This is a genomic window from Mycobacterium sp. (genome assembly GCF_049647605.1).
Classification (GTDB): Bacteria; Actinomycetota; Actinomycetes; order Mycobacteriales; family Mycobacteriaceae; genus Mycobacterium.
This window is the reverse complement of record NZ_JBARXZ010000001.1, coordinates 1-57,671: the sequence shown is the minus strand read 5'-3', so window position 1 is coordinate 57,671 and position 57,671 is coordinate 1. Positions and strand designations below refer to the sequence as shown.

The window sequence follows — 57,671 nt, the reverse complement described above, 5'->3', positions numbered from 1 at the left end:
GTCCGGGCCGGCGACGTGGTGGCCCGCACCGGGGGAGACGAGTTCGTGGTGGTCGCCGCACTGGGTTCTCCGTCGGCAGTTGACGGATTCATCTCCAGACTGCGCTCCGCGCTGTACTCGGCCGCCGATACCGTGACCGCAAGCGTGGGGATCGCGTGGTGCTACAGCCATGATGGCTGTGACAACCCCACGCTCGACGAGGTCCTGCGGTTGGCCGACACGGCGATGTATGAATCTAAACGCACTGGGGGCAACCGCATCTCGTTCTCGGAGCGGGTCCCCGGCTAGCGTTCCCGCAAGGTGCTTGCCACCTGGACTGCAAGCGGGCGGCCGGGTGAGCCCGGCGTTCCGATAATCGCAGACCGGCGTCGTCTCGTCCGGCCAGCAGTTACCGTGACCGGATGAACTCGGCCGGTCGGGTGCGGTGGTGGGTGGCCACAGGTGTTGTCGGTGTCGGCATCGGGGCCGCGCTGTTCACCGGAGTGGGTATCGCCGGCGCCGACACCGGTGGCTCGGACTCCGGGGCCACAAAATCGTCATCGTCCACGGAACGTCCGTCGCAACGCGCGTCGCAACGCTCCACGGAACGCTCGTCGCAACGCTCAACGGAACGTTCCACGGAACGCTCGTCGCAACGCTCAACGGAACGTTCCTCGCACCGTTTGTCGGCAACCGACACCAAAATCCGGCGCGCCTCGAAGAGCGTGAGGCCCGAGGTCGAGAACGAGTCGCCTGCCAGGCCGCAGCGGCCGGTGAAGTCGCGGGAGTCGGTCTCCCAGGCCAACTCCGTCGCCGCCGCGGCGTACAAAACCGCTGCGGCCGCAGCGAAGGAGCAGCGGAGTTTCGACGGGCTGACTCTGGCCGCGACGGAGCGAGCAGCCACGGATCCGGTCGCAGCGGCACCGAAGATCACGGACCTCAGACCGGAGCAGGTGGTCATCCGGTTCCTGCGTGATCTGAACCTGTGGCGCAACACCGCGCCGCAGGTCACCGTCATCGCGGGAACCGATCCCACCGAACAGACTGCGCAGGGCACCGTCCGGGGCGCCGACCTCGAAGGGGACCCGCTGTCGTACAGCGTCGTCCGGGGTCCGCGCACCGGTACGGTCGCCGTGGACTCGATCACCGGCGCTTTCACCTACACCCCCGGAGTTGTGGCGGCGCAAGCAGATTCGTTTGCGGTGGCCGTCGACGACGGAATGGCCGGCGGCGTCCGGGTGGTGGTGGTCAGCGTGAACCTGGTCGGTGTGCCGACACCGCGCCAGGTTGGGGTGACGGTGGGCCACTCCGGGCTGCAGATCCCGCGACCCGGTGGTGGTTTCGACGTGCCCGCGGACTGGTATTTCCCCACCGGAGACGAGCCGCCCCGAGGCATCATCTGGTTGCAGCACGGATTCCTCGCCGACAAGGCGTTCTACCCGGCATTGGCGACCACCCTGGCTGAACAGACCAACAGCATCGTCATCGCGCCCAGCATCACCTCGGATTTCCTCACCTCGGGTGGCTACTGGCTCAACGGCCGCCCCATGCAGCGTGCCGTCGCCGACCTGTTTGTCGGGGACCGTGCCCAGCTGCAGTCCAGCGCGGCCGCCGCCGGATACACCGGCGTGCTGCCGCAGGAATTTGTCCTCGCCGGCCACTCCGCCGGCGGCGGCTTCGCCGCGACCGTCGCCGGTTACACCGTCGACAACGGTGCCGTCGAGCACCTGGCCGGCGTGGTGATGTTCGACGGAGTGGCGATGAACGAAGCGCTGCCCGACGCGCTGGCCAAACTCGGCACCGTGCCCGTCTACCAGATCGCAGCGCCGTCCCAGCAGTGGAACGCCTTCGATCGCGGTACCGATCAGCTGCTGGCGGCACGTCCGGACCGGTTCACCGGGGTGGTGCTCAACGGCGGTTCGCACGTCGATGCGCTCCTCGGGGGCAATCCGTTGATCGACATCGCCGCTCAACTGGTCACCCAGATCTCACCGCCCGGCAATCACCAGGCCGCCGGGAGCGTGGCCGTCGGGTGGATCAACGACTTCTACGACGGCACCGAACTCGGCGTCTACGGCCTGCCGGGGCAGCAGCTGGTGATCGACCATGTGGGCGTGACAGTTCTGTCGGCTCGCACCCAGCTCGGCCAGTTCGAGCTGCTGGTGAAGGCGGTCACCTCGACGATGATGCGGTTGCTGTTCGACGGCGGCGGCGAAGCCCCGGCCGGGGTTCGTGTCGGGCACTCCGGATTGGAACTGGCCGACGGTGTCAGCGTCGATGCCGCCTGGTACTTCCCGGACGGGGAACCCACCGGCGTGATCTACCTGCAGCACGGCTTCTTCCGCAGCAATGCCAACGTCAGCGCCTTGGCTGTCGACTTGGCCCGGCAGACCAACAGCATCGTCGTCGCCCCCACCCTGTCGTCGAACTTTCTTGGTACCGACCCCTATTGGATCAACGGAACCAAAGCTCAGGTGGCGGTGGCCGGGCTGTTCGCCGGGGACCGTGACGGCGACATGGCTCGGGGACTGAGCGAGCTTGTGGGTGTACCGGTGTACCAGATCTCCGCGGAACCCTGTGTGTGCAATGCTTTCGGCTCCGGTCCCGCGGTGTTGGAGCAGCGGCGCCCGGGGCAGTTCACCGGCGTACGGTTGGCCGGCGGGAGCCATGTCGACGCCGAGGGCGCGAGTACCGATCTGTTGGGTGCACTGGCTTGCGGATTCTCTCGACCGGGCAATCCCGCTGCCCTGCAGAGCATTGCCGCCGGCTGGATAACCGACATGTTCGAGGGGACCTCCAACGGTGTGTACGTCGGTGCCGGCGAGCAGGTTCGGGTGGGGCAGGCGGTGGTGGTCGGACTGGGATCGGTGGCCACCGGCGTGTCCACACTTGTTGCGTAACCGGCGAAACGCCACCACACCTGACACATTCGGCTAACGGGCCACCAACCGTTGGCGACGCCCGGATGAACAAACCTGGGAATCAATGTTCATCTGGCGCAGGTCGAATGTGGGGCTGGCCCTGCCGAAAGGTCGGGGGAAACCGGTCGAGGGGATAAGCGGTGGTGTCAACAAATGCGGGCCTGAAGCCGTCCGCGAGCCTGAAAGACGCAGTGGCGTCAGGGCAGTCGGACGTGATCACGAGTTGGATGCGCGCGGTCACGGATCCAACTGAGCGTGCGCGTCAGGTGGCCGCGTTGGCGCCGGCAGAGATGCGCAGCCTCGGCAACCTCCTCGATGCGAAGGCCGGAATCCAGCTCTACGTCAGCGTCGATGACCAACTTGCCGCAACGGTGTTGCGCACGCTACCCGCACAACGAGTCGCCCAGTTCCTCGACCTGCTCGACTCCGACCATGCCGGCAACGTGTTGCGCGAGGTGGACGGCAACCAGCGCGAGGAATGGCTGACGGCGCTGCCCCTGGAACGGGCCAACGTGCTTCGTGGGCTGCTGTCGTGGCCGGAAGACAGCGCCGCGGCACACATGGTGCCCGAGACGTTGACGGTACGTTCGACGATGACTGCTGCGGAAGCGGTCGACGCCGTCCGGGCGCACTCCTCCCATGTGCGCCACGATTCCCGTACCGGCGCCTACATCTACGTCACCGACGAGGACAATCGTCTTCTCGGTGTGGTGCCGTTCCGGGCGCTGGTGCTGGCCGGGGCCACCCGCACCGTCACCGACCTGATGGACGAAGACGTCATCGCGGTCTCGCCGCTGACCGACAAAGAGGATGCCGCGCAAGTCCTCATGGACTACCGGTTGGTCGCACTGCCGGTCATCGATGCGGACCGCCGCCTGCTCGGCGTGCTCACCGAGGACGACGCGGGCGACATCGCTGAGGAAGAGGCCACCGAGGACGCCGAAAAGCAGGGTGGTTCGGCACCATTGGAGGTGCCTTATCTCCGTGCCTCGCCGTGGCGGCTGTGGAAGAAGCGCATCGTGTGGTTGCTGGTGCTGTTCGCCGCCGAGGCCTACACCGGAACCGTGCTGCGGGCGTTCGAGGATGAGCTGGAGGCGGTGGTTGCCCTGGCCTTCTTCATCCCGTTGTTGATCGGCACCGGCGGTAACACCGGCACCCAGATCACCACCACGCTGGTGCGGGCCATGGCGACCGGTCAGGTCCGCTTCCGGGATCTGCCGCAGGTGCTTGCCAAAGAAATGTCGACCGGTGTGCTCATCGCCTTGGCGATGGCCGGCGCGGCGCTGATTCGTGCCTGGACGCTGGGGGTTGGCCCCGAGGTGACGTTGACCGTCACGATGGCGGTCGCCGCAATCGTGATGTGGTCCTCGCTCATCGCTTCGGTCCTTCCCCTGGTGCTCAAGAAGGTCGGTGTGGACCCGGCCGTGGTGTCGGCACCGATGATCGCCACCGTCGTCGACGGCACCGGCCTGCTCATCTACTTCTGGATCGCCTCGGTGACGCTCTCGGAACTCGCCGGGCTCTGACCGATCACCGAACCGGTGTGGAGACGCCGAGCTCCTGAAGTCGGCTGCGGTAGCGCTCGATACTGCGGAGCTTGACGTCCTCATACCCTCGGATAAGGTCGGCGGCTTCGGCGATCGAGGTGGCGGTGTCATAGTCGGCGGTACTCAGCCGTGCCGTCACGTCGTCGATCATCGACTGGTACTGCGCCAGCAGCTCCCGTTCGAGGCGTCGCATGCGGGTGTGGCCAAACGGGTCGAAAGGTGTGCCGCGCAGTCGTTTCCCGTGCTTGAGGACTCGCAGCGCGGCGTGGGTCTTGGGGCCGAAGCCGATCTTCCGGTTACGTCCCAGCGACTTGAGTGTGGGTGGGTGCAGCCGGTAGGTGAGGTTCTGCGCTCCCGGTAGCTCGGCTTTCACCGAGTCGAGGAAGCCCGGATCGGTGAGCAACCGGGCGACCTCGTACTCGTCTTTGTAGGCGGTGAGCTTGAACAGCCCGCGCGCCACTGCCTCGCTGAAAGCGGTGGCCGACCCGAGGGACCGTTCCTTGCGCCAGACACTCTCGACTCGACGAACGTAACCGGCGGCCACCCCGTGGCCCTGATAGGCGATCAGCTCGGCGGCGCGGCGCGCGACCAGCCCCAAGGTCACACCCGCCAAGGGTGAGGTGCGCAGCAATGGATGTTCCGGTGCCAGCGTCGGTGGTGACACCGGGGTGGGACCGCCGACGGCGACCGTGAACGCCGCCGGGTCGGCAACCGCCACTCGGCCCCACTGGAATGCTGCTCGGTTGGTGGCAACGGCAACACCGTTGATCTCGATGGCTTCCATGAGGAACTGTTCCGGGATCGGCAGCGCGCCGGCCTGATACGCCGCACCGACCAGAAGGAAATTGGCCACCATGGTGGAGCCGAACAGGGTCTCCGACGCTGCCAGCGCATCCATGGTGACAAGGTTGTGCGATGCGGCGTCGAGCCGGTCCAGCAAACCGGCGGTGGCGGGGTAGGCCACTCCGGCGTCGTACACCATGTCGCCGGTCGCTGTCTGGCTGGTCGATGCGACGGAGGTGGTGCGTTCCGGGGATGCCAGCGCGACGTTCTTGTTGTCGGTGGCGGTCAGCAGATCGAACGCCAGCACGCAGTCGGCAGATCCGGGTCCGACACGATTGGACGTAGGTGTCGATTCCATACTGACCCGCAGATGTGAAGTGACGGGTCCGGCTTTTTGGCTCAAGCCGGTCTGGTCGAGACCCTGGACGTACAGTCCGGCACGCAGGGCGGCCGTGCCCAGCACCTGGTTGACGGTCACGATGCCGGTGCCGCCGATGCCGGCCAAGAAAATGTTGAAAGGCGTTTCCGCCGAGGCAATCTCGGGATCAGGCACCGATGGTGGAGTCGGTGTGGACCGTTTCACCGCCACCGGGTTGTCGGGTAGTTCGACGGTGATGAACGACGGACACTCACCGTCGAGGCAGCTGTAGTCGGTGTTACAGCTGGTTTGGTCGATCCGAGTTTTTCGGCCCATCTCCGTCTCCACCGGTTGTACGGAAAGGCAGTTGCTCTTCACCCCGCAGTCGCCGCAGCCTTCGCAGACCGCTTCGTTGATGACCACCCGGGTGCGCCGGACCGGGAGCTGGCCGCGCTTGCGTTTCCGCCGGGCCTCCGCGGCGCACTGCTGATCGAAGATCAGCACCGTCACACCGGGGATCTCCCGCAGCACCCGCTGTGCCTCGTCGAACCGGTCGCGGTGCCACACCCGGGTCCCGGCGGCGAACCGGGCGGCGGCATGGCGCTCTGGTTCGTCGGCACACACGATGATGGTCGCGACACCTTCGGCGGCCAGTTTGTGGGTCAGCTCCGGGACACTCAGGCCCCCTTCGGCGTCTTGGGCCCCCGTCATCGCAACCGCATTGTTGTACAGGATCTTGTAGGTGATGTTCACCCCTGCGGCGATGCATGCCTGCACCGCCAACTGCCCCGAGTGGAAATACGTTCCGTCGCCGACATTCTGGAAGATGTGATCGATGTCGGTGAAGGGTGCCTGGCCGATCCACTGCGCCCCTTCACCGCCCATCTGGGTCAGGCCGGTCACCTGCGAGTCGGTCCGACCGGACATCGTGACCAGGGTGTGGCAGCCGATTCCGCCACCGGCCAACGACCCCGCCGGCACTGCCGTCGACCGATTGTGCGGACAGCCGGAGCAGAAGTACGGGGTGCGTTTGGTGGTCAGGAGCGTCAACTGCACCGGACCTCGGGCGGGGGAGGGGAGCTCGGTTCTGCCCTGCAAGATGCGCCGCAGCGGGGACATCAGCCGGGCCGCCGTCAGTTCACCGTCGGCCGGGACGAGAGGGCGGCCGTCCCGGTCGCGCTTGCCCAGCACATGCGGGGCCGCTGCTGATCCGTACAGGGCTTCCAAGACTTGGGTTTCGACGAACCCGAGCTTGTCTTCGACCACCAGAACGGTCTCGACTCCCCGGGCGAGTTGTCGGACCTTCTTGCGGCCCAACGGGTATGGCATACCAACACGCATTATCCGGATGCCGGCTCGAGTCAGGGCGTCGTCGTCGAGCCCAAGATCGGCCAGGGCCCCGCGTACCGCGTCATGCGCCGAACCGACGGCCACGATGCCCAGCCAGGCCTGCGGCGGGTCGATCTCGATCCGGTCCAGATCGTTGGCGTCGGTGAACGCCCGGACCATCTCCCATCGCGGGCCGTACAGGTCGGCTTCGGCCAGCACACTGTCCGGCGGCGAGGCCATGACCCGCTGCCGGTAGGCCCACGGGGCGCCCTCCCATTCGATGCGCGGCACGGTGATCGGCTGCGTGCTGACATCGGTGTCGAATGTCCACAGCCCGTCGGCGACATCGGCGACGAGTTTCATCGCGACCGAACAGCCCGAGGCCCGCGACAGGGCGATGGCGTGCAGGCCGAAGGTGACGATCTCTTCGGCATTGCGCGGAAACACGATCGGCATGTTGAGGGCGGCCAGCGAGCGTTCGCTGGCCGCGGGCACGGTCGAGGACTTGGCGGCAGGATCGTCGCCGACGAGGGCCAGCACCCCGCCCTTGGGGTGGGCGCCATAGGTGCTCAGATGGCGGATCGCGTCACTGGCCCGATCCAGACCCGGCCCCTTGCCGTACCAGACGCCCACCACCCCGTCGTGGGTGCGGGTTCCGGACGGCAGCTCGACCTGGCTGCCCCAAACCGATGTTGCGGCCAGCTCCTCGTTGAGGCCGGGCACCAGTCGGATGTCGTGGTCAGGACCCAACCACGGGATGCCGGCGAGCAGGGTGTCGAGACCGGCCAGGGGGCTGCCCTGATAGCCGGAGACAAACGTCGCGCTGCGATGGCCCTGTCTGCGGTCACGTTTGTGCTGTTCGACCAGCAGCCGCGCGATGGCCTGGACTCCGGTCAGCAGAACGGGCCCGGAGTCGGTGCGGTATCGATCGGTCGGACCGGCGGCCCTGGCCGGTACCGGTGTCACGTCGTCGATGGTGCTCACGTGTATTCAACCTCGCGTTCCGCGCAATCGAGCTGCCGATTCAGAGGCTTTAACTCTTGTTCTGCGGATAGATTGGTTCAACTATTTCGCCCACAACTGAGCGAAATGGTCAGGCAGTGATGTCCATCACGTTACGAGGTGACCGCTTTGCTCAACATCGACCGACTCGACGCCCGGTTGCTGACCGCGCTGTCTCGCGACGCCAGGGTGGGGGTCGGTGAGCTGGCCTCGACGCTGGGGGTCGCACGCAACACGGTGCAGGCCCGGCTGCGGAGGCTGACCGAGGCCAAAGTGCTCCGCGGATACCGACCCGAGATCGACCTCGCGGAGGTGGGTATTTCGGTGCAGGCATTTGTGGCACTCGAGATCCGTCAGAGCGAACTGCAGGCCATCGTCGCTTCCATGGCCGATATCCCGGAGGTGCTCGAAGTCCACGCCACCACGGGGCGCGAGGACCTGCTGGCGCGGGTCGCCACCGGGACACAGGCGGAGCTGCAGCGGCTGGTCGAGCAGATCGTCTCGCTGCCCGGCGTCCGGCATTCGAGCACCACGCTGGCGTTGACGACACCGCTGCCGTATCGGATCAATCCGCTGCTGGAGGCGCTGACCCGGCGTTCCGGCTGGGGGCGGGCCACCCCGGCGCCGGAGGCGTGACCCCGGCTCGGCGATGGCGTGCGCGCCGGAGTCTGGTGCTGTCATAGCTGTTGCGGCGCAATCGAACTGTGGCCCCGGGTGCGCGATCGCTCCGGGCCACTGCCCATCACTGCTGGTCGTCTGCGGCTGTCCCGATGGTCCTGGTGAACCAGGTGCGCACGGTGGTCAGGTCGACGAGCTCGACAAATCTGTCCATCACGGGACGAAAGGCCGGGTCGTGGTCGCGGACCTGCTCCCAGGCCGCCCAGTCGCTGACGTGCATGATCTCGATGATGTCGGCCGGTGCTCCGTCGGGGGCCACCTCGACCCGGCGGACATCGAACGACTTGACGAGATCGCCGATCGCCCGGCAGGCCGGCTGGTCGATGTCGGTGGAGAAGCGCTCGAAGTCGGCCGGGTCGACTCCGGGCAGTAGCGAGAACATGTTGACGGCAAACACGTCGCCCTCGAAGGCAGGTGTGCTCATGTGGGTCGGCTCCAGGGCTGGGGAGGTGTGGTCGGGCGGACCTTCCCGATCGCCGGCTCGAGGGTGGTGAGCGCAGTGTCGAGAGGCTACCCGGGCCTGCTCGCGGTGGAATTCGCTGACACGCGCGTCACCTCTTGACGGAATTGCGCGAAGGGGTCAATCTATTTCGCAGCATGTTTGCAACGGGACCCAGAGACGCCAGCCAGCGCCTGATCCGCCTTGCGGCGGGCTAGTTGAGGAATGCGCCGACTTGCGCTATTGTTGGACGTTGCGCTGGCTGCCTCCTGCCCACTCACCGCCTCCGACCGCAGAACTAGCCTGAGCTCTGCTCAGAAATCTAGTTGCGTGCCGTGCGTCTGTGATCCGGACAGGCTGCCTCCAGCCAAACCGAAGCAGATAGCGCGGCGAGAAGGTCCGGTCAGAACCGGCACCTGATCGTCGCCTGAGGTGCTGGAAGGACGCATCTTGGCAGTCTCCCGCCAGAACATTAGCTCTAATTCCTCCGTACCCGGTGCTCCAAACCGCGTTTCTTTCGCCAAGCTCCGCGAGCCTCTCGAGGTTCCGGGGCTACTCGACGTGCAGACCGCATCGTTCGAGTGGCTGATCGGCTCCGATCAGTGGCGTGAGAAGGCGTTGGAGCGCGGTGACACCGTCGACCCCGTTGGCGGTCTCGAGGAAGTTCTCACTGAGCTATCGCCGATCGAGGACTTCTCCGGCTCCATGTCGCTGAGCTTCTCCGACCCTCGCTTCGACGAAGTCAAGGCGCCGGTCGACGAGTGCAAAGACAAGGACATGACGTACGCGGCCCCGCTGTTCGTCACGGCCGAGTTCATCAACAACAACACCGGTGAGATCAAGAGCCAGACGGTCTTCATGGGTGACTTCCCGATGATGACCGAAAAGGGCACCTTCATCATCAACGGCACCGAGCGTGTTGTTGTCAGCCAGCTGGTGCGGTCCCCGGGTGTGTACTTCGACCACAGCGTCGACAAGGGCACCGAGAAGGACCTGCACTCGGTCAAGGTGATCCCGGGCCGCGGCGCCTGGCTGGAGTTCGACGTCGACAAGCGCGACACCGTTGGCGTCCGGATCGACCGCAAGCGTCGTCAGCCCGTCACGGTGCTGCTGAAGGCGCTCGGGTGGAGCAACGAGCAGATCACGGAGCGCTTCAGCTTCTCCGAGATCATGATGTCGACGCTGGAGAAGGACAACACCGCCGGCTCCGACGAAGCTCTCCTGGACATCTACCGCAAGCTGCGACCGGGCGAACCCCCCACCAAGGAATCGGCGCAGACCCTGCTGGAGAACCTGTTCTTCAAGGAGAAGCGTTACGACCTGGCCCGGGTGGGTCGCTACAAGGTGAACAAGAAGCTGGGCCTCAACGCCGGCAAGCCGATCACCAGTTCGACGCTGACCGAAGAGGACATCGTCGCGACCATCGAGTACCTGGTGCGCCTGCACGAGGGACAGACCACGATGACCGCCCCCGAGGGCGTCGAGGTCCCCGTCGAGGTCGACGACATCGACCACTTCGGCAACCGTCGTCTGCGCACCGTGGGCGAGCTGATCCAGAACCAGATCCGGGTCGGCCTCTCCCGTATGGAGCGTGTCGTCCGCGAGCGGATGACCACCCAGGACGTCGAGGCGATCACGCCGCAGACCCTGATCAACATCCGTCCCGTCGTGGCGGCGATCAAGGAGTTCTTCGGAACGTCGCAGCTGTCGCAGTTCATGGACCAGAACAACCCGCTGTCGGGTCTGACCCACAAGCGCCGTCTGTCGGCGCTGGGCCCCGGCGGTCTGTCCCGTGAGCGTGCCGGCCTCGAGGTCCGCGACGTGCACTCCAGCCACTACGGCCGCATGTGCCCGATCGAGACCCCTGAGGGTCCCAACATCGGTCTGATCGGCTCGCTGTCGGTGTACGCCCGGGTCAACCCGTTCGGCTTCATCGAGACGCCGTACCGCAAGGTCAACGACGGCAAGGTGACCGACCAGATCGATTACCTCACCGCCGACGAGGAGGACCGCCACGTCGTGGCGCAGGCCAACTCGCCGACCGATGACGAGGGTCGCTTCACCGAAACCCGCATCCTGGTCCGCAGGAAGGGTGGCGAGGTCGAATTCGTCACCCCCGCCGACGTGGACTACATGGACGTCTCGCCGCGCCAGATGGTGTCGGTCGCGACGGCGATGATCCCGTTCCTCGAGCACGACGACGCCAACCGCGCCCTGATGGGTGCCAACATGCAGCGCCAGGCGGTTCCGCTGGTCCGCAGCGAGGCGCCGCTGGTCGGTACCGGCATGGAATTGCGTGCCGCGATCGATGCCGGTGACGTCGCTGTGGCCGACAAGGCCGGCCTCATCGAAGAGGTCTCGGCCGACTACATCACCGTGATGGCCGACGACGGCAGCCGGCAGACCTACCGGATGCGCAAGTTCGCCCGGTCCAACCACGGCACCTGCGCCAACCAGCGTCCCATCGTGGACGCCGGCCAGCGTGTCGAGGTCGGTCAGGTCATCGCCGACGGTCCGTGCACCGAAGACGGTGAGATGGCCCTGGGCAAGAACCTGCTCGTGGCGATCATGCCGTGGGAAGGGCACAACTACGAGGACGCCATCATCCTCTCGCAGCGCCTGGTGGAGGAGGACGTCCTGACGTCCATCCACATCGAGGAGCACGAGATCGACGCCCGCGACACCAAGCTGGGCGCCGAGGAGATCACCCGGGACATCCCGAACGTCTCCGATGAGGTGCTCGCCGATCTCGACGAGCGCGGCATCATCCGCATCGGTGCCGAGGTCCGCGACGGCGACATCCTCGTCGGCAAGGTCACGCCCAAGGGCGAGACCGAGCTGACGCCGGAGGAGCGCCTGCTGCGTGCCATCTTCGGTGAGAAGGCCCGCGAGGTCCGCGACACGTCGCTGAAGGTGCCCCACGGTGAGTCCGGCAAGGTCATCGGCATCCGCGTGTTCTCGCGCGAGGATGACGACGAGCTGCCCGCCGGTGTCAACGAACTGGTCCGCGTCTACGTGGCCCAGAAGCGCAAGATCTCCGACGGCGACAAGCTCGCCGGACGCCACGGCAACAAGGGCGTCATCGGCAAGATCCTGCCGATCGAGGACATGCCGTTCCTTCCGGACGGCACCCCGGTGGACATCATCCTGAACACCCACGGTGTGCCGCGTCGTATGAACATCGGCCAGGTCCTGGAAACCCACCTCGGGTGGGTGGCCAAGACCGGCTGGAACATCGACGTTGCTGCCGGTGTGCCGGAGTGGGCGAGCAACCTGCCCGAACAGCTCTACAGCGCACCTGCCGACACCAAGACGGCCACACCGGTGTTCGACGGAACCCGCGAGAACGAGCTGACGGGTCTGCTGGGCTCGACGCTGCCGAACCGCGACGGCGAAGTGATGGTCGACGGCGACGGCAAGGCGACGTTGTTCGACGGCCGCAGTGGTGAACCGTTCCCGTACCCGGTGACGGTCGGCTACATGTACATCCTGAAGCTGCACCACTTGGTGGACGACAAGATCCACGCTCGCTCCACCGGCCCGTACTCGATGATCACCCAGCAGCCGCTCGGTGGTAAGGCGCAGTTCGGTGGGCAGCGGTTCGGCGAGATGGAGTGCTGGGCCATGCAGGCCTACGGCGCGGCGTACACGCTGCAGGAGCTGCTCACCATCAAGTCCGACGACACGGTGGGTCGCGTCAAGGTGTACGAGGCGATCGTCAAGGGCGAGAACATCCCTGAACCCGGTATCCCCGAGTCGTTCAAGGTGCTTCTCAAGGAGCTGCAGTCGCTGTGTCTCAACGTCGAGGTGTTGTCTTCGGACGGTGCTGCGATCGAGATGCGTGACGGAGACGACGAGGACCTGGAGCGTGCTGCTGCCAACCTCGGGATCAACCTGTCGCGTAACGAATCTGCGTCTGTCGAAGACTTGGCCTGATCGCGGCGTAGCCGCGGCGCTGAATATTTATCTAGTCCCGCAAGGGGAAAGGGAGTTACGTGCTAGACGTCAACTTCTTCGATGAACTCCGCATCGGTCTCGCGACCGCGGACGACATCCGTAACTGGTCCTTCGGCGAGGTCAAGAAGCCGGAGACCATCAACTACCGCACGCTCAAGCCCGAGAAGGACGGCCTGTTCTGCGAGAAGATCTTCGGACCGACTCGCGACTGGGAGTGCTATTGCGGCAAGTACAAGCGCGTGCGCTTCAAGGGCATCATCTGTGAGCGCTGTGGTGTCGAGGTAACTCGTGCCAAGGTGCGCCGTGAGCGGATGGGCCATATCGAACTGGCCGCGCCGGTCACCCACATCTGGTACTTCAAGGGCGTGCCGTCGCGTCTCGGCTACCTGCTGGACCTGGCGCCGAAGGATCTCGAGAAGATCATCTACTTCGCCGCCTACGTCATCACCAGCGTCGACACCGAGATGCGTCACAACGAGCTCTCCACCCTCGAAGCCGAGATGGTCGTCGAGAAGAAGTCGGTCGCCGATCAGCGTGACGCCGACCTGGAGGCCCGGGCCCAGAAGCTCGAAGCCGACATGAAGGAACTCGAGGACGAGGGCGCCAAGTCCGATGTCAAGCGCAAGGTGCGTGACGGCGGCGAGCGTGAGATGCGTCAGCTCCGTGACCGGGCCCAGCGTGAGCTGGACCGGCTCGACGAGATCTGGACCACCTTCACCAAGCTGGCTCCCAAGCAGCTGATCGTCGACGAGAACCTCTACCGCGAGATCGTCGACCGCTACGGCGAGTACTTCACCGGTGCCATGGGTGCGGAGTCGATCCAGAAGCTCATCGAGACCTTCGACATCGACGCCGAGGCGGAGTCGCTGCGCGACACCATCAAGAACGGCAAGGGCCAGAAGAAGCTGCGTGCGCTCAAGCGACTCAAGGTCGTCGCGGCGTTCCAGATGAACCGGAACTCGCCGATGGGCATGGTGCTCAACGCCGTCCCGGTGATCCCGCCGGAGCTCCGTCCGATGGTGCAGCTCGACGGTGGCCGCTTCGCGACCTCCGATCTCAACGATCTGTACCGCCGCGTCATCAACCGCAACAACCGCCTCAAGCGACTGATCGACCTCGGTGCCCCCGAGATCATCGTCAACAACGAGAAGCGGATGCTGCAGGAGTCCGTCGACGCACTGTTCGACAACGGCCGCCGTGGCCGCCCTGTCACCGGGCCGGGCAACCGTCCGCTGAAGTCGCTGAGCGATCTGCTCAAGGGCAAGCAGGGTCGATTCCGTCAGAACCTGCTCGGTAAGCGTGTCGACTACTCCGGCCGTTCGGTCATCGTGGTCGGTCCGCAGCTCAAGCTGCACCAGTGCGGTCTGCCCAAGCTGATGGCACTCGAGCTGTTCAAGCCGTTCGTGATGAAGCGTCTCGTCGACCTGAACCACGCGCAGAACATCAAGAGCGCCAAGCGCATGGTGGAACGTCAGCGTCCGCAGGTGTGGGATGTCCTTGAAGAGGTCATCGGTGAGCACCCGGTGCTGCTGAACCGGGCACCTACGCTGCACCGTCTCGGTATCCAGGCCTTCGAGCCGCAGCTGGTCGAAGGCAAGGCCATCCAGCTGCACCCGCTGGTCTGTGAGGCGTTCAACGCCGACTTCGACGGTGACCAGATGGCCGTGCACCTTCCGCTGTCCGCGGAGGCGCAGGCCGAGGCCCGCATCCTGATGCTGTCGTCGAACAACATCCTGTCCCCGGCGTCGGGCCGGCCGCTGGCCATGCCCCGTCTGGACATGGTGACCGGTCTGTACTTCCTGACCACCGAGATCGAAGGCGACAAGGGCGAGTTTGCTCCTGCCACCAACGATTCCCCGGAGACCGGTACGTACAGCAGCCCGGCCGAGGCCATCATGGCCCTGGACCGCGGTGCACTGAGCGTCCGCTCCAAGATCAAGGTCCGGATGACGCAGCTGCGTCCGCCGGCCGAGGTCGAGGCCGAGCTGTTCCCCAACGGCTGGAAGCCGGGCGATGGCTGGAACGCCCACACCACCTTGGGTCGGGTGATGTTCAACGAGCTGCTGCCGGTGAGCTACCCGTTCGTGGACAAGCAGATGCACAAGAAGGTGCAGGCCGCGATCATCAACGATCTGGCCGAGCGCTACCCGATGATCGTGGTCGCGCAGACCGTCGACAAGCTCAAGGACGCCGGTTTCCACTGGGCGACCCGTTCGGGTGTCACGGTCTCGATGGCCGACGTGCTGGTGCCGCCGCAGAAGGCGGCGATCCTCGATCGTTACGAGGGCGAAGCCGACGGGATCGAGAAGAAGTACCAGCGTGGTGCGCTGACTGCAGACGAGCGGCGCGAAGCGCTGGTCAAGATCTGGCAGGAAGCCACCGACGAGGTGGGTAAGGCTCTCGAGGAGTACTACCCGGCGGACAACCCGATCACCTTGCTGCCCAAGTCGGGTGCGACCGGCAACATGACGCAGGTCCGCAACCTGGCCGGCATGAAGGGTCTGGTGACCAACCCGAAGGGTGAGTACATCCCGCGGCCCATCAAGTCCTCGTTCCGCGAGGGCCTGACGGTGCTGGAGTACTTCATCAACACCCACGGTGCCCGTAAGGGTCTGGCCGACACCGCGCTGCGTACCGCCGACTCGGGTTACCTGACCCGCCGTCTGGTGGACGTGTCACAGGACGTCATCGTTCGCGAGACCGACTGTGGTACCGAGCGCGGCATCATCGTCACCATCGCCGAGAAGACCGATGACGGAGCCCTGCTCCGCGATGCGCACGTCGAGACCTCGGCGTTCGCTCGAACACTGGCCTCGGATGCGGTGGACGCCAGCGGCAACGTCATCATCGAGCGGGGTCACGACCTGGGCGACCCGGCGATCGACGCGCTGTTGGCTGCCGGCATCACCGAGGTCAAGGTCCGTTCGGTGCTGACCTGCACCACCGGCACCGGCGTGTGCGCCACCTGCTACGGCCGCTCCATGGCCACCGGCAAGCTGGTCGACATCGGTGAGGCCGTCGGTATCGTCGCCGCGCAGTCCATCGGTGAGCCCGGTACGCAGCTGACCATGCGTACCTTCCACCAGGGTGGTGTCGGTGGCGACATCACCGGCGGTCTGCCCCGCGTGCAGGAGCTGTTCGAGGCCCGCATTCCGCGGAACCGGGCCCCGATCGCCGATGCCACCGGGCGGGTGCGTCTGGAGGAGACCGACAAGTTCTACAAGATCACCCTCATCCCCGATGACGGTGGCGAAGAAGTTGTCTACGACAAGCTGCCGCGTCGTCAGCGGCTGCGGGTGTTCAAGCACGAGGACGGCTCCGAGCGTCCGTTGGCTGAGGGTGACCACATCGAGGTCGGCCAGCAGTTGATGGAAGGCTCGGCAGACCCGCACGAGGTGCTGCGCGTCCAGGGTCCGCGTCAGGTCCAGGTGCACCTCGTCAACGAGGTGCAAGAGGTCTACCGCGCCCAGGGTGTGTCGATCCACGACAAGCACATCGAGGTGATCGTCCGGCAGATGCTGCGCCGCGTCACCATCATCGATTCCGGGGCAACGGAGTTCCTGCCCGGCTCGCTCACCGAGCGCGCCGAGTTCGAATCCGCCAACCGGCGGGTGGTCGCTGAGGGCAACGAGCCCGCAGCCGGCCGTCCGGTGCTGATGGGTATCACCAAGGCATCGCTGGCCACCGATTCGTGGCTGTCGGCGGCGTCGTTCCAGGAGACCACTCGTGTGCTCACCGATGCGGCGATCAACTGCCGCAGCGACAAGCTGCAGGGTCTGAAGGAAAACGTGATCATCGGCAAGCTGATCCCGGCCGGTACCGGTATCAACCGCTACCGCAACATCCAGGTGCAGCCGACCGAAGAAGCCCGCGCTGCGGCGTACACGATCCCGTCCTACGAGGATCAGTACTACAGCCCGGACTTCGGCCAGGCGACCGGTGCTGCGGTGCCGCTGGACGATTACGGCTACAGCGACTACCGGTAGTTCGACAACCGGCAGTAGTTCTCACGAAGAGGCCCCTCGGGATTCGTCCCGGGGGGCCTCTTTGTTGTCGGTGTCCCTCCTCATCCTTGGTGCCCGTTGCGTAGGGCCCGCAGGATCAGGCAGTGATGCCGTAGATCTTGAGCTTGCGGTACAGGCTGGAGCGGGCCATGCCGAGATGAGACGCGGCTGCCACCCGGTTGCCGCCGGCCTCGTGCAGCGCCGCGACGATGGCGTCGCGCTCAGCGGTCTCCAGTGGCGTCAACGCGTGCCGTGCCACCGTCTGGCAGTACCCGGGTAGGTCGGTGTCCTGGATCTCGCCCACCGGCCGGCGACGCAGCGCGTGCACCAGGGCCTCGCGGAGCTGGAAGATGTTGCGCGGCCAGGTGTATCGCGCGATGAGGCGCTGGGCGTCCGGGCTCAGGCGAACTTTGCGGTCGGGTGCCGCACCGCGCAGCAGCGCTGAGGTGATGGTCGGCAGATCATCGGTACGGCACCGCAGCGGGGGCACCGTGATCGACTCCTCGAAATGATGCAGCAGCTCGCGGAACGGCAGGTCTGCCGTCGACGACGAGTCCAGCCCGGTGGCCACCACCCAGGCCTGCCCGTCGAGGGCCTCCACAGCGGAGAAGTAGGCCTCCAAGCGTTCGACACCGTCGGTGCTGGCTTGGTCGATATCGCGGATGATGTGCAGGGTGGGCTCGCCTGGGCTGGCCAGCAGGGTACTCAAATCCGAAGGCGGATCATCGATTCCGAGCTGGGAGGCGTCCACCGAGATGCTGCGGCCACCGGGGTAGACGGAATGGAACAGCTCGGCGACCAAGGTGAACTTCCCGACTCCGGTCTCACCGACCACCAACGTGGCCTTGCCCTGTTGCAGGGCCGCGCGCAGCTCCGCGCAGGCCCGTACCCACGCCGGTGAGCTACCGCCGGCCAGGGAGTCACGCGAGCGGGACAAGCCACCGACGATCTGGGAGGTCTCGGGCGCGGCCATCGCGATCTGGGGGAGTTGCTGCTCGCTGAAATCGCCGGGCGACCCGTTCTTGCGGGTGGTCACCAGATCGGCGATCACCACCATCCCGGCCACCTCCGCACCGGCGAGGATCCGGGTGCCGCGGATGTGGACGAGTCGGTCCCCGCCCGGCATCGTCAAGGTGTCGCTGGCCCGGTCCTTCCTGGTCATCAGGAACGTTGCGTGCTCCCGAAGCAGCCGCTGTTCGGCGGCATCGAACAGCTGTTGGGCGGCGGTGTTGGCGATGAACACCGAGTCGCCGAAGGCGAACACCGCCTGGCGGTCCGACCGCGACGTCACCTTCAGATAGGTGTCGAACACCGCCCGCTGCGACTGGCTGCGATCCAGCAGGAGGTTGTGTCCGATGTCCTTGGCCGCGCTCTTGACCAGCGTGTGCATCAACGGGCTCCACGCCTGCGACAGCGTCGAAATGTCGAGCACACCTTCCACGCGCCCGGTGATCGGATCGATCACCGGAGCCCCGGTACAGGCAAACATGTGCAGGTTCTCGCAGAAATGCTCGGGCCCGACCACGCTGATCGGTTTGCCGGCCTCGAAGACGGTCCCGATGCCATTGGTGCCCATGGCGGACTCCGAGTAGTCGAACCCCGGCGCCAGGTGCACCCGGTCGAGCAGCCGGGCCACCGCCGGAGAGCTGTCGATGCGCTGCACCACCCGGGCCTTGCTGTCGGTCAGCGCGATCACCATCGGCAGATCGGCAGTGTCGACCTCCAACTGTTGGAGCACCGGCCGCGCGCAGCGGACCAGCAGCGAACCGGTGTTGATCTGATCGGTGAACGTGCCCTGCGGGTGGGATACGTCGACACCCGCGGCCTGACTGCGCCCCCACGACGCGGCGACGACATCGGACACCCCGGCTGCACCGGATTCACCGTATTCGAGAAAGTCCGCACGGGCAGCGGCCACTCGCAGTAGGCGGGCCGGACTGTTCGGCATGGGCGGCTCCTGGCTAGGTCACATCGGCATATCGCGATGTCTGATCCCAGTTTGAGGGAGAGCTGCGTCACAGCCAAGTCCCTGGTGTGTCCGAACTTGGGACGCCGGGCCGCCCTGAGACATCGGCAAGGTTATCGCCCAGCGGTGTGGTGCAGAGCACACGCACTCGGCAGGAGACGCACTTTCCATGAATGGAGCGGTATGGACACTCTGATCAACATCGACAACGGCGGGACGCTGACCGACATCTGCGTCTGGGACGGCAACGCCTTCACCTTCACCAAGACGTTGACCACCCCACACGATTTGTCGGAATGCCTGTTCACCGGCATCGAGAAGGCCTCGGCAGCGCTCTACGGTGACGCCGACATCACGCGGCTGCTGCATGCGACCGCGCATATCCGGTACTCCACGACGCAGGGCACCAATGCCCTGGTGGAACGTCGCGGGCCCATGATCGGCATCCTGACCACGATTGCCGGGCTGGCGGATGAGCTACAGCAGAGCGCCGCCGAGCGGAAGCTGTTCGACGGGCTGGTGGCCGAGCGCATCATGACCATCGACCCCGATTCCGATGAGGAGACCTTCGAGTTCGACGCGGTGCAACGGATCAACCGGCTCACCACACTCGGCGCCGCCCGGGTGGTGATCGCCGGTTCCAGCCCGGACGAGGAACGCCGGCTGCGGCACGTGTTGCTGCGCAAGTTCCCCCGGCAGCTCCTGGGATCGGTACCCCTGATCTACAGCTGGGAACTGGCCGGCGACCGCAACGACTCCCGCCGGGTGTGGTCGTGTGTGGTCAACGCGTTCCTGCATCCGACCATGGAACGGTTCCTCTACGGCGCCGAGCGGCGGCTACAGGCCTACAAGGTGATCAACCCGCTGCTGGTGTACCGCAACGACGGCGCTTCCTCTCGGGTGGCGAAATCGATCGCACTCAAGACATATTCGTCAGGTCCCCGGGGCGGGCTGGAAGGCACCGCGGCATTGGCCAAGGTCTACGGCCTCGGGCACGCCCTGATGATGGACATCGGGGGCACCACCACCGACATCGGTGTCGTCGAGAACGGTGCCGTGGCCGTCGCCGACCGCGGTGGCATCGAGGGAGTGCACATCTCCTACCCGATGAGCGATGTCTCCTCCGCGGGTGTGGGCGGCTCATCGGTGATCCAGGTCGTCGACGGAGCCATCACCGTCGGACCGAAGTCGGTGGGCGCGGCACCGGGACCCGCGTGCTTCGGGTTCGGTGGCAAGCAGGCCACCATCACCGACGTCAACCTGCTGCTGGGTGTCCTGGATCCGGACACCTATCTCGACGGCACGTTCACCCTCGATCCCAGCAGATCGCGTGCGGTGATCACCGAGACCGTCGCCGAGCCGCTCGGGATCTCGCTGGAAGAAGCGCTGATCCGCATGGAGCACGCCTACTTCCAGGCGTTGTCGGCAGCATTCGCGCCGCTGGTCCGCGAGGACACCACCCTGCTGGCGTTCGGCGGTGCCGGTCCGATGAGCGCCACCGGAGCGGCCCGCCTCGCCGGGGTGAAGCGGGTGCTGATCCCGCGCACCGCCGCAGTGTTCTCCGCCTTCGGGATCTCCTTCTCCGACATCGGCAAGACCTATGAGGTGATCGTCGCCGAACCCACCGCCGAGTCGGCACGCGAAACCTACGAGGCACTGCAGGCCCGCGCCGAGCGAGACATGTTCCAGGAAGGCTATGCCCTGGCCGACTGCCAGACCTCCTGGCAGCTGCTGGTGGAGGATGCCGAAGCCGGCGACGCCGGCGTCACCCGGCTCCCGTACACACCCGGTGACAGCGTCGACTACCCCAACAGTGTGGTGGCCCTGCAACTGACGGCGGCCGCTCCGCTGCCGCACCCGGAACTGACCTCCGACACCGCGACCGAAGAAACCGCCGCCGCGGCGATCGGCACGCGTGCGGTGCGCTCGGGCGCCGAACAGGTCGACGAAGTTCCGGTGCACGTCCTCGATCAGCTTCGCCCCGGTGACACCGGGGCGGGCCCGGCGATCGTCGAGGGTCCGTTCTTCACCACCCGGGTACTGCCGGGCTGGTCGTTCCACGTCACCCGCGCCGGCGATCTGCTGCTGGTCGACAACGGCTGAACATCCACCACATCTTCTTGAGAGAAAGGACACTCCGATGAGAGTCCCCATGACCGAATACCTCGTCATCGACCTGGACACCGAACGCTGGGTCTGCCGGGTGTGCGCCCACGACATGGGTTCCGCCCACGGGAACTACAAGCCGGGCACCCTGGTCTACGACCGGGATCCCCGCGAGATCCACCAGCCGATCATCGATCCGGACCGCTACGAGTACACCTTCAGTCCGGACCCGACCTACTGCCGCATCCTGGAGTACTACTGCCCGGGCTGCGCCACCCAGATCGAGTGCGAGTACCTGCCTCCGGGCCATCCGCCGAGCGTCGACATCATCATCGACGTCGCTGCGCTGCGCGCCCAATGGGAAGAGCGGGGTCAAGACGCCGAGAAGGTTCACAACTACGGCCCCGGCGAGGACGCGGCAAAGCACACCGCCGCGCTCAAGGCCATCGGCCACATCCACTGACATCCGACACACTCCTGGAGATCTGAAGACATGAAACGCATTTCAGTCGACATCGGTGGCACGTTCACCGACTGCTTCTTCGTCTGGGACGACATCTACGTCGATGCCAAGGCACTGACCACCCATCACAACCTCGCCATCGGTTTCAACGAGGCGCTCGACTTGGCCTGTAAGCGAGCCGATCTGGACCGCTCGACAGTGCTCTCCGAGGTGGACTCGGTGCGGTACGCCACCACGCTGGGCACCAACGCCCTCATCGAACGCAACGGGCCCAGGGTCGCGGCCATCGTGACCCACGGCTTCGAGGACACCATCCCGCTGTCTCGCGGACGTGGTTACGGCGAAGGCCTGGACTACGCGATGCAGCAGAACCTGCCCGCCGCCGAACGTCCGGAACCGCTGGTGCCCCGGGCGATGATCCGTTCGGTCAAGGAGCGGATCAACTCGGCCGGCAAGGTCGTCGCCAGACTGGATCCCGACGATGTGCGGGCCGTGGTGCGTGAACTCGTCGACGCCGGTGCCGAAGCGATCGTGGTGTCGCTGGTCAACGCCACCGAGAACCCGGACCACGAGCTGGCGATCCAGGAGATCATCCTCGACGAGTTCCCGCCGCATGAACTCGGCGCCATCCCGGTACTGCTCGGCCACCAGGTGTCCGGCCGCAAGGGCGAATACGTGCGCGCCACATCGACGATCATCGACGGCTACCTGCACGAGATCATGTTCCACGCCCTGGCACAGTTGTCGAGCAACCTGCGGGACTTCGGCTATGACCGGCCGATGCTGGTCATCCACAACTCCGGTGGCATGGCGCAGATGAACTCCACCGACGCACTCCAGACCATCCATTCCGGTCCGATTGCCGGTGTCGGTGCGGCCGAGCACCTTTCGAACGAAACCGGAATCGGGCACGTGATCGCGACCGATATGGGCGGCACCTCGTTCGATATCGGTCTGGTGCCCGAGGGCGGGGTCAAGCACTACGACTTCCTGCCGACGATCGACCGGTGGCTGGTCTCGGTGCCGATGGTGCACCTGGACACCCTCGGGGCCGGCGGCGGATCGATCGCCAGCTACGACCGCATCCACAACTCGGTGAAGATCGGCCCGAAGTCGGCCGGCTCCAACCCCGGCCCGGCCTGCTACGACCGTGGTGGCTTGCGCCCCACCGTCACCGACGCCGACCTGGTGCTGGGCTACCTCGATCCGGACAACTACGCCAACGGGTACATCAAGCTCAACCCGAAGCGATCGCTGTTTGCCATCGAAGAAGACCTGTGCGACCCCCTGGACATGGATCCGATCACCGTGGCGAAGGTGATCAAAGACGGGGTCGACGAGCAGATGGCGATCGGGATCGGCAAGGAGCTGCGGGTGCGCGGCTACCTGCCCGAGGACTTCACCATGCTGGCCTACGGCGGCAACGGCCCGCTGCACGCCTGTGGCGTCGCCCGGCACGCGGGAATCAAACGAGTTCTGGCACCGCCGTTTTCGTCGGTGTTCTCGGCCTGTGGGGCCGGCAACATGAAGCAGCTGCACTTCCACGAGCGTGGTGTGCACGTGACGATGTACAACTCGACCACCCGGGCCCTCTATGACGACTACGCGGAGTTCAACGCTGTGGTCGAGGAGCTGGAGGCACGCGGCCGCGAAGACCTCATCCGGCAGGGCTTTTCGGGTGAGGACGTCCGCTACCGTCTGGAACTCGACATGCGCTACGGCAACCAGTTGCTCACCCAGGCGGTCGCCCTCTCCGACATCCACCGGATCAACGGTGTCGGGGACGTCCTGGAGATCATCAAGACCTTCGGCGATGTCTACAGCCACCGGTTCGGGGCGGCCTCGGCTGCTCCCGAAGCGGGAATCCGCTGCAGCACCGTGCGGGTCGCCTCCTATGTCGACGGTGACGTGGTCAACTTCCAGTCTCTCGAGCACGGCGGCACCCGCACCGCTCCCGAGGCGGTGGGCAGTCGTAAAGCGCACTTCATCGGCATCGACGGTGCGCTCGATACCCCGGTGTTCGACCAGAACGCTCTCACCGATGACCGGGTGATCGCCGGACCGGCGATCGTCACCACCGAGAACACCACCTTCCTGGTCGAGCCGGGTTGGCGTCTGGAGCCGACGGCGCAGGGCGCCGTGTGGTTCCTGCAGGACTGACCGCAGCCGAAATCTACTGAAAGACAAAGACAATGACAGCAGTCAACGAACGTCCGGCCGCCGACCTCACCTCCGAGGAGCAGCAGTGGGTGGACAAGTTCATGGACGAGACCACCCTGTTCCTCGGACCGGATCCCGAGATCATGCGCAGCCACAGCATCTCGGAGCGGTCGCTGCACGAGGATGTTGCCATCGCCGCCGGGGTGGATCGGCTACAGGTGGAACGGATCCGCAAGCGGATCGCCGGCGCCCTCGACGAGGGCTACGAGATGTGCGAGGCACAGGGAGCGGCGCCCGGCGCCAAATGGGGTGACCTGACCACGGCGATCTACACCGCCAGCGGTGACGTGTCCTACCTGTCGTGCCACGGCGTCATCGCCTTCAGCGCGATTCTGCATCACCCGATCCGGTACATCATGAAGTACTGGAAGGATGAGCCCACCGTCGGCGTCAACGAGGGCGACGGGTTCATCCACAACGACGCGCGGTACGGCAACGTCCACAACACCGATCAGTCGATGATCATGCCGATCATGCGCGACGGCCAGATCATCGCCTGGGTGGCGGCCACCATTCACGAGGGCGAGAACGGTGCGTGTGAGCCGGGCGGGATGCCGTCGGGCTCGGAGACCCCCTTCGACGACGGACTGCGGATGAGCCCGTTCAAGATCGTCGAGCGGGGCGAGCTGCGCCGGGACCTCTTGACCTTCCTGCAGCATTCGGTGCGCGACCCCAAGCTGCAACTGGCCGACCTGAAGGTCAAGATCACCGCGGTGCGCAAGATCATGGAGCGCATCGACAAGGTGATCGACGAGGTGGGTGTCGACACCTTTGTTGCGGCGCTGCGCACCACCGTCGAGGACGTCGACGTCGAGGTGCGTCGCCGTATCGCCGAACTGCCGGACGGCACTTATCGTTTCGACCAGTTCATGGACAGTACTCTCAAAGAGAACATCCTGATCAAGCTCGCGTGCACCATCACCGTCAAGGGTGACAAGATGACCGTCGATCTTCGGGGGACCGGGCCGGAGATCCTGAACCGTGCCATCAATTCACCGCTGTGTTCGGTCAAATCGATGATGATGCAAGCCATCTTGGCGTTCTGGTGGCCTGACCTGCCGCGCTGCACGGCGGCGATGAGCTGCATCGAGATCATCTCCGACGAAGGCACTTGGGCGGATGCCTCCTACGATGCCCCGATGGGTCAGTCCCTGCAGGCGTCGTTCCGGGGATTCTCGGCCATGCAGGCCCTCTACAGCCGGATGTCGTTCTCCACGCCCAACAAGTACAGCAACGTGGTCGCCAACTGGTTCAACCAGATCAACACGTTCCTCTGGGGTGGGGTGACCCAGCACGGCGACATGGTGGGCAATCTCTGCGCGGACCTCAACGGAATGCCCGGTGGTGCCAAGCCGTTCCGTGACGGAGAGGATGCGATCTCCCCACTGTTCTGCGCGATGGCAGACACCGCCGAGCAGGAGGTGATGGAGGAGGAGGTGCCGTTCATGCAGCTCGTCGCCAAGCGCCTGGTTCGCGACAACATGGGATTCGGCAAGTTCACCGGCGGCATGGGCTACGAGATGATCGTGGCCGCGGAGGGAACCCCGCAGTGGGGATTCATGACCGTCACCTCGGGAGCCAAGTTCTCCTCGGTCTACGGCATGTACGGCGGCTACGGATGCGGGACGTACCCGCTGTCGATGGTCAAGGGCACCAACGTCTACGAGCATTTCCGGGCCGACAACAAGAAGTTCGACCTGTCCATCGAGAAGGTCATGAACGAGCGGCCGTTCCCGGACGGCCGGTACTCCACTTATCACATGGGGTTGCAGTTCGACATCGCCAAGGACGGCGAGCTCTACATGATCAGCCAGGGCGCCGGCGGCGGCTACGGCGATCCGTTGGAGCGGCTGCCGGAATCGGTGATCCGCGATGCCGAACTCGGCCGAATCAGCCAGAAGGTGGCCGAGGACGTCTTCGGGGTGCGTTACGACGCGGCCACCCTGCGGCTGGATGTGGCCGGCACCGAGGCGGCACGTGCGGCGGCGCGGCAGGATCGCCTCAAGCGCGGCAAGCCGTTTGACGAATTCTGCGCAGAGTTCGTCACGCCGGAACCGCCGCAGGACCTGGCCTACTACGGTTCGTGGGGCGCCTGGGCGCCGGGGGCCGAGGACATCACCGCAACCGTCTACACCATCGATGGCCCACAGCGAGTGAGCGCGCCGTTGGCCGAGTTGCCGATCGTGATGGTGCCGGATCGCCGCGAGGTCAAGATCGCCAAACTGGAGGCCCGGATCGCCGAACTCGAGCAGCGGCACGGCGAAACGGTTGCGCGCCTGACCTGACAGAGGTGGCGGTCTGTCCTCCTGGGGGTGGGGACAGACCGCCACCACATCTCTCGATCTCAAAGGAACTCTCATGAGTGTGAAATCGCTTGTCGCTGCAGCACCGAGCGGGCGCAGCAGGCCACTGTTGATCGACGACGCCGAGTACTCCACGACGGTGATCCGCCAGGGCGCACCGATCCCGTGGGCCGACACCACCTCGGTGGTCGGGCATTTCGGGCAGGTTCGCGGCTTGCTGGACCCGGACGCCCTGTGGGTGGATGCTCGCCGGTTGCACGCGGCCCACCACAGCCTGCGACCCGATCTGGTCACCGCGATGGGCGCCCGGACCCGAACGGGGTATCCGCTGCGGACGCTGTTGGGCGATGACGACCTGCTGGGCGCCACGGTGGAGACGCTGACGACATTGGCCACCACCTCGCGGCGAGAACTGGTGCTGGCCGTGCCGTCACCGGCGCAGTGGCTGGCCTGGGCCCACGATGTTGCGGGCAACCCCCTCGACGGCGTGGATGCCGATCGTGCCGACAGTGCCTCGATGTACATCGCCGAGTGGCTGGGCCGGTTGGGAGCGGTGCCGGTTGCGCTGGTGCTGATGGACGCGCGGGGGCAGGCCGCCGAGACGGCCGAGCTGCTGGAGTCCTACACCGCGATCGCCAATGTGGCCTCGCATTTCGGCTGGTCCCTGGCATTGCGGAACAACACCGGGATCGAGACGGCGCCCGGGGATCCGCAGATCGGTGTCATCGGCGACGACTATTGGACCGGCGAGGCCGATGTTCCCGCCGCTGACGTGCTGGTGACGACGATTCCGGGGACGGCAGCACCGGAGCAGGTGCTCGACCGGCTGGCGGCGCTGCGCTGAGCAGCGCCGGTTCGGCGGTCAGGCCACGTAGACCTTGCGCAGCGTCTCGGTGACGGTCCAGGTGGTCTGGGCGCCGGCGGCCAGACGGGCCATATCGCCGGGGCCGAGCACCAGGGTGGGGCTGCCGTCGGCGAATTCGACTGTGGCCGAACCGGACAGCACGATGAAGAGCTCTTCGACCTCGACATCGGTCATCACTCCGGGAGTCATCTCCCAGATGCCGAGTTCCAGGCCGTCGAAGTCGACAAGGGCCCGGGTGCCGGTGCTGGGGGCGCCGCTGACGGTCTGGTCGGCGGGCACGGGCTGGTGGGCCAGCTCGGTGGTGGCGGCATGGATGAGGGTGTTGGGCTGCACGCTCGAAACCTTGCCACGCCTGCGCGAGCGCACCCGTTTGTACACAAACTGCCGCGTGTCGGCGTACAGACGCGCGCGCTCGGCCGGGAGACATTACGGGTCTTGTGCGGCTGTTGAGAATTTGTAACAGTGGTGGGTATGACCGACACCCATGTCGTCACCAACCAGGTGCCGCCGCTGGAAAACCACAACCCCGCGACCTCCCCGGTGCTGACCGAAGCCGTCATCCGCGAAGGTGGGGGATGGGGGCTCGACGAGATCCACGAATTGGGGGCGCTCTCGGGCACTCGGCAGGCGCAACGCTGGGGTGAGCTCGCCGACCGCAACGTCCCGATCCTCCACACCCACGACCGCTACGGGCATCGCGTCGACGAGGTCGAATACGACCCGGCGTATCACGAGCTGATGACCGTCGCCGTCGGCCACGGCCTGCATGCCGCACCGTGGGCAGACGACCGCCGCGGATCCCACGTGGTCCGGGCCGCCAAGAACTCGGTGTGGACACCTGAGCCCGGGCACATCTGCCCGATCTCCATGACCTACGCGGTGGTCCCCGCGCTGCGGGCCAACCCCGAGCTGGCCGCGATCTACGAGCCGCTGCTGAGCAGCCGGGTCTACGACCCCGAACTGACGGTGCCGGCGGCCAAAGCCGGTATCACCGCGGGCATGTCGATGACCGAGAAGCAGGGCGGCTCGGATGTGCGTGCGGGCACCACGCAGGCGATTCGCAACGGTGACGGTACCTATTCGCTGACCGGGCACAAGTGGTTCACCTCGGCGCCGATGAGCGACGTCTTCTTGGTGCTGGCGCAGGCCCCCGATGGGCTGTCGTGCTTCTTCCTGCCCAGGGTGCTGCCCGACGGCACCCGCAACCGGATGGTCCTGCAGCGGCTCAAGGACAAGCTCGGCAACCACGCCAACGCCTCCAGCGAGGTCGAATACGACGGTGCCACCGCGTGGCTGGTGGGGGAGGAAGGGCGCGGGGTGGCGACCATCATCGAGATGGTCAACCTCACCCGGCTGGACTGCACGCTGGGCAGTGCCACCAGCATGCGCACCGGGCTCACCCGGGCGGTCCACCACGCACAGCACCGCAAGGCTTTTGGTGCGTACCTGATCGATCAGCCGTTGATGCGCAATGTCCTGGCAGACCTGGCAGTGGAAGCCGAGGCGGCGACCATCGTGGCGATGCGGATGGCGGGGGCCACCGACAACGCGGTCCGCGGCGACCATCGCGAAACCATGCTGCGGCGGATCGGGCTGGCGGCCAGCAAGTACTGGGTGTGCAAGCGGGCCACCGCCCACGCGGCCGAGTCCATGGAATGCCTGGGCGGTAACGGCTATGCCGAGGAGTCGGGAATGCCTCGGCTGTACCGGGAGGCGCCGCTGATGGGCATCTGGGAGGGTTCGGGCAATGTGAGTGCCCTCGACACGTTGCGGGCGATGGCAACTCGTCCCGAATGTGTGGAGGTCCTCTTCGACGAGCTGGACCTCTCCGCCGGCCAGGATCCCCGGCTCGACGCCCATGTCGGCGCGCTGCGACTGGTGCTCGGGGCCCAGGCGGACCTGGCCACCATCGAGTACCGGGCCCGCCGGATCGCCGAGGACATTTGTTTGGCGCTGCAGGGGTCGCTGCTGGTCCGGCACGGACACCCCGCCGTCGCCGAGGCGTTCCTGGCCACCCGGATGGACCGGCAGTGGGGCGGGGCTTACGGCACCCTGCCGACGGGCCTGGACCTGGCGCCCATCATCGAACGCGCGTTGGTCAAGGGATGACGCTGCCGCCCGCGGCCCGGCCAGTTCTCCCGCCGAGCAGACGCAAACTCGCGCCGAATCCGCCTCGAGAGCCCGGGTTTGCGTCTGCTCGCCGGAAAAGGGCGACCCACCGCGGCCAGGTGCGCGATGGCCATGGCCGCCGGGTGTCGGGCGAATGAGCCGGCAACCGGTCCGGATGACGGCCAGGTCGGTGGTGCTGTCGGTGTTGCTGGGTGCACATCCGGCGTGGGCGACGGCCGCCGAACTGATCCGGCTCACCGAGGATTTTGGTATCAACGAGAACGCGTTGCGAGTGGCGTTGACGCGAATGGTGGGCACCGGAGACCTGGTCCGTTCGGCCGACGGCTACCGGCTTTCGGATCGACTCCTGCTGCGGCAGCGCCGTCAGGACGAGGCTCTGAGCCCGAAGCTGCGGACCTGGGACGGCACCTGGACGACGCTGGTGATCACCAGCGTCGGTATCGACGCGCGGGCCCGGGCTTCTCTGCGGAAGGCGTTGCAGCAAGCCAGATTCGGTGAACTCCGTGAGGGTGTGTGGCTACGCCCGGACAATCTGGCGTTCGAGCTGCCCGACGAGATCGTCGCGCGGGTGCGGGTGCTCACCAGTGTTGATGCCGCTCCGGCGGACCTGGTTGCGGCACTGTGGGATCTGCCGGCCTGGAATGCCGCCGGCCGCCGGCTGCTCGACGAGATGGCCGCTGCCGACGGGGTTCCGGGCCGATTCGTCGCGGCGGCCGCCGCGGTGCGGCTCCTGTCGACCGACCCGCTGTTGCCGGAAGAGCTTCTGCCACCCGGCTGGCCGGGCGGGGAACTGCGCGCCGGATACCAAGAATTTGCGGCCGAGCTGACCGGTCGTCGGGATCACGCCGAAGTGGAGGCCTCATGAGCGGTGGTGTGCGCGTCGAGCGCAGCGGACCGGTGACCACGGTGATCATGAACCGGCCCTCGGCCCGCAACGCCGTCAACGGCCCCGCGGCCGCCGAACTGCACGCTGCGTTCGACGATTTCGACAACGACAGCTCCGCGTCGGTGGCGGTGCTCTGGGGTGACAATGGCACATTCTGCGCCGGCGCCGACCTCAAGGCATTCGGCACCCCGGAGGCCAACCAGGTGCATCGCAGCGGCCCCGGCCCGATGGGGCCGACGCGCCTGGTCTTGTCCAAACCGGTGATTGCCGCTGTCAGTGGATATGCCGTCGCCGGCGGGCTGGAGCTGGCGCTCTGGTGCGATATGCGGGTGGTCGAAGAGGACGCGGTGTTCGGGGTGTTCTGCCGGCGCTGGGGGGTACCGCTGATCGACGGGGGCACGGTCCGGCTGCCACGGTTGATCGGGCACAGCCGGGCCATGGATCTGATCCTGACCGGTCGGCCCGTCGATGCGCCGGAGGCGTTGCGGATCGGATTGGCCAATCGGGTGGTGGGCAAGGGTCAGGCCCGCGACGAGGCCGAGCGGCTGGCCGCCGACCTCGCTGCGCTTCCCCAACAGTGTCTGCGCGCCGACCGGCTCTCGGCGGTGCAGCAGTGGGGGATGCCCGAAAAAGAAGCCATGGAGCTCGAATTCGGCAGCATCGCCCGAGTCAAGGACGAGTCATTCTCCGGAGCCAGACGGTTCGCCGATGGGGCGGGACGCCACGGCGCGACGGCCCAGTGAGCGGAGCAGGAGAATCAGCCTTTTTCGATCTTGTTACCTGAACCGAGATTGTCCACCTTCGGATCGCCGTCGGCGTAGGTCACGGAGTTGTTGATCCCGACCACCGACAGGCTGTTGTCGACGGTGTCGAAGGCGATTCGGTTGTCGGCGCCGCCGATGTTGACCGACGCGCAGGTCCCGGTCACGGTCAAGGTGTTGTTGGAGCCGCCGACGTTGAGCGATTTACCGTCGGCGCAGTCGATTTCGGCAGTGGTGCCGAAGGAACCGTAGTTGATGGTGTTACCGACCTCGACTTGTGCGCCCGAGGTTCCGGCTGTCGCGGTGGGGCTGGCGGTGTCCGAGCTTTCCGACCCGCAACCGGCCAGCGCCGTTACGCCGATCGCTGCGGCGAGCAGGACTGTGGCATGTCGCCGGAACATGATTCCTCGATTCCTGGAGGTGCGGTGCCCGTCAGGCGGGGACGCGGGCGATGCGATTGGTCATCCCCAGTTCCCGTCCTCGATCGATGAGCGCCGGTGCACCGGTTTTGAAAAATGCGGTCTGTTCGAACCCGTAAACGGTGATGTCATTGACCACGTTATCCGCGACGACGGTGTTGTACGACCCCTGCATCGTCACCGCCCAGCAGTTGCCCAGTGCCGTGATCGTGTTGTTGAAGCCGTTGACGAACAGCACCGAGTCGTTGCAGTCCACTGTCGTGGTGACGCCGACGCCGGTGACGTGGGTGTCGCCGTTCTTGGCGCTCGCCGTCGGCGCGCCCACGACGCAGGCGGCAGCGAGCAACGTGGACCCGGTCAGCGCACCCCACTTCGACATCGTCTTCATCGACAGTCCTTTCGCCGGCATCCCGTATGTGCGGTTGAGACTACGTCTACCGCAACTGTCACTGAGGCAGTTCGAATCACCGTGTTCGGTGGGCTCGCCCGAATCAGCGTCGATCAGTACGGTGATGGGCGGTGAACAGGTGCGTGGTGGTGCTGGCAGTTGCCGCAGGTATTGCGGTGACTGGGTGCTCGCATACCGTCGACGGGTCTGCCGAGCGGGCGCAGCCGCAGGCCGACGATGCCGGCCGCAATTTCGGTTACATCGACGACAGCTGCGGCCGACTGACCGACTCGACCGTCCGGGACACCATCGAGGCCGATGAAGTGGTTCGTCCGTACAGCGGCGCCGTCTGTCAGTACGTGCTGTCCCGGGGGGACTCCACCATCGACGCCACCTTCTCCTGGTTCGACACCGGCACCGTCGACCGCGAACGTGAGGTGGCGCAGGCGCGCGGGGCCGAGATCACCGACACCGTGATCCAGCGATATCCGACCTTCTTGGCCCGCACCTCGATCACCGGGGCGGGGTGCTCGGCGACGGCTTCGGCCAACCCGGGTGTGCTCAGTTGGTGGGTTCAGTATCGCGCTGAGCAGGTCGGCGACCCGTGTGCGGACGCCGAGAAACTGCTGGCCGCCACCCTGTCGTCGGAGATGTGATGGCCTTCGGGCGGAATGCGGCGGCCGGGCTGGCCGTCCTGGTGTTGACGCTCACCGGCTGCGGGTCGCCGACGGAACCGGCGCCGTCGGGGGAGTCCACCGCGCCGGTGGACGGGTTCCACAGCGGGCCGTGCAACCTGGTCACCGACGACGAGGTGGAGGAAGCGGCGGGGACCGCCATCTTCCGAAAGGTGCTCAGCTCCGACACCGGGTGTTTCTGGCAGGAGGACACCATGCTGGGCTCGGTCGGCGCAGGTATGGGCATCTCCACCTGGTGGTACCGCGGCAGTGATCTGGACCTCGAACGACAGCTCGAGCGCGATGCCGGCCGGACCATCACCGAACTGGAGATGAGCGGAAACCAGGGGTTCCAGGCAGAGGACGTCAACGCGTGCAGCATCTACGTCGACAAGGGCAATGACGTCATCGCGTGGTCCATCCAGACACTGAACCCGGCCAGCCTGGCTGACCTGTGCGGTATCACCGCAGAGCTGGCGCAACTGTCGCAGGACCGTGTCAACTAGAGTCCTTCGCTGACCGAACTATTCGGTCCGGACACACTGGGGGCAATCGGATGGCATCACGGCCCGACCCGTCTCAGACGGGAACTCGGGCGCGCACCGGTGCTCGGCCCACCAAGCTCAGCCGCGACATCATCGTCAACGCCGCGCTGAGCTTCCTGGACCGCGAGGGTTGGGACGCGCTGACGATCAATGCGCTGGCCAATCACCTCGGCACCAAGGGGCCGTCGCTGTACAACCATGTCCACAGCCTCGAAGATCTGCGCCGTACGGTGCGGATGCGGGTGATCGGCGACATCATCGGGATGCTCAACAATGTGGGCGAAGGCCGGGTGCGCGAGGATGCGGTACTGGCGATGGCCGGGGCCTACCGCAGTTACGCCCACCACCATCCGGGCCGGTATTCCGCCTTCACCCGGATGCCGTTCGGTGACGACGACCCCGAGTACTCGGCGGCCACCAAGGACGCCGCGGCTCCGGTGATCAACGTCCTGATCTCCTATGGTCTCCGGGGGGAGGACGCCTACTACGCGGCGCTGGAGTTCTGGTCGGCGCTGCACGGGTTTGTGCTGTTGGAGATGACGGGCGTGATGGATGACATCGACACCGACGCGGTGTTCTCCGACATGGTCCTGCGCCTGACAACCGGGCTGGAGCGCCGTACGTGAGTGCCTTAGTTGGCTGGTAAAACCGCCGGTCGGTTGACCTGCGGGAAGAGTCGCGCCGATGGGTTCCATCGCGGTTTTGTCACCATGGCCGCCCCTGGTATCGTGGGAGCTCGTGCCTGGCCCGGTTGGGCGCATGCCGCCTTTTTCGACGGTCGGTGTGCGCGCACGCCAGGCCAATTCGCATGTCTTCAGGCATCGAGGTGTCGCCGACGAGAATCGGCCGTCTACTCGAGCCGACCATGTGCGACACGCCCGATCGCGGGGTGCGTAGAACGGGCAAAACTGCAGTACAGAGACTTAAAGAGCGCGCAAGCGCGACAACTGAAACACACCAAGTAAGACAGCACTACATAGGAAGCCGGTACATGCCAACCATTCAGCAGCTGGTCCGCAAGGGTCGCACCGATAAGGTCGCGAAGGTGAAGACCGCGGCCCTCAAGGGCAGCCCGCAGCGCCGCGGCGTGTGCACCCGCGTGTACACGACCACCCCGAAGAAGCCGAACTCGGCGCTTCGTAAGGTTGCGCGCGTGAAGCTGACCACCGGCGTCGAGGTCACCGCTTACATCCCCGGCGAAGGCCACAACCTGCAGGAGCACTCGATGGTGCTGGTGCGCGGCGGTCGTGTGAAGGACTTGCCGGGTGTGCGTTACAAGATCATTCGCGGCTCGCTGGATACCCAGGGCGTCAAGAACCGCAAGCAGGCCCGCAGCCGTTACGGCGCGAAGAAGGAGAAGAGCTAATGCCGCGCAAAGGTCCGGCGCCTAAGCGCCCGTTGGTCAACGATCCGGTCTACGGTTCGCAGCTGGTGACCCAGCTGGTCAACAAAGTCCTGCTGGACGGGAAGAAATCGCTGGCTGAGCGCATTGTTTATGGTGCGCTCGAGCAGGCTCGCGAAAAGACCGGTACCGATCCGGTCGTGACGCTGAAGCGCGCGATGGACAACGTCAAGCCGGCTCTCGAGGTCCGCAGCCGTCGTGTCGGTGGCGCCACCTACCAGGTGCCCGTCGAGGTGCGCCCCGAGCGTTCCACCACCCTGGCACTGCGGTGGCTGGTCAGCTTCTCCAAGCAGCGTCGTGAAAAGACCATGGTGGAGCGCTTGGCCAACGAGCTCCTCGACGCCAGCAATGGGTTGGGTGCGGCTGTCAAGCGCCGCGAGGACGTCCACAAGATGGCCGAAGCGAACCGGGCCTTCGCGCACTATCGCTGGTGATTGCGGTCCGCGGTGGCTTCCCGTGGATTCGGGAAGCCGCTTACCGGCGATGCGCAGCGACGCGGGTCGCCGAGCGTGAGAACACACTTCATCTAGCAAGCGAAAGAGTGGGAATTTAGCCGTGGCACAGGACGTGCTGACTGACCTGAGCAAGGTCCGCAACATTGGCATCATGGCGCACATCGACGCCGGTAAGACGACGACGACTGAGCGGATCCTCTACTACACCGGGGTCAACTACAAGATCGGCGAGACTCACGACGGCGCCTCCACCACCGACTGGATGGAGCAGGAGCAGGAACGTGGGATCACAATCACCTCGGCGGCGGTGACCTGCTTCTGGAACAACACCCAGATCAACATCATCGACACGCCTGGTCACGTCGACTTCACCGTTGAGGTGGAGCGGTCGCTGCGGGTGCTCGATGGTGCTGTTGCCGTGTTCGACGGCAAAGAAGGCGTGGAGCCGCAGTCCGAGCAGGTCTGGCGTCAGGCCGACAAGTACGACGTCCCGCGTATCTGCTTTGTCAACAAGATGGACAAGCTGGGCGCCGACTTCTACTTCTCGGTTCGCACCATGGAAGAGCGCCTCGGTGCCCGCGCGATCCCGATCCAGCTGCCGATCGGCGCGGAGAACGACTTCGAGGGCATCATCGATCTGGTCGAGATGAACGCCAAGGTGTGGCGCGGCGAGACCAAGCTCGGTGAGAGCTATGAGACCGTCGAGATTCCCGCTGATCTCCAGGAGAGGGCTGCGGAGTACCGCACCAAGCTGCTCGAGACCGTCGCCGAGACCGATGAGGCGCTGCTCGAGAAGTACTTCGGTGGCGAAGACCTCTCCGTCGAGGAGATCAAGGGCGCGATCCGCAAGCTGACCGTCAACTCCGAGATCTACCCGGTGCTGTGCGGCAGCGCGTTCAAGAACAAGGGCGTGCAGCCCATGCTCGACGCGGTTGTCGACTACCTGCCCACGCCGCTTGACGTCTCGGCTGCCGAAGGCCACGTGCCCGGCAAGGAGGACGAGGTCATCACCCGTCGTCCGGCCATCGACGAGCCGTTCTCGGCGCTGGCGTTCAAGGTCGCCACGCACCCGTTCTTCGGCAAGCTGACCTACGTCCGGGTGTACTCGGGCAAGGTTGACTCCGGTGCCCAGGTCGTCAACGCGACCAAGGGCAAGAAGGAGCGCCTGGGCAAGCTGTTCCAGATGCACGCCAACAAGGAAAACCCGGTGGAGACCGCCTCGGCGGGTCACATCTACGCCGTGATCGGCCTGAAGGACACCACGACGGGTGACACCCTGAGTGATCCGAGCAAGCAGATCGTGCTGGAGTCGATGACGTTCCCGGATCCGGTCATCGAAGTGGCCATCGAGCCCAAGACCAAGAGCGACCAGGAGAAGCTGTCGCTGGCGATCCAGAAGCTCGCCGAAGAAGACCCGACGTTCAAGGTGCACCAGGACTCCGAGACCGGCCAGACCGTCATCGGCGGTATGGGCGAGCTCCACCTCGACATCCTCGTTGATCGCATGCGTCGCGAATTCAAGGTCGAAGCCAACGTCGGCAAGCCGCAGGTGGCCTACAAAGAGACCATCAAGCGTGCCGTCGAGAAGGTCGAATTCACCCACAAGAAGCAGACCGGTGGCTCCGGCCAGTTCGCGAAGGTCCTCATCGCCATCGAGCCGTTTGTCGGCGAAGACGGTGCGACCTACGAATTCGAGAACAAGGTCACCGGTGGACGTATCCCGCGTGAGTACATCCCGTCGGTGGATGCCGGTGCGCAGGACGCCATGCAGTACGGCGTGCTTGCCGGCTACCCCTTGGTGAACCTGAAGGTGATCCTGCTCGACGGCGCTTACCACGACGTCGACTCCTCGGAAATGGCCTTCAAGATCGCCGGTTCGCAGGTACTGAAGAAGGCTGCCGCGCAAGCGCAGCCGGTCATCCTCGAACCCGTCATGGCCGTCGAAGTCACCACCCCGGAGGATTACATGGGTGAAGTGATCGGCGACCTGAACTCCCGCCGTGGTCAGATCCAGGCCATGGAGGAGCGCAGCGGTGCGCGTGTCGTCAAGGCGCAGGTGCCGCTGTCGGAGATGTTCGGCTATGTCGGCGACCTCCGGTCGAAGACCCAGGGCCGGGCGAACTACTCCATGGTGTTCGACTCCTACGCCGAAGTTCCGGCCAACGTGTCGAAGGAAATCATCGCGAAGGCGACCGGAGAATAATCTCCGGTTCCCTTGCGGGACCACGCAACTGAATACCGAATCACTGCCAAACACATCTGCTTTAGAAAGCACCGACAAGTCCAGGAGGACAAGAAGTGGCGAAGGCGAAGTTCGAGCGGACGAAGCCGCACGTCAACATCGGGACCATTGGTCACGTTGACCACGGCAAGACCACGCTGACTGCAGCAATCACCAAGGTTCTGCACGATAAGTACCCGGAGTTGAACGAGTCGCGCGCATTCGACCAGATCGACAATGCGCCCGAGGAGCGTCAGCGCGGTATCACGATCAACATCTCCCACGTGGAGTACCAGACCGAGAAGCGTCACTACGCCCACGTGGACGCCCCCGGTCACGCTGACTACATCAAGAACATGATCACCGGTGCCGCCCAGATGGACGGCGCGATCCTGGTGGTTGCCGCCACTGACGGTCCGATGCCGCAGACCCGTGAGCACGTGCTGCTCGCTCGCCAGGTCGGCGTGCCTTACATCTTGGTCGCGCTGAACAAGTCGGACGCAGTGGACGACGAGGAGCTCATCGAGCTCGTCGAGATGGAGGTCCGCGAACTGCTGGCCGCCCAGGACTTCGACGAAGAAGCCCCGGTCATCCGCGTCTCCGCGCTGAAGGCGCTCGAGGGCGACCCGCAGTGGGTCAAGTCCGTCGAGGACCTGATGGATGCGGTCGACGAGTCGATCCCGGATCCGGTTCGCGAGACCGAGAAGCCGTTCCTGATGCCCGTCGAGGACGTCTTCACGATCACCGGTCGTGGCACCGTCGTCACCGGTCGCGTCGAGCGTGGCGTGATCAACGTGAACGAGGAAGTCGAGATCGTCGGTATCAAGACGACCACGACGAAGACCACGGTCACCGGTGTCGAGATGTTCCGCAAGCTGCTGGACCAGGGTCAGGCCGGCGACAACGTTGGTCTGCTGGTTCGTGGTGTGAAGCGTGAAGATGTCGAGCGTGGCCAGGTTGTGGTCAAGCCCGGCACCACCACCCCGCACACCGAGTTCGAGGGCAGCGTCTACATCCTGTCCAAGGACGAAGGCGGCCGCCACACGCCGTTCTTCAACAACTACCGCCCGCAGTTCTACTTCCGTACCACGGACGTGACCGGCGTGGTGACCCTGCCCGAGGGCACCGAGATGGTGATGCCCGGTGACAACACCGACATCTCCGTCAAGCTGATCCAGCCCGTCGCCATGGATGACGGCCTGCGCTTCGCGATCCGCGAGGGTGGCCGTACCGTCGGCGCCGGCCGCGTTACCAAGATCCTGAAGTGATCTAGCTCTACCGCTGAAGCGGCGCTCACCCGAAAGGGTGGGCGCCGCTTTTGTTTTGGGTGCAATCCCGTAGCTGTCGGCGCCTGCGGGTTGCGCCCCCTCCGTCGAACAACAAACAGTTCCAGCAAACAACGGCAACGGCAGCAGTAGCAGCACCGGGTAGCTCCTGCCGCGCGTGAACCAGCCGGGCTGCCGCGACGCAGCTGCATGTCGGCCTGAAACCGGAAGCCGCCGCGGATGACAGCCGTCGAATCCGCTGCGGGGGAGAAGCGTTACGCTGCGCCTGGGCTGACACTGGCTCAGGAAGGGGCCAGGCGATGTTGTGGCGTTACCTGAAGGCGCAGATCTGGGTGTTGTTGTGCGGCGGCCTGGTTGGCCCGATCTTCCTGACGGTGTACTTCGCCGCCGGCAAAGACCCGTTGATGAAGTGGATGTTCTGGGTCGGCTTGGTGGTGACCGCCATCGACGTGCTGCTGGCACTGCTGTGGGCCGGTTACGGAGCCAGGGCAGCGGCCCGGTCGCAATACCTGGAACAACGCGGGGTTCTGGGCACCGCGCGTGTCATCGGCAGGCACGAGACCGGCACCGAAATCAACGGGCAGCCACTGATCAAGCTGGACCTGCGCATCGAGGGTCCCGGATTTGCGCCATTCACCGCGGAGGACCAGGTGATCGCCTCCGTACCTCGGCTGCCGTCGATCACCGGCGGTAACCTCGTGGTGCTTGTGGACCCGGACACCCAGAGATTCGAAATCGACTGGAACCGAGCCGCATTGGTCAACGGAGTGACGCCTGCGCAGTTCATCCTGGATGAGGATGGCAGCACCTATGACCTGACCGGTCAGGCCGGGCCGTTGATGGAGATCATGCAGGCTCTCAAGTCCAATAACGTGCCGTTGACGGGGACCATCGACATTCGTTCCAACCCGGTGTTACGCCAGCAGGTGATGAACATCGTTCGCCGGGCCACGACCGGACCGGTATCGCCGGAACCGGCGCCGTCGTACCGGCCTGCGGCGCCCGCCCCGTCGACCGCGGCCCGACTTCAGGAGCTCGAGACATTGCGGGCCACCGGTGTGATCACCGAGGCCGAGTACCGGACGAAGCGGGAGCGGATCATCGCCGAGCTGTAACACCGACGGGCCACCGACGATGAACCAGGCAACGTCCGTGTGGTGTGAAGGGTTGTCGGATCTTGGGATTTTCTCGGTTTGTCACGGTGGTGGGCACAGCCGCCCTGGTGGGCGCAGCCGCCGTGGTGGGTGGGCCGGCCGGCTCTGCGGGAGCAGCGCCTGGCTGCCCCGACCTGCACTGGATCGGCGCCGCCGGTTCCGGTGAACGCGGCTCGGAAACCGCGGCGAACGGCGGTATGGGCCGGGTGATGTATCAGTCCTACCTGGCGTTCCGGCAGCAGGCGGTCCGCAACGGACAGACCGTCACCGCTGAGGCGGTCAGCTACCCGGCCGCGGAGGTTCCGCTCGATGGCGGCATCCGGGCATGGGCGGGTTTCATCGGTAGCGTCGACCAGGGCACCGGCGCCCTGGCCAACCAGTACGCCAACTTCGTGCAGCAGTGCCCGTCGACCAAGGTGGTGCTCGCGGGCTATTCGCAGGGCGCCATGGTGGTACACCGGAATCTGCAGGCACTCGAGGCCAGCCCGAACCTGTCCACCGCGTTGCTGATCGCCGACGGTGACCGGCGCCCCGACAATCCCACTCTGAACCTCGGTACGGCGGCCGGTATCCCCGGTGAGCGTCTTGGTGTCGCGCAGGACTGGCCGATCCTGGCACATGCGCCGGCGCCGTTGAGCCCGGCCATCGGGAGCCGCACCATCAGCGTCTGCGACTACGGCGACGCCGTGTGCGATTACGACCCCGATGCCGACGAGATCACCGACCAGGCGGTTGCCATCCACACCAGTTATGCCGATGGCAGCTACAACTGGGTGTCGCCGCTCTACCAGCTGGCCAGCATGGCTCCGGCGCCGGCTGTGGTGCCGGCGGCTCCGATGCCCGCCAGCGGAGCCTGAACCGGCCCGGCGCCGGCGGGCTTGCCGTGCGAGCGGAGTTCCCGGCGTGTGATTGTTAGAACACGTTCCAGTTCTACTGCTAGCGTGGTCCCGTACCGCGTGAGCGCGCGGCTTTGTACGTGACACGCCGGTGGGCGACGTACAGACACGCGCGCTCGCGCTGAGATGTGTAGGTGGGAAGGGACGGGGCACATGGCCGCTGGTGGACAGGTCGAGGGACCGCTGGGGGGTCGGGTGGCCTTCGTGACCGGGGCGGCACGTGGCCAGGGCCGCGCGCATGCGGTCCGGCTCGCCGGCGACGGCGCCGACATCATCGCGATCGATATCTGCGGCCCCATCTCCGACTCCATCACCTATCCGCCGGCGACATCCGAGGAGCTGGCCGAGACCGTCCGCCAGGTCGAGGCGACGGGTCGTAAGGTGCTGGCCCGCGAGGTCGACGTCCGTGATCTGGCCGCCCAGCAGCAAGTGGTCGCCGACGGCATCGAACAGTTCGGCCGTCTCGACATCGTGGTGGCCAACGCCGGCGTGCTCAGCTGGGGTCGGATGTTCGAGATGTCAGAAGAGCAGTGGGACAGTGTTATCGAGACCAACCTGTCCGGAACCTGGCGCACTGTGCGGGCTGCGGTGCCCGCCATGATCGCTGCCGGCAACGGCGGGTCGATCATCGTGGTGAGCTCGTCGGCGGGCCTGAAGGCCACCCCGGGCAACGGCCACTACTCGGCCTCCAAACACGGCTTGGTCGCCATCACCAACGCGCTGGCTCTCGAGGTGGGGGAGTTCGGGATCCGGGTCAACTCCATCCACCCGTACTCGATCGACACACCGATGGTGGAGCGCGAAGCGATGATGCAGGTCTTCGGGAAACACCCGAGCTACCTGCACAGCTTTGCGCCGATGCCGCTGCACCGGGTCGATCAGGCGGGCAAGGCCGGCCTACAGGAGTTCATGGCCCCCGAAGAGGTGTCGAATGTGGTGGCCTGGCTGGCCTCCGACGAGTCGATGGCGATCTCCGGTTCGCAGATCGCCGTCGACCGCGGTGTCATGAAGTACTAGCTTCGGCCAGTGTTGCGGCGAACTGGTCTACTGCCCAGTCGATTTCGTCTCCGGTGATCACCAGCGGTGGCGCAAACCGCAGTGTCGAGCCGTGGGTGTCCTTGACCAGGACGCCGCGTCGCGCGAGCCGGTGACTGAGATGCCTGCCGGTACCCAGCGCCGGGTCGATGTCCACTCCGGCCCACAATCCGAGGCCACGCACCGCAATCACGCCGCGCCCCATGAGGCCGGCGAGCCGGCGGTGCAGGTGCCGGCCCAGTTCTGTTGAGCGCTGCTGGAACTCGCCGGTTTGCAGCAGCTCGACGACAGCGGTGCCCACCGCGGCGGCCAGCGGATTGCCGCCGAATGTGGAGCCGTGTTCGCCCGGGTGTAAGACACCGAGGATGTCGGCGTCGGCGACCACCGCGGACATCGGCAGCACACCGCCGCCGAGGGCCTTGCCGAGCAGGTACACATCGGGCACCACATCCCAGTGATCACAGGCGAAGGTGCGTCCGGTACGGGCCAGGCCGGATTGGATCTCGTCGGCGATCATCAGCACATTGCGTTCGGTGCAGATCTGCCGCACCCGCGGTAAGTAGTCGTCGGGCGGGACGATGATGCCGGCCTCACCCTGAATGGGCTCGAGCAGCACCGCAACGGTGTTGTCGTCGATGGCGGCGGCGACGGCGTCGGCGGCACCGAAGGGCACCGCCCGGAAACCCGGGGTGAACGGGGCGAATCCGCCACGGGCCGACTCGTCGGAGGAGAAGCTCACGATGCTGATGGTGCGGCCGTGGAAGTTGTTCTCCGCCACCACGATATTGGCCAGCCCCACCGGAACACCTTTGACGTCGGTACCCCATTTGCGGGCCACCTTGATACCGCTTTCGACGGCTTCGGCGCCGCTGTTCATCGGCAACACCAGGTCCTTGCCGCACAGCTGGGCCAGGCCCGCGCAGAACGGCCCCAGGCGGTCGGAATGAAAGGCGCGGCTGACCAGGGTGACGCGGTCGAGTTGAGCGTGCGCCGCAGCGACGATCCCCGGGTGCCGGTGTCCGAAGTTCACCGCGGAATAGGCCGCCAGGCAATCGAGATAGCGGCGACCGTCGACATCGGTGATCCAGGCGCCTTCGGCGTTGGCCGCGACCACCGGCAATGGGGCGTAGTTGTGCGCGGTGTGTGCCGACTCCACAGCGATGGCGGCGTCGGCGGCGTCCGAGGCGGTGGGCACGGTGTCAACGATCGTCACGGTAGATCTCCAATGTGGCGCATTTGACGGAACCGCCGCCCTTGAGCAGTTCGGACAGATCCACGCCGATCGGCTCGAAGCCGCCGGCCCGGAGTTGTTCGGTTAATCCCGCCGCGGCCGCAGGCAACACCACGTGCTTACCGTCGGAGACGACGTTGAGGCCCAGGACGTAGGCGTCGGCGCTGGTGACCTCGATCGCCGTCGGGAACAGGCGCATCAGGGTGACGCGCGCGGCCTCGGTGAACGCCGGCGGATAGTAGGCGATCGTGTTGTCGTCCAGCACCGCCAGCGCCGTGTCCAGGTGGTAGAACCGCGGATCGGTGAGTTCCAGGGTGACCACCGGCATCCCGGTCAGCTGCGCCACTTCGGCGTGTGCGGCAGCGTCGGTGCGAAAACCGGTTCCCGCCAGGATCATCGAGCCGACGACCAGTAGATCGCCCTGACCTTCGTTGAGATGCTCGGTGAACTGCGGCCGGTAGCCGGCGGCGGACATCCACTCGGCGTAGGCGGCCGCCTCACCGGCGCGCTCGGGGTGTCTGAAGCGGGCGACGATCGCGGTGTCGCCGACGATCAGTCCGCCGTTGGCGGCGTACACCATGTCCGGCAGCCCGGGCTCGGGTGGCACCAGGTCGACGGTGTGGCCGAGGCTCAGGTAGGTCTGGCGCAGGGTGTTCCATTGGGAGAGCGCCAGGTGGGTGTCGACGGGCGTGGAGGTGTCCATCCACGGATTGATGGCGTATTCGACGGAAAAGTGGGTGGGCGCGGTCATGACGTAGCGGCGAACGGTGGCTGTTCGTGGTGCTGATTCCGGTGTCCGATCGGGGGCGGTGACATCAGAGATCGACATGAGCCGAGGATATTTTTGTCTGGCGGCGCAATCAATCTCTACCTGTTGCGTATCGACGTAGGATTCCATGCATAGATCCGCAGAATGCGGCGTTTTGTTGCGTGAGGGGAGGGTTGACTCGATGGATCGGCTGGACGAGACCGACGAACTGATCCTGGCGCAGCTGGCCGAGAACTCTCGTGCGACGTTCGCCGAGATCGGGGAGCGGGTCAACCTGTCGGCGCCGGCGGTGAAACGGCGGGTGGACCGGCTGATCGGCAACGGGGTGATCCGCAACTTCACCACGGTGATCGATCGGCAGGCGCTGGGCTGGACCACCGAGGCCTATGTGCAGGTCTACTGCCACGGAAACATCTCCCCGGAACGGCTGCGGGCGGCGTGGGTGGCGATGCCCGAGGTGGTGTCGGCAGCAACGGTGACCGGTACCGCGGATGCGATCCTGCACGTGCTCGCGCGCGACATGCGGCACCTGGAAGCAACATTGGAGCAGATTCGGTCCAGCGGGGACATCGAGCGCAGCGAAAGCATCGTGGTGCTGTCGAGTCTGATCGACCGGTCGCCGCCGGCCGGCTGAGCAGTTGTACCGAGGGTGGCGAACCACGCCGCCGCGACATCGTGTAGACAACTTGCGTGGGAATTGTCATCGTTGGTGGTGGACTGGCCGCGACCCGGGTCGCCGAGCAGTTGCGCCGTGCGGAGTACACCGGACCGGTCACGATCGTCAGCGACGAGGTGCATCTGCCCTACGATCGGCCGCCGCTGTCGAAGGAAGTGCTGCGGGCCAAGGTCGACGACGTGACGCTCAAACCCCTGGAGTTCTACGACGAGAACAACATCACGCTGCTGCTGGGATCGGCCGCGACCACCATCGACGGTGATGCCAAGACCGTGACGCTGGCCAACAACACGGTCCTGGCCTACGACGAGTTGATCATCGCCACCGGTTTGGTGCCCAGGCGCATTCCGTCGTTCCCGGACCTGCCCGGTGTCCGGGTGCTACGGACCTTCGACGAGAGCCTGGAGCTGCGCAAGCATGCCGGCGAGGCGCATCGTGCGGTTGTCATCGGGGCCGGTTTCATTGGCTGCGAGGTTGCTGCCAGCCTGCGTGGACTCGGTGTCGAGGTGGCGATGGTGGAACCGCAACCGACACCGCTGGCGTCGGTACTCGGCGAACAGATCGGTGAACTCGTCGCCCGGCTGCACCGTGGCGAGGGTGTCGACGTGCGCACCGGAGTCGGGGTCGCCGAGGTGCTGGGCGCCGGTCGGGTGGAGAAGGTGGTGTTGACCGACGGGGCCGAGATCGAGGCCGACCTGGTGGTGGTGGGCATCGGTTCCCGCCCGGCCACCGATTGGCTCGAGGGCAGTGGGGTGGCCGTGGACAACGGCGTCATCTGCGACAACGTGGGCCGCACCGGAGTCCCGCACATCTGGGCTCTCGGCGATGTGGCTTCGTGGCAGGACGCTCTGGGGCATCAAGCCCGCGTGGAACATTGGAGCAACGTTGCCGAACAGGCCCGGGTGCTGGTGCCGTCGCTGCTCGGCATTGAGCCGCCGCAGGCCGTGGTGGTCCCGTACTTCTGGAGCGATCAGTACGACGTCAAGATCCAGTGTCTGGGGGAGCCGGAGTCCGACGACGTGGTGCACCTGGTCGAGGACGACGGCCGCAAATTCCTGGCGTACTACGAGCGGGAAGGCGCGGTCGTGGGCGTGGTCGGCGGCGGGATGCCGGGCAAGGTCATGAAAGCGCGGGCCAAGATCGCCGCCGGCGCCGCCATCTCCGAAGTGTTGGGCTGACTTTCGCTACCCACAGGAGCTAGCGCGTTGTCCATTCGCCGCCGTTGACGGCGATGGTCTGCCCGGTGATCTGACGTGCGCCGGGTGAGGCCAGAAACCGGACGGTCGCGGCGATATCGTCCGGCGTGCCCGCACGATTGGTCATCGCCGCTTCGATCAGAGAACCTCTGCGTTCATCGGTGAGCTTGTCTCGGAAGAACTCCGTGTCGGCGATGTAGCCGGGCGAGACGACGTTGGCGGTGATGCCCCGATCGCCGAGTTGCCGGGCCAGGTCGACGTTCCACGATGCGACGGCCGCCTTGGCGGCTCCGTATGAGCCGGCCCCCTTGTCTGCGGCGATGGAACCGATGGTGATCACGGATGAACCGCTCGGCATGGCGGGAAGCAGCGCCGTTGTCATCAGCACCGCGGTGAGCACGTTGCTGTCCAGGTTCTGGCGCCATGCATCGGCGAGTTCGTCCAAGTTGCGCGGTGTCTGCCGGTCGAAATCGGTGTTGCCGCCGGCATTGTTGACCAACACGTCGACGGCGCCGATCTCCTGCGCCGCTGCAGCAGTCTGCTGGGGGTCGGTCCCGTCCATCGTGATCGCCCGGGCCGAGCTGCCGATGGTTTCCAGCGCCGCCCGGAGCACCTCCGATCGGCGTCCCGTGATGACAACATCGCAACCTTCTGCGGCGAATCGAGCGGCGATCTCCCGGCCGATACCGGTGCCGCCGCCAGTCACTACGACAGAGCGCATGGGTAACCCACTTCCTGCTATGTTTAGGTCTAAACAACAGTAGCAGGAGAGCCCGTGGACGCCACACCAAGCGATCCCGTCGACGCGATTGCCGCGGCGTGGAAGCGTGAGTTACCGGATCTCCCGGTGGATTCCATCGGGATCGTCACCCGGGTGTGGCACATCGCGAAGCTGCTCGGCGACGACCGGGCGCGCCTGCTGCGTGACCGTCGCGCCGATATGGCCACCCTCGACCTGCTGTCCACGCTGCGCCGCCATGGCCGGCCCTACTCGATGACCACCCGTGAACTGGCGGCAGCTTCGCTGATCACCGCCGGAGCGATCACCCAACGCGTGGACCGGGCGGAGGCGCAAGGTTTCGTGAAACGGACCGGGCGCCGTGACTCGCGAACCGTGGACGTCGAGCTCACCCCGCTCGGTCGTGCAGAAGTCGACGATCTTGTCGGCGCCGTGCTGGCGCGGGAATGCGAGTTGCTCGACGGGCTCTCCAAGGATCAGCAAGAACAGCTGGAGAACACCCTCAGACTGCTTCTCCAGCACCTGTCGCTCCTGCTCGGAGATGGTCAGCGGCCCGGTCACGTCGGGCATTCCGCTGCCGGCGTTGATGCCTGAATGGTTGGTGAACGAGCGTATTTGTACGCCCGGCACGGAGTGCCGGCGTACAAACACGCTCGTTCAGGGCGGTGATGAGAGCTCCCCGGCTTCAGAACTCGCCCAGATAGAACCGGCCGCCCTGGTCGTCGGTGCACTCGGCCATCAACCCGTAGGACTGTCGGTTGGGTTCTTGTTGCACCGTGCCACCGGCCTCCCGGACGCGGCCGACGGCGCTGCCGATGTCGGCAACCGTCCACATCGGCATCGTCACCGCGGTGGTGGAACCGCCGGCGGCACCGGCCATCGGATGGGTGCCCGATATCTCCCAGCCGTCATCGACCCGACCCGGGGCAAATGTCCAGAACAGCAATCCGCTGTAGAACGACCGGAACTCCGCGGCATCGGGTACCTGGTAGGTGATGTACGAGAGTTCGCCGGGCCCAGTGCCGTTGAGCGCCGGGCGGGGTGTGCCGGGTTTCGGGGTGAACACCGCGAACGCCATGCCCTGCGAATCGGTGGCGTCGAGGACGGTGCCGAAATCGAACTCGGTGATGGCGCCGGGTTGCCCGCCACCGCGCACGATCGACCGGCGGGCCCCCTCGAGATCGGTGACCGCATAGCAGCAGAACAGCGTGCTGGACCCGGCGTCGTGGATGCCGATGGGTTGCGTGGTGTTGGTGACCTGACCGGTGTCCGGGTCGAATACCCAGCCCAGAACGTGGCCGTAGAACGCGGCGGCCCGGGCGGCGTCCGGTGCCCACACCGATACGTACCCGACATCGCCGTGGGCGATGGTCGCGGCCGCTTCCGTCGTCGGCCCCGTCAGCATCCAGCGATGGCCGAACGGATCGATGATGCTGGCGTTTCGGGCGCCGTGATCCTCGTAGGGTTCGCGCTGCACCCGGGCGCCGCCGCTGCGGGCTCGCTCCAGCACGGTGTCGGTGTCGGCCACCGGCAGCATCAGGCTCACCGAGGTGGCCCCCGGCGCCGGAGCCGTCAGGCCCAGCTCGGGGTAGGCGTCGGCCAGGTACAGCACCCCGGTGCCCACTCGGAGTTCAGCATGGCCGATTCGGTTGTCGTCCATGACAATCGGGTCACCCAGTACGGTGGCGCCGAAGATGTCGAGGTACCAGCTGATCGCGGCCCGGGCATCGGCCACGGTCAGATAGGGGTGCAGCGCCCCCGCGGTGCTCAGGTTCTTGATGGCGGTGTCGGTGCCGCTCATGATCACTCCTTCGGGAAGGGTCCGTGCCGTCTCGAGGCGGCGGCGCAGACGTGCGGCGAACTGTGGGTCGGGTTGCACCGGAAGGTCGTCACCGTGCAGCACATGCAACGGATCGCGATCGTTGATCTCGCTGTCGTTGATCATGGTGCACCTCCTTCCGGGTATTGCTGTCTGAACGCCCGGCGGGCCCGGACCAAGAGTGCTTCGGTGGCGTGCACGGTGCGGCCGATCAATTCGGCGCACTCCGGTACCGACCGGTCATCCATGTAGCGCAGGGCCAGCACGGTCCGATGTGTTTCCGACAATCTGGCCAGCACGCTCTCGGCGATCAGTCGGTCCAATTCGGCGTCCCAGGTATCGGTTTCGGCGATGAGCTCGGTCAGGTCCGCCACCGGAACGGTGAACCGGTCATGCCGGCGCCGGTAGTGATCGGCGAGTTTGTGCCGGGCCACCCCGAGTAGCCAGGGCACCGTGACCGGCGGCGGATCGACCTTTCTGGCGGCATCCATGGCCGCCAGGAAGGTCTCCGATGTCAGGTCCTCGGCCGTTCCGCGGTCGCTGCAGCGCCGCACGAAGTACCCGTACACGATCGGCAGCGCCTCGTCGTACAGCCTCAGCAGCACATCCGGGGCGCCCCGTTCGGCCCTGGGTCGCTCCGATTCGGCGCTCACATCCTCATCGTCGCCATCCGGAGTCGGACTCCGTCGCCTGTTTCCGCAATTTTTCCCGGGCGCCACCGAGCGGCCGCGCTACAGACCTGACGCGACGACCTCGAAGGCTTGGCCCAACGCTTCGGTCAGGGGCATGGCATCGTCGGCCAGCCAGTGCTCGTAGGCCGACAGCGCAACTCCCAGCATCATCCAGGCGACGGCCTGAGGGCCGATATCGTCGGGCAGCTGGTTGCGGCGGTAGGCCACGAACTCGGCGATGACGCGTCGCCAACCGGCGTACATGGTCATCGAATAAGCTTGTAGCTCGGCGGTTTCCAAGATCATCCGCATACGTTCGCGGTGCCGGATGGCCTCCTCCTCGTCGAAGGTGTTGAACGCCAGCAGCCCAGAGCGCAGAGCTTCTCGCACCGGCACATCCGGGTCGATGGCGGCGAACAGCTCCCTCAGCTGCGCCAGGTGGACGTCGAAATCCCCCCAGGGGATCGCGCTCTTGGAGGCGTAGTACCGAAACAGTGTGCGGCGCGCGATGCCGGCGGCCTGGGCCACGTCGTCGACACTCACCGCATCGAAGCCGTGGGTGCAGAACAGATCGATCGCGACGTCGGCAATGTGGTCGCGGGTGGTGGAGCGCTTCCTGCCCAGGTGGGCTTGCCCTTGCCGGGCAGTGGACTCAGCCACCAATACCCCTCCTCTTCCGTTTAGGCACTCGATGCCATATTGTGGTCCGCACCCGACGCTGTGTCGAGTGTCACATCAAGAAAGGCAGGTCAGTATGGAACACGATTCGCAGGTTGTATCAGATACCGAACTGGTCAGTGAGTCACTGGTCGAAGAGGTGTCCATCGACGGGATGTGTGGGGTCTACTGACCATGGGTAGCGCGCCGACGGTGATGTTCGATCCGGGCTGTGGATGGCGACTGCATCCCCAGGTGGCGGTGCGGCCGGAGCCGTTCGGCGCGCTGCTCTACCACTTCGGTACCCGCAAACTCTCGTTCCTGAAGAACCGCACGATCTTGGCGTTGATCGAATCGTTGGGTGATCACCCCGATGTGCGATCCGCCTGCCGCGCAGCCGATATCGACGATGACGCCCAGCAGCCCTACCTGCGTGCGCTGGCCACTTTGGTGGCGTCGAACATGCTTGTCCCGAAGGAGAACTCATGACTGCAGTGCTTCCCGTTCCGCGTCTGGTGGATCAGTTCGAGCGCGGCCTGGACGCCCCGATCTGTCTGACCTGGGAATTGACCTACGCCTGCAACCTGTCGTGTGTGCACTGCCTGTCGGCCTCCGGCAAGCGTGACCCGCGGGAGCTCTCGACGCAGCAATGCAAGGACATCATCGACGAGCTCGAGCGGATGCAGGTGTTCTACGTCAACATCGGTGGCGGGGAACCGACGGTGCGCCCGGATTTCTGGGAGCTGGTCGACTATGCGACCGAACACCATGTGGGGGTGAAGTTCTCCACCAACGGGGTGCGGATCAACGAGAAGGTGGCCGCCAAGCTGGCCGCGAGCGATTACGTCGATGTGCAGATCTCCCTCGATGGTGCGACTGCGGAGATCAACGACGCGGTGCGCGGTGCGGGGTCGTTCGCGATGGCGATCAAAGCTCTGGAGAACCTCAAAGCTGCCGGCTTCAAGGATGCCAAGATCTCGGTGGTGGTGACCCGCCACAACGTCGACCAGCTCGACGATTTCAAAGCCTTGGCCGACCACTACGGCGCCACCTTGCGAATCACCCGGTTACGGCCGTCGGGACGCGGGGCCGATGTGTGGGATGAGTTGCATCCGACCTCGGCGCAGCAGGTGCAGCTCTACGACTGGCTGGTGCTCAACGGTGAGCGGGTGCTCACCGGCGATTCGTTCTTCCACCTCGCCGGGCTCGGTGAGCCGGGTGCGCTCGCCGGTCTGAACCTGTGCGGGGCGGGGCGGGTGGTGTGTCTGATCGACCCGATCGGCGATGTGTATGCCTGCCCGTTTGCCATCCACGACAAGTTCCTGGCGGGAAATGTATTGGCAGGCGCGAGTTCCGGTGCGCCGGGATTCCAGGGTGTCTGGCAGGAGTCGCCGTTGTTCCTGGAGTTGCGGGAGCCGCAGTCGGCGGGTGCGTGCTCGGGATGTGACCACTTCGATGCCTGCCGCGGTGGCTGTATGGCCGCGAAGTTCTTCACCGGGCTACCCCTGGACGGGCCCGACCCCGAATGTGTCCAGGGTTTCGGTGAGCCGGCGCTGGCGATGGAGCGCGACAAGCCCAAGCCCAGCGGGGATCACTCCCGCACCGGCAAACGCAAGACCAGTGGTCCGGTGATGTTGTCACTGGCCGCCCCTCCGAAGAAATTCTGCAACGAAAGTCCCGTCTGATGGCTCGTGATAAGTGGTTCGAAACGGTGGCGATCGCCCAGCAGCGGGCGAAGAAGCGGCTGCCGAAGTCTGCCTATTCGTCGCTGATCTCCGCCAGCGAGAAGGGCGTGAGCGTCGCCGACAACGTGGCGGCGTTCTCCGAGCTCGGTCTGGCTCCGCACGTCATCGGTGCGACCGAGAAGCGTGAGCTCGCGACAACGGTGCTGGGTCAGGACATCTCGATGCCGGTGATCATCTCGCCGACCGGTGTGCAGGCCGTCGATCCCGACGGGGAGGTGGCAGTGGCCCGGGCGGCCGCCGCACGCGGTACCGCGATGGGACTGTCCTCGTTTGCGAGCAAGCCCATGGAAGAGGTCACCGCTGTCAACGGCAAGATCTTCTTCCAGATCTACTGGCTGGGCAGTCGCGACGAGATCCTGGCACGCATGGAGCGCGCCCGGGCCGCCGGTGCCGTCGGGCTGATCCTGACCACGGACTGGAGCTTCAGCCACGGCCGGGACTGGGGTTCGCCGAAGATCCCGGAGCGGATGGACCTCAAGACCATGGTCAAGATGTCTCCCGAGGTGCTGACCAAGCCGCGCTGGTTGTACAGCTTTGCCAAGACGCTGCGGCCACCGGATCTCCGGGTGCCCAATCAGGGGCGCCGCGGTGAGGCCGGGCCGACCTTCTTCGAGGCCTACGGCCAGTGGATGGGGACACCACCGCCCACCTGGGCGGACGTTGCCTGGTTGCGTGAGCAATGGGGTGGCCCGTTCCTGCTCAAGGGCATGGTTCGGGTGGACGATGCCAAACGCGCTGTAGATGCCGGTGTTTCAGCGATCACGGTGTCCAATCACGGTGGCAACAACCTGGACAGCACTCCGGCGGCCATCCGGTGTCTGCCCGCCATCGCCGACGCGGTGGGTGACCAGGTGGAGGTTCTGCTGGACGGCGGGATCCGCCGCGGCAGCGACGTCGTCAAGGCGGTTGCGCTCGGCGCCCGTGCGGTGATGATCGGCCGGGCGTATCTGTGGGGTCTGGCGGCCAACGGACAAGCCGGAGTGGAGAACGTCCTCGACATCCTGCGCGGCGGGATCGACTCCGCGCTCATGGGACTCGGGCACTCCTCGATTCACGATCTGACCCCGGAGGACATTCTGGTCCCCGACGGCTTCACCCGTGCCCTCGGCACCTGAGCGCCGGCACAACTGATACAGGCGAGACAGGCGGGGCTGTGGTGAACCAATGGTTCCCGTGGCCCCGCCGGTCGTGAAAGAATTCCGTCCGCTGTGCCAACAATCGGGGCGTTCCAGGTGAATTCGGCCTACCATCGGCAAGTGCCTGCCCCCACGGTCCTCGGGAACATGACGTCACCGCAGTTGCACAGCACTTCTCCCGTCGTTGTCGTCCCGGTGGGGTCCACCGAACAGCACGGGCCGCATCTTCCGCTGGATACCGACACGCGAATCGCGACTGCGGTGGCGCGCGCGATGATCACCCGCGTGGCCGATCCGGCCTATCTGCTGGCACCCCCGGTGCCTTACGGCGCCAGTGGCGAGCACGAAGGATTTCCCGGCACCGTCTCCATCGGTTCGGAGGTCCTGGAGCGGGTACTCGTCGAGTTCGGCCGGTCCGCGTGTCGCTGGGCTCAGCGGCTGGTGTTTGTCAACGGCCACGGCGGCAATGTCACGGCATTGCGCGCGGCGACCGCGCTGCTGCGATATGAAGGCCGTGACGTCGGTTGGGGCTCGTGCACCGTCCGGGGTGGCGACGCGCACGCGGGCCATGCCGAAACATCGGTCTTGCTGTATCTTTCGCCATCTGATGTCCTGGTCGAGGAGTTCTGTCCAGGTAACAGCGCACCGTTGGCGGAGTTGATGCCGAGGATGCGTAGCGGGGGAGTGGCAGCAGTGAGTGAGGTGGGAGTATTGGGGGATCCGACCACCGCGACCGCGGATGCGGGCGAACGGTTGTTCGAGGAGATGGTCAGCGGCTGCGTCGAGCGGGTGGTGCGGTGGACACCCAACACCGACGGAATGCTCGTATGAGGCCGACAACCGGAACCGGGTCCACAGTGGCCCGGTTGCCGGACGGGTTTGCCGTCCAGGTGGACCGTCGGGTGCGGGTGTTGGGTTCCGGAGCGGCCCTGCTCGGCGGTTCGCCGACACGCCTGCTGCGGCTGGCGCCGGCCGCGCAGACGCTGCTCGACGATGGCAGGCTGGAGGTGCACGACGCCACCAGTGCCCAACTCGCACGCACGCTGCTCGACGCCACCGTGGCACATCCGCGGCCGGCTGGCGGGCCGTCACACCTGGACGTCACCGTTGTTGTTCCAGTGCGCGACAACAGTTTTGGGGTTCAGCGGCTGGTCTCCTCGATGCGTGGGCTGCGAATCATCATCGTCGACGACGGCTCGAAGTGCCCGGTACAGGCCGGCGACTTCGCCGGATGTCACTGCGACGTCCAGGTGATCCGCCACCCGGTCAGCTGCGGCCCGGCGGCCGCCAGGAACACCGGGTTGGCAGCCAGCCACACCAATTTTGTCGCCTTCCTGGATTCCGATGTGGTGCCGCGCCGGGGCTGGCTGGAGGCGCTGCTCGGACATTTCTGCGATCCGTCGGTGGCGCTGGTCGCGCCCCGCATCGTGGGGATGTCGCAGACCGACAACATGGTGGGCCGGTATGAGGCCATTCGCTCCTCGCTGGACTTGGGGCACCGGGAAGCTCCGGTGCTGCCCTACAGCACGGTGTCCTACGTGCCGAGTGCGGCCATCATCTGCCGGCGCAGCATCGTCGCCGACCTCGGCGGCTTCGATGAGGACATGCTCTCCGGAGAGGACGTCGACCTGTGCTGGCGCCTGGTCGAGGCCGGCGCCCGGTTGCGCTACGAGCCCATCGCTCTGGTGGCCCATGACCACCGCACCAAACTGCGAGACTGGATGACGCGCAAGGCGTTCTACGGGACTTCGGCGGCGCCGTTGTCGGCGAGACACCCGGACAAGACGGCGCCCATGGTGGTGTCTGGCACCACCGCGGTGGTGTGGCTGCTGATCGCCGTCGGCACCCGGCTGAGCTATCTGGCCTCGCTGGTCGCCGTCGCCCTCACCGGGCGCCGGGTGGCCAAAGCCATGAAGGCCCCCGAGACCCAGCCCCGGGACGTCGCGTTTGTCACCGGCCGCTGGCTCGGCTCGGCCGTGCTGCAGCTGACCTCGGCCATCTGCCGGCACTACTGGCCGGTGGCGATGGTGGCGGCCGTGCTCTCCAAGAGGTGCCGCCGTATTGTGCTGCTGGCAGCCGCGATCGACGGCGTGGTGGATTGGCTGAGCCGCCGGCACCACACCGAGGACGACGCCAAACCCCTGGGGCTGATCGCCTACCTGCTGCTCAAACGTCTCGACGACATCGCCTACGGCACCGGATTGTGGACCGGGGTGGTGCGGGAACGCACCCTCGGCCCGCTGAAGCCGCAAATCCGGTCCTGACGGGTGACTGCGCTCTCACACAGCGACGTACTGATCGTCGGCGCCGGTAGTGCAGGATCTGTGCTCGCGGCAACGCTTTCCACCGATTCGGCTCGTACCGTCACGGTCCTGGAATCCGGGCCGGGGCCGGCCGAGTGCGGGGTCGGCGCGCTGACCCGCAACGGTCTGCAACTGCCCATCGGCGATGTCAGCCCGGTGGTGGCGCGCTATCAGACCGAGCTGACCGATGCGCCGCGGCGGGGCGCGCAGCTGGTGCGCGGTGCCACCGTCGGCGGGTCGGGCGCGGTCAACGGTGGCTACTTCTGCCGGGCGATGCCCAGCGATATCGCCGGATGGGACTTGCCCGGCTGGTCCTGGGCTGACGTGCTGGCCCACTACCTGGACATCGAAACCGATCTGGACTTCCCGGAGCATCCCGAGCACGGCCACACCGGTCCCATCCCGATTCGCCGCACCCGCGAGTTCACCGGTAGCAGTGCGACCTTCATCGAGGCCGCCGAACAGGCCGGGTTCGGGTGGCTGCCGGATCTGAGCTCCGGGACGGCGCTGAACTCGGGAGTCGACGGGGTGGGTGCGGTACCGCTGAACATCGTCGGCGGCGTCCGCACCGGGCCCGGGGCGGCTTTCCTGGAACCGGCGATGAGCCGGCCGAACCTGCGGATCCGAACCGGCGTGCGGGCGGTCCGGATCCAGATCTGCGGGCGCCGGGCCACCGGTGTCGAGGTGATCGGACCTGACGGACCCGAGGTGTTGACCGCTGATCGAATTGTATTGTGCTGCGGTGCAATCGGCTCTGCGCACCTGTTGATGCTGTCCGGGGTGGGTGATGAGGCGCACCTGCGGGAGATCGGGATACCGCTGATCGTTCCAGCGCCGGTGGGGCGTCGGTTCGCCGACCATCCGGAATGGGTGCTGCCGACGAACTGGGCCGTTGCGCCCAGCAGGCCGGTGCTGGAAGTGGTGCTGAGTCTGCAGGGTGAACTCGAGATCCGGCCCTATACCGGCGGTTTCATTGCGATGGTGGGCAACTCGGTCAGTGGGCACCCGGATTGGCCACATCTGGGGGTGGCGCTGATGCGGCCCCGGTCGCGGGGGCGACTGTCGCTGCGGTCCGCCGATCCGGCAGTGCCGCCGCGTATCGAACATCGTTATGACAGCGTGGCCTCCGATGTGGAGGCGCTGCGCACCGGTGCCGAGATTGCGCGACACTTGGCCAGTGCCGCAACCGAAATCGGTGAGCCGGCCTGGGCGACGTCGCAGCACCTGTGCGCCACCGCGCCGATGGGTGCCGATGGGGACACGATGGCGGTGACGGATCCCTCCTGCCGGGTGCGGGGGGTTGACGGACTGTGGGTGATCGACGGCTCGGTGCTGCCCGCGGTGCCGAGCCGTGGTCCCCACGCGACGATCGTGATGCTGGCGCACCGGGCGGCGCAGTTGCTGTCCGGCTGACCCGACAGCGGGGCCAGGGCCTCGGCCAGCAGCGTGGCGGCCACCACTCCGTCGATCACCGGGACGCCGAGTTGTTGGCGCAGCGGTTCGGCGAAGCGCGCCATGGCCGCACATCCCAACACGATCGACCGGCTGCCGTCGGCCTCGAGCGCCTGGGCGCACAACCGGCCGATCGGTTCGATGCTGCCGGGATCGGAGTCGATCCGCAGGACGGGGATGTCGCAGACGTACCCCCCAGGCAGGCGGTGGGGGTGTAGGCCCTGGGTCGCCGAAACCGGCGATCACGTACGCATCCGGCCGATTGTCGGCGGGCCGTTGTCCGGTTGCCGCCGACCGCCCGCCGGTGACGAAACGGCTTCTGCTGCAGAAGAGCCGAGCCGGGTAGGCTTGCCGGGCCGGGTGAGGTGCCGACCGTGGCGTCGCGTCTCTGCGGTGAATGCATTTGTGCGACTGGCAGTCGTCTCGAGAGGGCTGCGGTCATGCTGGTGAGAAGGGTTCTGCAATGACGATCGGACCGACGGGGCTGACCGGGTCTGCGACGGGGCCGACCGAGCCGACCACCGGCCGGAGCGATCCTCGGCCGGCGCGATCGCGTGCCCGGCTGCTCGAGTCCGCTACCGCACTTCTGCGCACGGGTGGGCCCAGCGCGGTCACCGTCGATGCGGTGTTGCGTGGGGCGAACGTCGCTCGCGCCACCCTGTACCGGCACTTTCCGAGCGGTAACGACCTACTGGCCGCAGCGTTTCACGCGCTCATCCCGCCGGCGCTGACGCCACCGGAGCAGGGGTCGCTCCGGGACCGGCTGATCGCGCTGGTGCAGGCGCAAGCCCAGCTGATCGCCGACGCACCGGCCAGCCTCACCGCGTTGTCGTGGCTGTCGCTCGGCGGCGATCTGGGGGGGTACCCGTTCTCGCCGAGCGGCACGGTCGCTGACAGTGCCGAAGTGCGCACCCTGCGGGAGCGGGTCGCCGAACAGTACGCCGCACCCTTCGACGCCATCCTCCGCAGTGATCAGGCCATCGCCGAACTCGGTGCTGTCGACCACGGCGAGGCGGCGGCGCTGCTACTGGGCCCGATCACGCTCGCCAAATTGAGCACTCTGCCCGATGTCGACTACCGCCGCCTGGCGGAGTGCGCAGTGGACGGTTACCTGGCGACGCACTCCCGGCATACGCCGCTCACCTCAGCGAACAACGAATAGGTACGAAGGCGCTCGAGGCCGCCGACAGATGTGTTGGCCGAGAGCCTCGGGGGCCGGACCTCACGTGACCGGGCTCGCGCGCGCAGATGCGTTCGAGCAAGTCGGCGGGTGTCGGGTTGTCGGTGTGGGGATCGTCGGAGCCGCCCGGAGGAATTTCGGGCTATTGTCCGTTTACTTTGATCTCCAGATCTCGGGGGTGTTCCCCCCGCCGGCGCTGGGCCGTCCTGGTGGCGGTTCTACTTGTGGTGTTCGCAGCCGGCTGCGGACAGGGGCAGACGTCGGACGGTGAGCAGGCGCCGACGCCGGACGCGACCCTCGATTCCGGGGAGGTGCACACCGGGGCCGGGGCAGTGCGCGGTCTCGTTGCGCCGGATCATGTTCTCTTCCAAGGTATTCCGTACGCCGCGCCGCCGGTGGGGGAGCTGCGTTGGCGGCCTCCGGCTCCGGTGCAGGCGTGGGACGGCCTGCGCGACGCCACCAAACCCGGCGTGCGCTGCGTCCAAGGCAACATGCTCGACCCCGACTACGGATTGGCCGTGGGCGAGGACTGCCTGACGCTCAATGTCTGGGCGCCCACCGGCGCGGCAGGCCTGCCGGTGATGGTGTGGATTCACGGCGGTGCCTTCGTCAACGGCAGCTCCGACCTCTACCGGGCGCAGTTGCTGGCTGCCCGGGGCCAGATCGTTGTCGTCACCATCAACTACCGGCTGGGAGCCCTCGGATTCCTGGCCCATCCCGCTTTCGGGCCGCCGGCCGACGTCGGTAACTACGGTCTGGCCGACCAGCAGGCGGCACTGCGTTGGGTACAGGAGAACATCGGCGCCTTCGGGGGCGATCCGCAGAAGGTCACGGTGGCGGGGCAGTCCGCCGGCGGCATGTCGGTGTGTGACCATCTCGCCGCGCCCGGATCCGCCGGGCTGTTCCGGGCCGCCATCATCATGAG

48 protein-coding genes and 1 pseudogene (1 of these 49 running past the window's edge) are annotated in these 57,671 nt (G+C 66.1%); 36 read left to right on the top strand and 13 right to left on the bottom strand.

Annotated elements, in window-relative coordinates; genetic code table 11:
• From WBB07_RS00245 to mgtE, 3 genes are all read left to right on the top strand, one after another.
• Positions 1 to 288: the 3' portion of a GGDEF domain-containing protein gene (locus tag WBB07_RS00245; RefSeq protein ID WP_526303653.1), read on the top strand. 357 nt of this gene lie to the left of the window's left edge; only the last 288 of its 645 coding nucleotides appear in the window; the start codon falls outside the window, past its left edge; its stop codon occupies positions 286 to 288.
• Between the two features lie 113 nt (positions 289 to 401).
• The gene (locus WBB07_RS00240) at positions 402 to 2,879 is read left to right on the top strand and encodes an Ig-like domain-containing protein (protein ID WP_526303651.1); all 2,478 of its coding nucleotides are present in this window, start codon (positions 402 to 404) and stop codon (positions 2,877 to 2,879) included.
• A gap of 164 nt (positions 2,880 to 3,043) precedes the next feature.
• Positions 3,044 to 4,426, top strand: a complete 1,383-nt coding sequence (mgtE, locus tag WBB07_RS00235) for a magnesium transporter (RefSeq protein WP_526303649.1) — start codon at positions 3,044 to 3,046, stop codon at positions 4,424 to 4,426.
• A 4-nt stretch (positions 4,427 to 4,430) separates the two neighbouring features.
• Here the strand turns inward: mgtE and WBB07_RS00230 are convergent, their stop codons facing one another.
• Positions 4,431 to 7,901: an indolepyruvate ferredoxin oxidoreductase family protein gene (locus tag WBB07_RS00230; protein ID WP_526303647.1), complete on the bottom strand. Its 3,471-nt coding sequence runs from the start codon at positions 7,899 to 7,901 to the stop codon at positions 4,431 to 4,433.
• Positions 7,902 to 8,048: 147 nt separating this feature from the next.
• On the opposite strand from WBB07_RS00230, the gene WBB07_RS00225 reads away from it, so the two are divergent.
• The gene (locus WBB07_RS00225; RefSeq protein WP_526303687.1) at positions 8,049 to 8,555 is read left to right on the top strand and encodes an Lrp/AsnC family transcriptional regulator; all 507 of its coding nucleotides are present in this window, start codon (positions 8,049 to 8,051) and stop codon (positions 8,553 to 8,555) included.
• 106 nt (positions 8,556 to 8,661) lie between these two features.
• Here WBB07_RS00225 and WBB07_RS00220 read toward each other — a convergent pair whose 3' ends face one another.
• On the bottom strand, positions 8,662 to 9,021 hold the full coding sequence (locus WBB07_RS00220; RefSeq protein ID WP_526303645.1) for a RedY/HapK family protein: 360 nt from the start codon (positions 9,019 to 9,021) through the stop codon (positions 8,662 to 8,664).
• Between the two features lie 447 nt (positions 9,022 to 9,468).
• On the opposite strand from WBB07_RS00220, the gene rpoB reads away from it, so the two are divergent.
• Both rpoB and WBB07_RS00210 read left to right on the top strand, forming a co-directional pair.
• Positions 9,469 to 12,972, top strand: a complete 3,504-nt coding sequence (gene rpoB / locus WBB07_RS00215) for a DNA-directed RNA polymerase subunit beta (protein WP_526303643.1) — start codon at positions 9,469 to 9,471, stop codon at positions 12,970 to 12,972.
• A 59-nt stretch (positions 12,973 to 13,031) separates the two neighbouring features.
• Positions 13,032 to 16,979, top strand: coding sequence for a DNA-directed RNA polymerase subunit beta' (locus WBB07_RS00210; protein ID WP_526303641.1), 3,948 nt, complete (start codon positions 13,032 to 13,034; stop codon positions 16,977 to 16,979).
• A 115-nt stretch (positions 16,980 to 17,094) separates the two neighbouring features.
• On the opposite strand, the gene WBB07_RS00205 is transcribed toward WBB07_RS00210, so the two are convergent.
• Positions 17,095 to 18,945, bottom strand: a complete 1,851-nt coding sequence (locus WBB07_RS00205; protein WP_526303639.1) for a sigma-54-dependent Fis family transcriptional regulator — start codon at positions 18,943 to 18,945, stop codon at positions 17,095 to 17,097.
• Positions 18,946 to 19,146: 201 nt separating this feature from the next.
• Here WBB07_RS00205 and WBB07_RS00200 point away from each other — a divergent pair, with 201 nt between their 5' ends.
• The 5 genes from WBB07_RS00200 (at position 19,147) to WBB07_RS00180 (ending at position 26,899) form a co-directional block, all read left to right on the top strand.
• Positions 19,147 to 21,066 carry a hydantoinase/oxoprolinase family protein gene (locus tag WBB07_RS00200; RefSeq protein WP_526303637.1) on the top strand — a complete coding sequence of 640 codons (1,920 nt, stop codon included), beginning with the start codon at positions 19,147 to 19,149 and terminating at the stop codon, positions 21,064 to 21,066.
• 37 nt (positions 21,067 to 21,103) lie between these two features.
• On the top strand, positions 21,104 to 21,532 hold the full coding sequence (locus WBB07_RS00195; protein WP_526303635.1) for an acetone carboxylase subunit gamma: 429 nt from the start codon (positions 21,104 to 21,106) through the stop codon (positions 21,530 to 21,532).
• A 30-nt stretch (positions 21,533 to 21,562) separates the two neighbouring features.
• On the top strand, positions 21,563 to 23,692 hold the full coding sequence (locus WBB07_RS00190) for a hydantoinase/oxoprolinase family protein (RefSeq protein ID WP_526303633.1): 2,130 nt from the start codon (positions 21,563 to 21,565) through the stop codon (positions 23,690 to 23,692).
• A gap of 32 nt (positions 23,693 to 23,724) precedes the next feature.
• Positions 23,725 to 26,037 (top strand): hydantoinase B/oxoprolinase family protein, encoded by a 2,313-nt coding sequence (locus WBB07_RS00185; RefSeq protein WP_526303631.1) that lies wholly within the window; start codon positions 23,725 to 23,727, stop codon positions 26,035 to 26,037.
• Positions 26,038 to 26,110: 73 nt separating this feature from the next.
• Positions 26,111 to 26,899 (top strand): hypothetical protein, encoded by a 789-nt coding sequence (locus WBB07_RS00180; RefSeq protein ID WP_526303629.1) that lies wholly within the window; start codon positions 26,111 to 26,113, stop codon positions 26,897 to 26,899.
• 18 nt (positions 26,900 to 26,917) lie between these two features.
• Here WBB07_RS00180 and WBB07_RS00175 read toward each other — a convergent pair whose 3' ends face one another.
• Positions 26,918 to 27,253, bottom strand: a complete 336-nt coding sequence (locus WBB07_RS00175; protein ID WP_526303627.1) for a cupin domain-containing protein — start codon at positions 27,251 to 27,253, stop codon at positions 26,918 to 26,920.
• Positions 27,254 to 27,391: 138 nt separating this feature from the next.
• Here WBB07_RS00175 and WBB07_RS00170 point away from each other — a divergent pair, with 138 nt between their 5' ends.
• The 3 genes from WBB07_RS00170 to WBB07_RS00160 all read left to right on the top strand — a co-directional run bounded on the left by WBB07_RS00170 (position 27,392) and on the right by WBB07_RS00160 (position 30,679).
• Positions 27,392 to 29,029, top strand: coding sequence for an acyl-CoA dehydrogenase family protein (locus WBB07_RS00170; protein ID WP_526303625.1), 1,638 nt, complete (start codon positions 27,392 to 27,394; stop codon positions 29,027 to 29,029).
• A 154-nt stretch (positions 29,030 to 29,183) separates the two neighbouring features.
• Positions 29,184 to 29,915: a PaaX family transcriptional regulator C-terminal domain-containing protein gene (locus WBB07_RS00165; protein WP_526303623.1), complete on the top strand. Its 732-nt coding sequence runs from the start codon at positions 29,184 to 29,186 to the stop codon at positions 29,913 to 29,915.
• On the top strand, positions 29,912 to 30,679 hold the full coding sequence (locus WBB07_RS00160) for a crotonase/enoyl-CoA hydratase family protein (protein WP_526303621.1): 768 nt from the start codon (positions 29,912 to 29,914) through the stop codon (positions 30,677 to 30,679). The genes WBB07_RS00165 and WBB07_RS00160 overlap by 4 nt, the downstream gene beginning before the upstream one ends.
• 14 nt (positions 30,680 to 30,693) lie before the next feature.
• Here the strand turns inward: WBB07_RS00160 and WBB07_RS00155 are convergent, their stop codons facing one another.
• Both WBB07_RS00155 and WBB07_RS00150 read right to left on the bottom strand, forming a co-directional pair.
• Positions 30,694 to 31,098, bottom strand: coding sequence for a DUF3060 domain-containing protein (locus WBB07_RS00155; protein ID WP_526303619.1), 405 nt, complete (start codon positions 31,096 to 31,098; stop codon positions 30,694 to 30,696).
• Positions 31,099 to 31,129: 31 nt separating this feature from the next.
• A complete protein-coding gene (locus tag WBB07_RS00150) occupies positions 31,130 to 31,504 on the bottom strand; it encodes a DUF3060 domain-containing protein (RefSeq protein WP_526303617.1) in 375 nt (124 codons plus the stop codon).
• Positions 31,505 to 31,635: 131 nt separating this feature from the next.
• On the opposite strand from WBB07_RS00150, the gene WBB07_RS00145 reads away from it, so the two are divergent.
• The 10 genes from WBB07_RS00145 to WBB07_RS00100 all read left to right on the top strand — a co-directional run bounded on the left by WBB07_RS00145 (position 31,636) and on the right by WBB07_RS00100 (position 41,154).
• Positions 31,636 to 32,160: a DUF3558 family protein gene (locus tag WBB07_RS00145; protein ID WP_526303615.1), complete on the top strand. Its 525-nt coding sequence runs from the start codon at positions 31,636 to 31,638 to the stop codon at positions 32,158 to 32,160.
• Positions 32,160 to 32,684, top strand: a complete 525-nt coding sequence (locus tag WBB07_RS00140) for a DUF3558 family protein (RefSeq protein ID WP_526303613.1) — start codon at positions 32,160 to 32,162, stop codon at positions 32,682 to 32,684. Before WBB07_RS00145 ends, WBB07_RS00140 begins: the two co-directional genes overlap by 1 nt.
• Before the next feature lie 50 nt (positions 32,685 to 32,734).
• Positions 32,735 to 33,349, top strand: coding sequence for a TetR/AcrR family transcriptional regulator (locus WBB07_RS00135; protein ID WP_526303611.1), 615 nt, complete (start codon positions 32,735 to 32,737; stop codon positions 33,347 to 33,349).
• 365 nt (positions 33,350 to 33,714) lie between these two features.
• Positions 33,715 to 34,089 (top strand): 30S ribosomal protein S12, encoded by a 375-nt coding sequence (rpsL, locus tag WBB07_RS00130; RefSeq protein ID WP_036343468.1) that lies wholly within the window; start codon positions 33,715 to 33,717, stop codon positions 34,087 to 34,089.
• Positions 34,089 to 34,559, top strand: a complete 471-nt coding sequence (gene rpsG, locus WBB07_RS00125) for a 30S ribosomal protein S7 (protein WP_099037227.1) — start codon at positions 34,089 to 34,091, stop codon at positions 34,557 to 34,559. The genes rpsL and rpsG overlap by 1 nt, the downstream gene beginning before the upstream one ends.
• A gap of 121 nt (positions 34,560 to 34,680) precedes the next feature.
• Complete coding sequence (gene fusA / locus WBB07_RS00120; RefSeq protein ID WP_526303609.1) at positions 34,681 to 36,783, top strand: elongation factor G; 2,103 nt, start codon at positions 34,681 to 34,683, stop codon at positions 36,781 to 36,783.
• A 95-nt stretch (positions 36,784 to 36,878) separates the two neighbouring features.
• Positions 36,879 to 38,069, top strand: a complete 1,191-nt coding sequence (gene tuf / locus WBB07_RS00115; protein WP_526303607.1) for an elongation factor Tu — start codon at positions 36,879 to 36,881, stop codon at positions 38,067 to 38,069.
• A gap of 317 nt (positions 38,070 to 38,386) precedes the next feature.
• Complete coding sequence (locus tag WBB07_RS00110; RefSeq protein ID WP_526303605.1) at positions 38,387 to 39,202, top strand: SHOCT domain-containing protein; 816 nt, start codon at positions 38,387 to 38,389, stop codon at positions 39,200 to 39,202.
• Between the two features lie 59 nt (positions 39,203 to 39,261).
• Complete coding sequence (locus WBB07_RS00105; protein ID WP_526303685.1) at positions 39,262 to 40,098, top strand: cutinase family protein; 837 nt, start codon at positions 39,262 to 39,264, stop codon at positions 40,096 to 40,098.
• 192 nt (positions 40,099 to 40,290) lie between these two features.
• Positions 40,291 to 41,154 (top strand): mycofactocin-coupled SDR family oxidoreductase, encoded by an 864-nt coding sequence (locus tag WBB07_RS00100; RefSeq protein WP_526303604.1) that lies wholly within the window; start codon positions 40,291 to 40,293, stop codon positions 41,152 to 41,154.
• Here WBB07_RS00100 and rocD read toward each other — a convergent pair.
• Together rocD and ddaH are read right to left on the bottom strand one after the other, a co-directional pair.
• Positions 41,141 to 42,385 carry an ornithine--oxo-acid transaminase gene (gene rocD / locus WBB07_RS00095; RefSeq protein ID WP_526303602.1) on the bottom strand — a complete coding sequence of 415 codons (1,245 nt, stop codon included), beginning with the start codon at positions 42,383 to 42,385 and terminating at the stop codon, positions 41,141 to 41,143. The two genes, WBB07_RS00100 and rocD, sit on opposite strands and share 14 nt — an antisense overlap.
• A complete protein-coding gene (gene ddaH, locus WBB07_RS00090; protein WP_526303600.1) occupies positions 42,372 to 43,232 on the bottom strand; it encodes a dimethylargininase in 861 nt (286 codons plus the stop codon). Before ddaH ends, rocD begins: the two co-directional genes overlap by 14 nt.
• A 121-nt stretch (positions 43,233 to 43,353) precedes the next feature.
• On the opposite strand from ddaH, the gene WBB07_RS00085 reads away from it, so the two are divergent.
• Positions 43,354 to 43,806, top strand: a complete 453-nt coding sequence (locus WBB07_RS00085) for an Rv2324 family transcriptional regulator (protein ID WP_526303598.1) — start codon at positions 43,354 to 43,356, stop codon at positions 43,804 to 43,806.
• Between the two features lie 56 nt (positions 43,807 to 43,862).
• Positions 43,863 to 45,026, top strand: a complete 1,164-nt coding sequence (locus WBB07_RS00080) for an NAD(P)/FAD-dependent oxidoreductase (RefSeq protein WP_526303596.1) — start codon at positions 43,863 to 43,865, stop codon at positions 45,024 to 45,026.
• A gap of 19 nt (positions 45,027 to 45,045) precedes the next feature.
• Here WBB07_RS00080 and WBB07_RS00075 read toward each other — a convergent pair whose 3' ends face one another.
• A complete protein-coding gene (locus tag WBB07_RS00075) occupies positions 45,046 to 45,765 on the bottom strand; it encodes an SDR family NAD(P)-dependent oxidoreductase (RefSeq protein ID WP_526303594.1) in 720 nt (239 codons plus the stop codon).
• Between the two features lie 54 nt (positions 45,766 to 45,819).
• Here WBB07_RS00075 and WBB07_RS00070 point away from each other — a divergent pair, with 54 nt between their 5' ends.
• Entirely contained in the window at positions 45,820 to 46,377 is a 558-nt protein-coding gene (locus WBB07_RS00070; RefSeq protein ID WP_526303592.1) for a MarR family winged helix-turn-helix transcriptional regulator, read from the top strand.
• Positions 46,378 to 46,468: 91 nt separating this feature from the next.
• Here WBB07_RS00070 and WBB07_RS00065 read toward each other — a convergent pair whose 3' ends face one another.
• From WBB07_RS00065 to mftR, 3 genes are all read right to left on the bottom strand, one after another.
• Positions 46,469 to 47,728 (bottom strand): VOC family protein, encoded by a 1,260-nt coding sequence (locus WBB07_RS00065; RefSeq protein WP_526303591.1) that lies wholly within the window; start codon positions 47,726 to 47,728, stop codon positions 46,469 to 46,471.
• Positions 47,725 to 48,255, bottom strand: a complete 531-nt coding sequence (locus WBB07_RS00060; protein ID WP_526303589.1) for an RNA polymerase sigma factor — start codon at positions 48,253 to 48,255, stop codon at positions 47,725 to 47,727. Before WBB07_RS00060 ends, WBB07_RS00065 begins: the two co-directional genes overlap by 4 nt.
• A gap of 78 nt (positions 48,256 to 48,333) precedes the next feature.
• Positions 48,334 to 48,933 carry a mycofactocin system transcriptional regulator MftR gene (gene mftR / locus WBB07_RS00055; RefSeq protein WP_526303587.1) on the bottom strand — a complete coding sequence of 200 codons (600 nt, stop codon included), beginning with the start codon at positions 48,931 to 48,933 and terminating at the stop codon, positions 48,334 to 48,336.
• A 94-nt stretch (positions 48,934 to 49,027) separates the two neighbouring features.
• On the opposite strand from mftR, the gene mftA reads away from it, so the two are divergent.
• From mftA to mftG, 7 genes are all read left to right on the top strand, one after another.
• Positions 49,028 to 49,123, top strand: coding sequence for a mycofactocin precursor MftA (mftA, locus tag WBB07_RS00050; RefSeq protein WP_526303585.1), 96 nt, complete (start codon positions 49,028 to 49,030; stop codon positions 49,121 to 49,123).
• 2 nt (positions 49,124 to 49,125) lie between these two features.
• A complete protein-coding gene (gene mftB, locus WBB07_RS00045; protein WP_526303583.1) occupies positions 49,126 to 49,419 on the top strand; it encodes a mycofactocin biosynthesis chaperone MftB in 294 nt (97 codons plus the stop codon).
• Positions 49,416 to 50,615: a mycofactocin radical SAM maturase gene (gene mftC, locus WBB07_RS00040; RefSeq protein WP_526303581.1), complete on the top strand. Its 1,200-nt coding sequence runs from the start codon at positions 49,416 to 49,418 to the stop codon at positions 50,613 to 50,615. Before mftB ends, mftC begins: the two co-directional genes overlap by 4 nt.
• Entirely contained in the window at positions 50,615 to 51,790 is a 1,176-nt protein-coding gene (gene mftD / locus WBB07_RS00035; RefSeq protein ID WP_526303579.1) for a pre-mycofactocin synthase MftD, read from the top strand. The genes mftC and mftD overlap by 1 nt, the downstream gene beginning before the upstream one ends.
• A 117-nt stretch (positions 51,791 to 51,907) precedes the next feature.
• Positions 51,908 to 52,642, top strand: coding sequence for a mycofactocin biosynthesis peptidyl-dipeptidase MftE (gene mftE / locus WBB07_RS00030; RefSeq protein ID WP_526303577.1), 735 nt, complete (start codon positions 51,908 to 51,910; stop codon positions 52,640 to 52,642).
• The gene (gene mftF, locus WBB07_RS00025; RefSeq protein WP_526303575.1) at positions 52,639 to 54,075 is read left to right on the top strand and encodes a mycofactocin biosynthesis glycosyltransferase MftF; all 1,437 of its coding nucleotides are present in this window, start codon (positions 52,639 to 52,641) and stop codon (positions 54,073 to 54,075) included. The genes mftE and mftF overlap by 4 nt, the downstream gene beginning before the upstream one ends.
• Before the next feature lie 3 nt (positions 54,076 to 54,078).
• Positions 54,079 to 55,527, top strand: coding sequence for a mycofactocin dehydrogenase MftG (gene mftG, locus WBB07_RS00020; protein ID WP_526303573.1), 1,449 nt, complete (start codon positions 54,079 to 54,081; stop codon positions 55,525 to 55,527).
• Between the two features lie 92 nt (positions 55,528 to 55,619).
• Here mftG and WBB07_RS00015 read toward each other — a convergent pair.
• A pseudogene (locus WBB07_RS00015) lies at positions 55,620 to 55,730 on the bottom strand (aspartate/glutamate racemase family protein); the annotation flags it as partial.
• Positions 55,731 to 56,029: 299 nt separating this feature from the next.
• Between WBB07_RS00015 and WBB07_RS00010 the strand changes: the two are divergent.
• Together WBB07_RS00010 and WBB07_RS00005 are read left to right on the top strand one after the other, a co-directional pair.
• Entirely contained in the window at positions 56,030 to 56,728 is a 699-nt protein-coding gene (locus WBB07_RS00010; RefSeq protein WP_526303571.1) for a TetR/AcrR family transcriptional regulator, read from the top strand.
• 227 nt (positions 56,729 to 56,955) lie between these two features.
• A partial coding sequence (locus tag WBB07_RS00005) for a carboxylesterase family protein (RefSeq protein ID WP_526303569.1) occupies positions 56,956 to 57,671 on the top strand: 716 nt, incomplete at its 3' end.

Coding starts and splice junctions, on each gene's coding strand:
- WBB07_RS00150 (WP_526303617.1), bottom strand. CDS start 31,504: ATGAAGACGATGTCGAAGTGGGGTGCGCTGACCGGGTCCACGTTGCTC.
- WBB07_RS00180 (WP_526303629.1), top strand. CDS start 26,111: ATGAGTGTGAAATCGCTTGTCGCTGCAGCACCGAGCGGGCGCAGCAGG.
- mftB (WP_526303583.1), top strand. CDS start 49,126: ATGGGTAGCGCGCCGACGGTGATGTTCGATCCGGGCTGTGGATGGCGA.
- WBB07_RS00195 (WP_526303635.1), top strand. CDS start 21,104: ATGAGAGTCCCCATGACCGAATACCTCGTCATCGACCTGGACACCGAA.
- ddaH (WP_526303600.1), bottom strand. CDS start 43,232: ATGTCGATCTCTGATGTCACCGCCCCCGATCGGACACCGGAATCAGCA.
- mftD (WP_526303579.1), top strand. CDS start 50,615: ATGGCTCGTGATAAGTGGTTCGAAACGGTGGCGATCGCCCAGCAGCGG.
- WBB07_RS00065 (WP_526303591.1), bottom strand. CDS start 47,728: ATGATCAACGACAGCGAGATCAACGATCGCGATCCGTTGCATGTGCTG.
- WBB07_RS00240 (WP_526303651.1), top strand. CDS start 402: ATGAACTCGGCCGGTCGGGTGCGGTGGTGGGTGGCCACAGGTGTTGTC.
- WBB07_RS00110 (WP_526303605.1), top strand. CDS start 38,387: ATGTTGTGGCGTTACCTGAAGGCGCAGATCTGGGTGTTGTTGTGCGGC.
- WBB07_RS00190 (WP_526303633.1), top strand. CDS start 21,563: ATGAAACGCATTTCAGTCGACATCGGTGGCACGTTCACCGACTGCTTC.
- WBB07_RS00075 (WP_526303594.1), bottom strand. CDS start 45,765: ATGCGCTCTGTCGTAGTGACTGGCGGCGGCACCGGTATCGGCCGGGAG.
- mftC (WP_526303581.1), top strand. CDS start 49,416: ATGACTGCAGTGCTTCCCGTTCCGCGTCTGGTGGATCAGTTCGAGCGC.
- mftA (WP_526303585.1), top strand. CDS start 49,028: ATGGAACACGATTCGCAGGTTGTATCAGATACCGAACTGGTCAGTGAG.
- WBB07_RS00165 (WP_526303623.1), top strand. CDS start 29,184: ATGAGCCGGCAACCGGTCCGGATGACGGCCAGGTCGGTGGTGCTGTCG.
- WBB07_RS00100 (WP_526303604.1), top strand. CDS start 40,291: ATGGCCGCTGGTGGACAGGTCGAGGGACCGCTGGGGGGTCGGGTGGCC.
- WBB07_RS00155 (WP_526303619.1), bottom strand. CDS start 31,098: ATGTTCCGGCGACATGCCACAGTCCTGCTCGCCGCAGCGATCGGCGTA.
- rpsG (WP_099037227.1), top strand. CDS start 34,089: ATGCCGCGCAAAGGTCCGGCGCCTAAGCGCCCGTTGGTCAACGATCCG.
- mftF (WP_526303575.1), top strand. CDS start 52,639: ATGAGGCCGACAACCGGAACCGGGTCCACAGTGGCCCGGTTGCCGGAC.
- WBB07_RS00085 (WP_526303598.1), top strand. CDS start 43,354: ATGGATCGGCTGGACGAGACCGACGAACTGATCCTGGCGCAGCTGGCC.
- WBB07_RS00185 (WP_526303631.1), top strand. CDS start 23,725: ATGACAGCAGTCAACGAACGTCCGGCCGCCGACCTCACCTCCGAGGAG.
- WBB07_RS00170 (WP_526303625.1), top strand. CDS start 27,392: ATGACCGACACCCATGTCGTCACCAACCAGGTGCCGCCGCTGGAAAAC.
- WBB07_RS00160 (WP_526303621.1), top strand. CDS start 29,912: ATGAGCGGTGGTGTGCGCGTCGAGCGCAGCGGACCGGTGACCACGGTG.
- WBB07_RS00010 (WP_526303571.1), top strand. CDS start 56,030: ATGACGATCGGACCGACGGGGCTGACCGGGTCTGCGACGGGGCCGACC.
- WBB07_RS00200 (WP_526303637.1), top strand. CDS start 19,147: ATGGACACTCTGATCAACATCGACAACGGCGGGACGCTGACCGACATC.
- WBB07_RS00220 (WP_526303645.1), bottom strand. CDS start 9,021: ATGAGCACACCTGCCTTCGAGGGCGACGTGTTTGCCGTCAACATGTTC.
- WBB07_RS00140 (WP_526303613.1), top strand. CDS start 32,160: ATGGCCTTCGGGCGGAATGCGGCGGCCGGGCTGGCCGTCCTGGTGTTG.
- rpsL (WP_036343468.1), top strand. CDS start 33,715: ATGCCAACCATTCAGCAGCTGGTCCGCAAGGGTCGCACCGATAAGGTC.
- WBB07_RS00205 (WP_526303639.1), bottom strand. CDS start 18,945: ATGCCGAACAGTCCGGCCCGCCTACTGCGAGTGGCCGCTGCCCGTGCG.
- WBB07_RS00135 (WP_526303611.1), top strand. CDS start 32,735: ATGGCATCACGGCCCGACCCGTCTCAGACGGGAACTCGGGCGCGCACC.